The 57,342-nt window shown below is 58.9% G+C and carries 50 protein-coding genes, 1 tRNA gene and 1 pseudogene; 30 read left to right on the top strand and 22 right to left on the bottom strand.

All coding sequences use genetic code 11. From position 1 onward, the window contains the following. Positions 1 to 116 precede the first annotated feature (116 nt). A complete protein-coding gene (locus QMX93_RS10510; RefSeq protein WP_053123098.1) occupies positions 117 to 959 on the top strand; it encodes a mechanosensitive ion channel family protein in 843 nt (280 codons plus the stop codon). A 228-nt stretch (positions 960 to 1,187) separates the two neighbouring features. Here the strand turns inward: QMX93_RS10510 and QMX93_RS10505 are convergent, their stop codons facing one another. After that, entirely contained in the window at positions 1,188 to 2,513 is a 1,326-nt protein-coding gene (locus tag QMX93_RS10505) for an OprD family porin (protein ID WP_053123096.1), read from the bottom strand. 897 nt (positions 2,514 to 3,410) lie between these two features. Between QMX93_RS10505 and QMX93_RS10500 the strand changes: the two genes are divergently transcribed. Beyond that, entirely contained in the window at positions 3,411 to 3,836 is a 426-nt protein-coding gene (locus QMX93_RS10500; protein ID WP_053123094.1) for an HIT domain-containing protein, read from the top strand. Between the two features lie 3 nt (positions 3,837 to 3,839). Then, a complete protein-coding gene (locus QMX93_RS10495) occupies positions 3,840 to 4,046 on the top strand; it encodes a SlyX family protein (protein ID WP_053123092.1) in 207 nt (68 codons plus the stop codon). Positions 4,047 to 4,112: 66 nt separating this feature from the next. On the opposite strand, the gene QMX93_RS10490 is transcribed toward QMX93_RS10495, so the two are convergent. Next, positions 4,113 to 4,715, bottom strand: coding sequence for a cold-shock protein (locus tag QMX93_RS10490; protein ID WP_053123090.1), 603 nt, complete (start codon positions 4,713 to 4,715; stop codon positions 4,113 to 4,115). Between the two features lie 313 nt (positions 4,716 to 5,028). Here QMX93_RS10490 and QMX93_RS10485 point away from each other — a divergent pair, with 313 nt between their 5' ends. The 19 genes from QMX93_RS10485 (at position 5,029) to nadA (ending at position 20,112) form a co-directional block, all read left to right on the top strand. After that, positions 5,029 to 5,499, top strand: coding sequence for a Dps family protein (locus QMX93_RS10485; protein WP_053123088.1), 471 nt, complete (start codon positions 5,029 to 5,031; stop codon positions 5,497 to 5,499). A gap of 182 nt (positions 5,500 to 5,681) precedes the next feature. Then, on the top strand, positions 5,682 to 6,020 hold the full coding sequence (locus QMX93_RS10480; RefSeq protein ID WP_053123086.1) for a ribbon-helix-helix domain-containing protein: 339 nt from the start codon (positions 5,682 to 5,684) through the stop codon (positions 6,018 to 6,020). 133 nt (positions 6,021 to 6,153) lie between these two features. Beyond that, the gene (locus QMX93_RS10475) at positions 6,154 to 6,375 is read left to right on the top strand and encodes a zinc ribbon domain-containing protein (RefSeq protein WP_053123084.1); all 222 of its coding nucleotides are present in this window, start codon (positions 6,154 to 6,156) and stop codon (positions 6,373 to 6,375) included. A 109-nt stretch (positions 6,376 to 6,484) separates the two neighbouring features. Next, on the top strand, positions 6,485 to 8,260 hold the full coding sequence (gene aspS, locus QMX93_RS10470; protein ID WP_053123083.1) for an aspartate--tRNA ligase: 1,776 nt from the start codon (positions 6,485 to 6,487) through the stop codon (positions 8,258 to 8,260). Positions 8,261 to 8,388: 128 nt separating this feature from the next. Further along, positions 8,389 to 9,135, top strand: coding sequence for a YebC/PmpR family DNA-binding transcriptional regulator (locus tag QMX93_RS10465; RefSeq protein ID WP_282355449.1), 747 nt, complete (start codon positions 8,389 to 8,391; stop codon positions 9,133 to 9,135). A gap of 156 nt (positions 9,136 to 9,291) precedes the next feature. Beyond that, positions 9,292 to 9,819, top strand: a complete 528-nt coding sequence (gene ruvC / locus QMX93_RS10460; protein ID WP_008080220.1) for a crossover junction endodeoxyribonuclease RuvC — start codon at positions 9,292 to 9,294, stop codon at positions 9,817 to 9,819. A gap of 114 nt (positions 9,820 to 9,933) precedes the next feature. Beyond that, complete coding sequence (gene ruvA, locus QMX93_RS10455) at positions 9,934 to 10,542, top strand: Holliday junction branch migration protein RuvA (protein ID WP_053123081.1); 609 nt, start codon at positions 9,934 to 9,936, stop codon at positions 10,540 to 10,542. Then, entirely contained in the window at positions 10,543 to 11,604 is a 1,062-nt protein-coding gene (ruvB, locus tag QMX93_RS10450; RefSeq protein WP_053123079.1) for a Holliday junction branch migration DNA helicase RuvB, read from the top strand. It abuts the gene before it with no gap. A gap of 127 nt (positions 11,605 to 11,731) precedes the next feature. After that, positions 11,732 to 12,199 carry a tol-pal system-associated acyl-CoA thioesterase gene (gene ybgC, locus QMX93_RS10445; RefSeq protein ID WP_053123077.1) on the top strand — a complete coding sequence of 156 codons (468 nt, stop codon included), beginning with the start codon at positions 11,732 to 11,734 and terminating at the stop codon, positions 12,197 to 12,199. Further along, positions 12,189 to 12,884 (top strand): protein TolQ, encoded by a 696-nt coding sequence (tolQ, locus tag QMX93_RS10440; RefSeq protein WP_008080223.1) that lies wholly within the window; start codon positions 12,189 to 12,191, stop codon positions 12,882 to 12,884. Before ybgC ends, tolQ begins: the two co-directional genes overlap by 11 nt. Before the next feature lie 23 nt (positions 12,885 to 12,907). Continuing rightward, positions 12,908 to 13,360 (top strand): protein TolR, encoded by a 453-nt coding sequence (tolR, locus tag QMX93_RS10435; RefSeq protein ID WP_161806672.1) that lies wholly within the window; start codon positions 12,908 to 12,910, stop codon positions 13,358 to 13,360. Further along, entirely contained in the window at positions 13,360 to 14,439 is a 1,080-nt protein-coding gene (gene tolA, locus QMX93_RS10430; protein ID WP_053123075.1) for a cell envelope integrity protein TolA, read from the top strand. The genes tolR and tolA overlap by 1 nt, the downstream gene beginning before the upstream one ends. Positions 14,440 to 14,456: 17 nt before the next feature. Next, positions 14,457 to 15,737: a Tol-Pal system beta propeller repeat protein TolB gene (gene tolB, locus QMX93_RS10425; RefSeq protein ID WP_282355462.1), complete on the top strand. Its 1,281-nt coding sequence runs from the start codon at positions 14,457 to 14,459 to the stop codon at positions 15,735 to 15,737. A gap of 52 nt (positions 15,738 to 15,789) precedes the next feature. Then, positions 15,790 to 16,287, top strand: a complete 498-nt coding sequence (gene pal, locus QMX93_RS10420) for a peptidoglycan-associated lipoprotein Pal (protein WP_003178634.1) — start codon at positions 15,790 to 15,792, stop codon at positions 16,285 to 16,287. A gap of 6 nt (positions 16,288 to 16,293) precedes the next feature. Further along, a complete protein-coding gene (gene ybgF, locus QMX93_RS10415) occupies positions 16,294 to 17,136 on the top strand; it encodes a tol-pal system protein YbgF (protein ID WP_053123074.1) in 843 nt (280 codons plus the stop codon). 166 nt (positions 17,137 to 17,302) lie between these two features. Further along, positions 17,303 to 17,950: a 7-carboxy-7-deazaguanine synthase QueE gene (gene queE, locus QMX93_RS10410; protein WP_159812532.1), complete on the top strand. Its 648-nt coding sequence runs from the start codon at positions 17,303 to 17,305 to the stop codon at positions 17,948 to 17,950. 1 nt (position 17,951) lies between these two features. Beyond that, the gene (gene queC, locus QMX93_RS10405; protein WP_053123071.1) at positions 17,952 to 18,644 is read left to right on the top strand and encodes a 7-cyano-7-deazaguanine synthase QueC; all 693 of its coding nucleotides are present in this window, start codon (positions 17,952 to 17,954) and stop codon (positions 18,642 to 18,644) included. Positions 18,645 to 18,706: 62 nt separating this feature from the next. After that, positions 18,707 to 18,782, top strand: a tRNA-Lys gene (locus tag QMX93_RS10400). A gap of 271 nt (positions 18,783 to 19,053) precedes the next feature. Further along, a complete protein-coding gene (gene nadA / locus QMX93_RS10395; protein ID WP_008080237.1) occupies positions 19,054 to 20,112 on the top strand; it encodes a quinolinate synthase NadA in 1,059 nt (352 codons plus the stop codon). Between the two features lie 82 nt (positions 20,113 to 20,194). Here the strand turns inward: nadA and QMX93_RS10390 are convergent, their stop codons facing one another. From QMX93_RS10390 to arcD (QMX93_RS10335), 12 genes are all read right to left on the bottom strand, one after another. Further along, positions 20,195 to 20,683 carry an RDD family protein gene (locus QMX93_RS10390; RefSeq protein ID WP_282355437.1) on the bottom strand — a complete coding sequence of 163 codons (489 nt, stop codon included), beginning with the start codon at positions 20,681 to 20,683 and terminating at the stop codon, positions 20,195 to 20,197. Positions 20,684 to 20,780: 97 nt separating this feature from the next. After that, positions 20,781 to 20,993, bottom strand: coding sequence for a cold-shock protein (locus QMX93_RS10385; RefSeq protein WP_003227496.1), 213 nt, complete (start codon positions 20,991 to 20,993; stop codon positions 20,781 to 20,783). Between the two features lie 404 nt (positions 20,994 to 21,397). After that, the gene (gcvT, locus tag QMX93_RS10380; RefSeq protein ID WP_282355436.1) at positions 21,398 to 22,522 is read right to left on the bottom strand and encodes a glycine cleavage system aminomethyltransferase GcvT; all 1,125 of its coding nucleotides are present in this window, start codon (positions 22,520 to 22,522) and stop codon (positions 21,398 to 21,400) included. Between the two features lie 167 nt (positions 22,523 to 22,689). Further along, positions 22,690 to 24,066: an L-serine ammonia-lyase gene (locus QMX93_RS10375; RefSeq protein WP_282355434.1), complete on the bottom strand. Its 1,377-nt coding sequence runs from the start codon at positions 24,064 to 24,066 to the stop codon at positions 22,690 to 22,692. Positions 24,067 to 24,247: 181 nt separating this feature from the next. Then, entirely contained in the window at positions 24,248 to 27,100 is a 2,853-nt protein-coding gene (gcvP, locus tag QMX93_RS10370; RefSeq protein ID WP_282355432.1) for an aminomethyl-transferring glycine dehydrogenase, read from the bottom strand. Between the two features lie 11 nt (positions 27,101 to 27,111). Then, entirely contained in the window at positions 27,112 to 27,495 is a 384-nt protein-coding gene (gene gcvH / locus QMX93_RS10365) for a glycine cleavage system protein GcvH (protein ID WP_180698637.1), read from the bottom strand. 576 nt (positions 27,496 to 28,071) lie between these two features. Next, on the bottom strand, positions 28,072 to 29,580 hold the full coding sequence (locus QMX93_RS10360) for a sigma-54-dependent transcriptional regulator (protein WP_212543892.1): 1,509 nt from the start codon (positions 29,578 to 29,580) through the stop codon (positions 28,072 to 28,074). A 229-nt stretch (positions 29,581 to 29,809) separates the two neighbouring features. After that, positions 29,810 to 30,172 (bottom strand): DUF5064 family protein, encoded by a 363-nt coding sequence (locus QMX93_RS10355; RefSeq protein ID WP_053123058.1) that lies wholly within the window; start codon positions 30,170 to 30,172, stop codon positions 29,810 to 29,812. Positions 30,173 to 30,234: 62 nt separating this feature from the next. After that, positions 30,235 to 31,164 (bottom strand): carbamate kinase, encoded by a 930-nt coding sequence (gene arcC / locus QMX93_RS10350; RefSeq protein ID WP_053123056.1) that lies wholly within the window; start codon positions 31,162 to 31,164, stop codon positions 30,235 to 30,237. Positions 31,165 to 31,305: 141 nt separating this feature from the next. Then, positions 31,306 to 32,316, bottom strand: coding sequence for an ornithine carbamoyltransferase (locus tag QMX93_RS10345; RefSeq protein ID WP_053123054.1), 1,011 nt, complete (start codon positions 32,314 to 32,316; stop codon positions 31,306 to 31,308). Positions 32,317 to 32,385: 69 nt separating this feature from the next. Beyond that, the gene (arcA, locus tag QMX93_RS10340; protein ID WP_053123052.1) at positions 32,386 to 33,642 is read right to left on the bottom strand and encodes an arginine deiminase; all 1,257 of its coding nucleotides are present in this window, start codon (positions 33,640 to 33,642) and stop codon (positions 32,386 to 32,388) included. Between the two features lie 35 nt (positions 33,643 to 33,677). Beyond that, positions 33,678 to 35,105, bottom strand: a complete 1,428-nt coding sequence (gene arcD / locus QMX93_RS10335) for an arginine-ornithine antiporter (RefSeq protein WP_053123050.1) — start codon at positions 35,103 to 35,105, stop codon at positions 33,678 to 33,680. Positions 35,106 to 35,707: 602 nt separating this feature from the next. Here arcD (QMX93_RS10335) and arcD (QMX93_RS10330) point away from each other — a divergent pair. After that, entirely contained in the window at positions 35,708 to 37,135 is a 1,428-nt protein-coding gene (gene arcD, locus QMX93_RS10330) for an arginine-ornithine antiporter (protein WP_053123047.1), read from the top strand. Continuing rightward, a pseudogene (locus QMX93_RS10325) lies at positions 37,132 to 37,983 on the top strand (DNA-3-methyladenine glycosylase); the annotation flags it as partial. The gene arcD (QMX93_RS10330) and the pseudogene QMX93_RS10325, both read left to right, overlap by 4 nt. A gap of 214 nt (positions 37,984 to 38,197) precedes the next feature. Here QMX93_RS10325 and QMX93_RS10320 read toward each other — a convergent pair. The 8 genes from QMX93_RS10320 to gap form a co-directional block, all read right to left on the bottom strand. Beyond that, positions 38,198 to 39,547 (bottom strand): CoA transferase, encoded by a 1,350-nt coding sequence (locus tag QMX93_RS10320; RefSeq protein WP_282355410.1) that lies wholly within the window; start codon positions 39,545 to 39,547, stop codon positions 38,198 to 38,200. Positions 39,548 to 39,721: 174 nt separating this feature from the next. Beyond that, complete coding sequence (locus QMX93_RS10315) at positions 39,722 to 41,860, bottom strand: methyl-accepting chemotaxis protein (protein ID WP_282355407.1); 2,139 nt, start codon at positions 41,858 to 41,860, stop codon at positions 39,722 to 39,724. A 389-nt stretch (positions 41,861 to 42,249) separates the two neighbouring features. Next, on the bottom strand, positions 42,250 to 42,639 hold the full coding sequence (locus QMX93_RS10310) for a YbaN family protein (protein WP_159812519.1): 390 nt from the start codon (positions 42,637 to 42,639) through the stop codon (positions 42,250 to 42,252). Positions 42,640 to 42,806: 167 nt separating this feature from the next. Continuing rightward, positions 42,807 to 43,415: a biliverdin-producing heme oxygenase gene (locus tag QMX93_RS10305; protein ID WP_282355403.1), complete on the bottom strand. Its 609-nt coding sequence runs from the start codon at positions 43,413 to 43,415 to the stop codon at positions 42,807 to 42,809. A gap of 112 nt (positions 43,416 to 43,527) precedes the next feature. Continuing rightward, a complete protein-coding gene (locus QMX93_RS10300) occupies positions 43,528 to 46,083 on the bottom strand; it encodes a TonB-dependent receptor (RefSeq protein WP_282355401.1) in 2,556 nt (851 codons plus the stop codon). Positions 46,084 to 46,203: 120 nt separating this feature from the next. Then, a complete protein-coding gene (locus QMX93_RS10295; RefSeq protein WP_159812516.1) occupies positions 46,204 to 47,169 on the bottom strand; it encodes a FecR domain-containing protein in 966 nt (321 codons plus the stop codon). Positions 47,170 to 47,276: 107 nt separating this feature from the next. Further along, entirely contained in the window at positions 47,277 to 47,804 is a 528-nt protein-coding gene (locus QMX93_RS10290) for a sigma-70 family RNA polymerase sigma factor (protein WP_053123030.1), read from the bottom strand. A gap of 192 nt (positions 47,805 to 47,996) precedes the next feature. Next, on the bottom strand, positions 47,997 to 48,998 hold the full coding sequence (gene gap / locus QMX93_RS10285) for a type I glyceraldehyde-3-phosphate dehydrogenase (RefSeq protein WP_053123028.1): 1,002 nt from the start codon (positions 48,996 to 48,998) through the stop codon (positions 47,997 to 47,999). A 220-nt stretch (positions 48,999 to 49,218) separates the two neighbouring features. Here gap and edd point away from each other — a divergent pair, with 220 nt between their 5' ends. The 6 genes from edd to QMX93_RS10255 all read left to right on the top strand — a co-directional run bounded on the left by edd (position 49,219) and on the right by QMX93_RS10255 (position 57,240). Then, positions 49,219 to 51,045 carry a phosphogluconate dehydratase gene (gene edd, locus QMX93_RS10280; protein ID WP_008082799.1) on the top strand — a complete coding sequence of 609 codons (1,827 nt, stop codon included), beginning with the start codon at positions 49,219 to 49,221 and terminating at the stop codon, positions 51,043 to 51,045. Further along, the gene (locus QMX93_RS10275; RefSeq protein ID WP_282355391.1) at positions 51,042 to 52,001 is read left to right on the top strand and encodes a glucokinase; all 960 of its coding nucleotides are present in this window, start codon (positions 51,042 to 51,044) and stop codon (positions 51,999 to 52,001) included. Before edd ends, QMX93_RS10275 begins: the two co-directional genes overlap by 4 nt. A gap of 180 nt (positions 52,002 to 52,181) precedes the next feature. After that, positions 52,182 to 52,913 (top strand): response regulator transcription factor, encoded by a 732-nt coding sequence (locus QMX93_RS10270; protein WP_008082801.1) that lies wholly within the window; start codon positions 52,182 to 52,184, stop codon positions 52,911 to 52,913. Then, positions 52,903 to 54,372, top strand: coding sequence for an ATP-binding protein (locus QMX93_RS10265; protein WP_212543885.1), 1,470 nt, complete (start codon positions 52,903 to 52,905; stop codon positions 54,370 to 54,372). The genes QMX93_RS10270 and QMX93_RS10265 overlap by 11 nt, the downstream gene beginning before the upstream one ends. 188 nt (positions 54,373 to 54,560) lie before the next feature. Beyond that, the gene (locus QMX93_RS10260) at positions 54,561 to 55,820 is read left to right on the top strand and encodes an AGE family epimerase/isomerase (protein ID WP_212543884.1); all 1,260 of its coding nucleotides are present in this window, start codon (positions 54,561 to 54,563) and stop codon (positions 55,818 to 55,820) included. Between the two features lie 118 nt (positions 55,821 to 55,938). Continuing rightward, positions 55,939 to 57,240 (top strand): ABC transporter substrate-binding protein, encoded by a 1,302-nt coding sequence (locus QMX93_RS10255; protein WP_053123019.1) that lies wholly within the window; start codon positions 55,939 to 55,941, stop codon positions 57,238 to 57,240. The last annotated feature ends 102 nt before the right edge of the window (positions 57,241 to 57,342 follow it).

Here is a 57,342-nt window from a genome sequence, read left to right as displayed (position 1 = left end):
CGAAAGCGGTGTGCCAGTCAACTCATTGGCTGAATGACCCAGCGCTTTCGCGAGCAGGCTCGCTCCCACATTTGTTTTGAATACACCCCGGAAAGCCGGAAATCAGGAGATAGAAGATGGATTTGAATGCTGAGGTAGACCAACTGGTCAAGGCATCCCAGGCGTGGATCCCGATGATCATGGAATACGGCAGCCGCGTGCTGCTGGCAGTGATTACCCTGGCCATCGGCTGGTGGCTGATCAACAAGGTCACGCAAAAACTCGGCGGTCTGCTGGCTCTGCGCAATGCTGACCTGGCATTGCAAGGTTTTATCAGCAGCCTGGCCAACATCATTCTCAAAGTGCTGCTGATCGTCAGCGTCGCGTCGATGATCGGCGTGGAAACCACCTCGTTCGTAGCTGCAATCGGTGCTGCCGGTCTGGCCATCGGTCTGGCGTTGCAGGGCAGCCTGGCGAACTTCGCCGGTGGCGTGCTGATTCTGCTGTTCCGTCCGTTCCGTATCGGTGACTGGATCGAAGCGCAGGGCGTGGCGGGTACTGTCGACAGTATCCAGATCTTCCACACCGTGCTGCGAACCGGCGACAACAAGACCATCATCATGCCTAACGGCAACCTGTCGAACGGCATCATCACCAACACCAATCGTCAGCCGACCCGTAAGGTTGTGTTCGATGTGGGCGTTGATTACGAAGCCGATCTGCAAAAGGCCCGTCAAGTGCTGCTGGATCTGGCCAACGACGAGCGCATTCTGCAAGACCCGGCGCCGCAGGCGGTAATTTCGACGCTGGGTGACAGCGCGATCACCGTTTCCCTGCGTGTGTGGGTTAAAACTGCAGACTACTGGGACGTGATGTTCATGTTTAACGAGCAGTCGCGTGATCGTTTAAAAACCGCTGGTATTGATATTCCTTTTCCGCAGCGAACCATTCGCGTAGTTCAGGAAACAGCAGCGCAGTAACAACCTTGATACCTGGCTTTGCAGTCAGTTAATCAATAAAGACCCAAGAGCTGTTCGCACTCTTGGGTTTTTTATGGTCGTCATTAAAGTTCGCCAGCTAATAGATAGCTGGCTAATCTTTGTCATTCGAATGCAGTTAAGCCAGGCATAAAAAAACCGCCCACCTGAAGCAGGTGAGCGGTTCTTGTTTAGAGCAGAGCTCTACAGTACTTCAGCTGTGCATCCCTATTAGAGGATGTTCAGTGGGTACTCAACGATCAGACGCACGTCGTTGTTGTCAGACGAGTAGCCGCTGTAAGCACCGTTCGAACGGTACATGGCATAACGCAGACGGAACGACAGGTCTTTGGCTGGACCTTCTTGCAGAACGTACTTGGACTCGGCGTTCCACTCGTTCTCTTTACCTTCACCCAGACCGTTGGTCTCGATGTTGTCACCCATCACGTAACGGGTCATGAAGCTCAGGCCAGGAACGCCGTAGTCTTTCATGTTGATGTCGTAGCGAGCCTGCCAGGATTTCTCTTCGCGACCCACGAAGTCGGAGATCTGGATGGAGTTGGCTACGAAGATTGTGCTGTTACCGTCAACGCCATAGTAGTAAGCGTTGTCTCCGCTCGACTGCTGGTAGGCAACGGTGAACTTGTGCGCGCCCAGGCTGTAAGCAGCGGCCAGGGACCACAGGTTGTTGTCCACACCCAGAGTGCCGTCACCGATGGCGTCGACCAGGTCACCACGGCTGTCGCCCTTGGTTTTGTAACCGTTCAGGTCGAAGTTCAACGACTGCGTGTCGTCGATCGGCAAGGTGTAGTTCAGGTTGATGTAGTACTTCTTGAAGTAGTCATCGGCGTCGGAAGCAGCCAGTGCACCGGTGAAGTTGTCGGTGAAGGCGTAGCTGGCACCAAAGATATTGATGTTGGTCAGGCCTTTGCCGCCGTTACCGTTTTCATCAGGCAGACCGCCGATGCTGTCACGGCCCATACCGGTTTGCTTGCTCAGGGAAGTGAAGCGACCTGCGCTCAGTTCCAGACCTTTGATCTCTTTGGAAGTGATCAGGGTACCGGTCGCGACTTCTGGCAGCAGACGGCTGTCATCGGTAGCGAACACTGGGCTGGCAACAAATTGTTGGCCGTATTTCAGGGTGGTGTCGGAGAGACGGAATTTAACTGCGCCGCCGATTTTGCCCTGGGATTTTTCCGGGTTGCCGTCGCTGTCGCTGGCGAACAGGCCGTTACCGCGGTGGCCCGAGCCGCCGTCCAGTTTGACCGAACCCATTGCCATGGCGTCGAGACCGAAGCCGATGGTGCCTTGAGTGAAGCCCGACTCGTAAGTCAGCAGTTGGCTGACACCGGTGTCCTGGCGATAGCCAGCAGTACCGGAAGAGCCGTTGCCTGCACCGTTTTTAAAGTCACGGTTCATGTATTCCATACGAGTCTTCAGTTTCAGACTCTGGTCGCCGAAGAAACCTTTGGAATCATCCTGAGAAGACGCCACTGCGAACTGCGAGGTGCCTGCTGCAACAGCCAGTGCGATCATGCTCCACTTCATCACGCGCATCGTGATTTGCTCCTTTGGTTTTTAGAAGAGTACTGCCGTCCCACCTGTTTTATTATCTGGGCGGCTCTTTCTTTTTGTGTCGGCGCAAACTTATATCACGCCGACAATGTTGGCGATACTTGCGAATCTAACGTTTCACCTTCTTTACGACGCTGTCGCAGATGGCTTTGTAGAGGTCGCAAATTCACAGTACCGATGCAATCGGGTCTACAACTTTCTCGCTGTTTTTCTAGCCTTTTGCATCGCTAAAAAAGAGTCCCTGGCAAAACACTTGAATCTCCATCGGGCAACCCTGCCACTGTTTTTGTTGGGCTTGAGGCATCCACATCGTGTGGTGCGCTTATAGTCCATATGTGTACGAATGCAACAAGCGTGCACAAACCGCAATGTCGGTGCGGTTATTTTTCTGAACACCGCCTGTTACCTGTAAAAACCTTATAAATACGGGGCGCCAAGCCCCTTTCTACAAGGGCTTGACGCCATTCCGGCTATCGTGTTGCCAAGGCATCGGCCGCGTGCGACAGCCAAAAACGTTACCGGTTCACCCCGCCAGTGAGTATTCGGCGGATGCTTCGACGCCTGAGCGTAGACGCACTGTGCGGTTTTGGTGCAAAAAAAATTACACCCTGTCCTGTAATCACACAGTCCGGCATGTGGGTAATCTAGAACGCCTCAATGGTTTTCAGTCATTTACGCGTATTCGTTATCCCTCTCGGTTCCGTGCTGGTGCAGGGCGCCAATAAATGTCACATGTCGGGGCGTTCGGCGAAAGCGCCGCCGGGCACAGCTGTCGTGAAGACTGGCGTATTCGCGGTATGCTTCCGGTCTGTCGCTTGGTGCGCTGCCCGTCGGGCTGGCCGCTAAGCTGAATATGTCGATCAGCCGGGAGTGCGCGCAGTGTTTGCTTTAGATTCACGACTTCAACAGGACACGCTGACCATCGGTGACTTCCCGCTCTGCCGCCTGTTGCTGTCCAACGACAGCAACTATCCATGGTTCATCCTGGTGCCTCGTCGCGACGATATCAGCGAGTTGTTTCAATTGGATGTCGCCGATCAGCAGCAGTTGTGGCTGGAAACTACCGCACTGGCCGAGTTGCTCAAGGACTTGCTGGACGCGGACAAAATGAACGTGGCAACACTGGGTAATGTTGTCAGCCAGTTGCACATGCATGTAATTGTGCGCAAACGCGATGACGCCGCCTGGCCGGCGCCGGTCTGGGGCAAGCACCCGGCCAAGCCATACAGTGCCGAGCAGGTTGCCGCGATTCGCGAGCGCTTGCGTCTGGTGTTGACCGAAGACTTCACGTTTCTGGAGGGCTGAAGCATGAGCCTGGAACAACGCGTTACCGATCTGGAAAGCCGTCTGGCGTTTCAGGACGACACCATTCAGGCGTTGAACGACGTGCTGGTCGCGCAGCAGCGCGTAGTCGATCGTCTGCAACTGCAAATGGCGGCGCTGCTCAAGCGTCAGGAAGAAATGGTCGGGCAGTTCGAGTCTTTTGAAGAAGAGGCGCCACCGCCGCACTATTAAGACTTTTCTGAATGCATAAAAAAACCGCGAACAGCCAGGCTGCTCGCGGTTTTTTATTGCCTTGGATCAGCGACGCGGCAGAGCAGCGATCACGTCCTCGGCTTGCAGGCCTTTGTCCCGGTTCATCACCGAGAACTCGACGCGCTGGCCTTCGACCAGAACGCGGTGGCCTTCGCCACGGATTGCACGGAAGTGCACGAAAATATCATCGCCGGAATCCCGGGAGATAAAGCCGAAGCCTTTGGAAGTGTTGAACCACTTGACGGTACCGGTATCACGATTGGTCATGTCATAGCTGGTTGGCGCGGCAGCAGGTGAAGAACGATAGAAGCTGACGGCCAGGTGCAGAACCACGGCAACCAGAGCGATCACCAGGGTGAACAGCACGGCTGGCTGGCCGGCGATGACAGGCATCGGCGCGATCAGGGTCAGGGTTTGCAGGACAACGGTCAGTACCAGAAGCGCGCTGACGAGGTTTTGCAGATGCTGACGCGGGCCTTTGTTCCAGTAAGGAATCACCGGGGCAATGATCAGGTTCAGCAGGCCGAAAAAGGCCAGGTAAAGTGCATCGGGTTGTTGCAGGTAGGGAACGGCTTCGGATTTCAAGCTAGGTATGAACGACAGCAGCAAAGCCGCTGCGCCCATTAGCAGGTGGACGATTTTCAACATTTTAATTGGCTCACGTTTATGACGGCTCACAAGGAAGAGCTGAAGGCGCACGGTTCGCTTCGGAACAAAAATAAGAGGCGTTGGACACGTACACGGCATCAGCCTATGCGCAACACCCCGAAAAATGGGGCATGGCGACACACTGCCTATTTAACAGCAAAGCCTGCGGCTACTCAAATCAGCCCGGCCAGCGGCACAGCGTCGGTCGATTTGTCGCAGCGTCTGTGGCCAATCAAGGCTGCGAGGTGTGGTCAGCCTTGCTAGAGTGGGTCTGCACCTGTTGGATGAATTCAATCGCCGTTAGGGGGTAAACATGGCAATCGATATCGGTATCAGTGAAGAAGACCGCAAATCCATCGTTGAAGGACTGTCGCGACTGCTGTCCGACACCTACGTGCTGTATCTCAAGACCCACAACTTCCACTGGAACGTCACCGGCCCGATGTTCCGTACGCTGCACCTGATGTTCGAAGAGCAATACAACGAACTGGCGCTGGCCGTGGATTCGATCGCCGAGCGCATTCGCGCGCTGGGCTTTCCGGCTCCGGGCGCCTACGCGACGTACGCGCGTCTTTCTTCTATTAAGGAAGAAGAGGGCGTGCCGAGCGCCGAAGACATGATCAAGCAACTCGTCGCTGGCCAGGAAGCCGTGACCCGCACCGCACGCGGCATTTTCCCGTTGCTCGATAAAGTCAGCGATGAGCCGACCGCCGACCTGCTGACTCAGCGCATGCAGGTGCACGAAAAAACCGCGTGGATGCTCCGCGCCCTGCTCGAAGGTTGACCGAGGCGCGCCTGTAATCGTTGGGTTGCAGGCGCGCTGTCCAGACTCTTACTTGTTGCGTTGGCTTATCCTACGTGGCGGGTCAACAAGTCGTCTGGCTATAACTTTGCGTCTGCGTTTTTATGGAGGTCACAGGAAGTGGCTTTGAAAATCCGCAGAGATGGCAAAGGAGTGTCAACGATATGGAAGATGCAGACAGGCGCAACGACAGGGTTGTCGTGCCGCCCCATGAACTGATCGTCGATCCGTTCGTCAATGAGTTCGACATGGCATTGATCCGGCCGCTGTCGCGATCCGTGCGTTTGAATGGTTACGCCACCTGCCTGCGACTGGAGCAGGTGTACTGGAACATCCTCGCCAATATGGCGGCCAATAATTGCTGTTCGATCAGTTCGCTGTTGTCCCACGTCGACCGCGAGGTGCAGTTGCGTCACGGCGGAGTGAAAAATTTCAGTGCGCTGGTGCGGGTGGTCTGTGTGATGAACAGCGGTCGGGAGGTGGCGCCGGCCATCGCGGTCTGAACGGTGACGGTTGCAAGCGAGGTCGCGGCCCGTGCAGTCTTACGGCTGCACAGGCCGCATTTAATGGATATAATCCCGCTCTTTCGCCGCAAAGCCCTGCGCGCGGTAGCAATCTGATCGCCGAGACACCTCCATGCCGATGTACGATTACCAATGTGCTTCCTGTGGTCATCAGTTGGAAGCCATTCAAAAGATCAGCGCTGCACCGCTGGTCGACTGCCCTGCCTGCCAGGCGCCAGAGCTCAAGAAACAAATGTCCATGCCAGGCTTTCGCCTCAGCGGCAGCGGCTGGTACGAAACCGATTTCAAGACCGGCGCCAAGAAGAACCTGGCCGGTGGCGACAAATCTGACTAGGGTTCAAACCCAGGTCGAACGACACGCGTGAGTGTCCCGATGGCGCACACAGTTTGAGTGCGGCGGGATCTCCACCGAATTTCGAATTACGAGAAGCGAAACCACTACCATGATGCGCAGCCATTATTGCGGCCAACTGAACGAAAGCCTGGAAGGTCAGGAAATTACCCTTTGCGGATGGGTTCACCGTCGTCGCGACCACGGCGGGGTGATTTTCCTCGATATCCGTGATCGTGATGGTCTGGCCCAAGTGGTATTCGATCCGGATCGCGCCGAGAGCTTCGCCGCCGCCGACCGCGTGCGCAGCGAATACGTCGTAAAGATCACCGGTAAGGTGCGTCTGCGTCCGGCCGGTGCCACCAACGCCAACATGGCGTCGGGCATGATCGAAGTGCTGGGTTATGAGCTGGAAGTGCTGAACGAGTCGGAAACGCCGCCGTTCCCGCTGAACGAGTTCTCCGACGTCGGCGAAGAAACCCGTCTGCGCTATCGCTTCCTCGACCTGCGTCGTCCGGAAATGGCCGAGAAGCTGCGTCTGCGTTCGCGCATGACCACCAGCATCCGTCGCTTCCTCGACGAAAACGGCTTCCTCGACGTTGAAACGCCGATCCTGACCCGTGCCACCCCTGAAGGTGCGCGTGACTATCTGGTGCCGAGCCGTACTCACGCCGGTTCGTTCTTCGCTCTGCCGCAATCGCCGCAGCTGTTCAAACAACTGCTGATGGTTGCCGGTTTCGACCGTTATTACCAGATCGCCAAGTGCTTCCGCGACGAAGACCTGCGCGCTGACCGTCAGCCAGAATTCACCCAGATCGACATCGAAACCAGCTTCCTCGATGAAAAAGAGATCATGGGCCTGACCGAGCAAATGATCCGCAACCTGTTCAAGGAAGTGCTGGATCTGGAATTCGGCGAATTCCCGCACATGACCTTCGAAGAAGCCATGCGCCGCTACGGTTCCGACAAGCCAGACCTGCGTATTCCGCTGGAGCTGGTCGACGTCGCCGATCAACTGAAAGAAGTTGATTTCAAAGTATTCAGCGGCCCGGCCAACGATCCGAAATGCCGTATCGCTGCTCTGCGCGTACCAGGCGGCGCAAGCATGCCACGTAAGCAGATCGACGATTACACCAAGTTCGTCGGCATCTACGGGGCCAAGGGCCTGGCGTACATCAAGGTCAACGAGCGCGCTGCCGGTGTTGAAGGTCTGCAATCGCCGATCGTGAAAAACATCCCGCTGGAAAACCTCAACGCCATCCTCGATCGCGTTGGCGCCGTTGACGGCGACATCGTGTTCTTCGGCGCCGACAAGGCCAAGATCGTCAGCGAAGCTTTGGGCGCACTGCGTATCAAGCTCGGTCACGACCTCAACCTGCTGACCTGCAAGTGGGCACCGATGTGGGTTGTCGACTTCCCGATGTTTGAAGAAAACGACGACGGCAGCTTCTCCGCGCTGCACCACCCGTTCACCGCGCCGAAGTGCTCCCCGGAAGAACTGGAAGCCAACCCGGCCGGCGCGCTGTCCCGCGCGTACGACATGGTGCTGAACGGTACTGAACTGGGTGGCGGTTCGATCCGTATTCACCGCAAGGAAATGCAGCAAGCGGTATTCCGCCTGTTGGGTATCAACGAAGCGGAACAGGAAGAGAAATTCGGCTTCCTGCTCGACGCCCTGAAATACGGTGCGCCGCCGCACGGTGGTCTGGCCTTCGGTCTCGACCGTCTGGTGATGCTGATGACCGGCGCCCAGTCGATCCGTGAAGTGATCGCCTTCCCGAAAACCCAGAGTGCTGCTGACGTGATGACGCAAGCGCCGGGTGTCGTGGATGCCAAGGCACTGCGTGAGCTGCACATTCGTTTGCGCGAAACGCCAAAGGCTGAGTAACACGGGCCTGAAGGCGCATCTTCGGATGCGCCTTTTTTCTATCTATAGAAAGCAGGTCGAGATTTTTTGTGTGCTGGCCGCTGCATGAGCAGGGCGGGCAACGTTTCAAAGAGAATTCGGAGCGAGTTATGGCTGGTCATTCCAAGTGGGCGAACATCAAGCACCGCAAAGAACGTCAGGATGCCAAAAGGGGCAAGATCTTCACCAAGTGGATCCGCGAACTGACCGTTGCGGCCCGTCAGGGCGGCGGTGATCCGGGCTCCAACCCGCGTCTGCGTCTGGCGCTGGATAAAGCGCTGAGCGCAAACATGAGCCGCGACATCATCGACCGTGCCGTTGCACGTGGCGCCGGTGCGACCGAAGCGGACAACGTTGAAGAGCTGACCTACGAAGGCTACGGCCCGGGCGGCGTAGCGGTGTTGGTCGAGTGCATGACCGACAACCGCAACCGTACCGCCGCAGCCGTGCGCCATGCGTTCAGCAAGTGCGGTGGCAACCTTGGCACCGACGGCTCGGTGGCGTATCTGTTCGAACGTAAAGGCCAGATCAGCTTTGCGCCGGGCGTCGATGAAGACGCACTGACCGAAGCGGCGCTGGAAGCCGATGCCGATGACGTGGTTGCACACGAAGACGGTTCGATCGACGTGTTCACCTCGTTCACCAGTTTCTACGCGGTGCGTACCGCGCTGGAAGCGGCCGGCTTCAAGGGTGATGACGCGGAAATCGTCATGCAGCCGACCACCAGCGCCGAGCTGGATCTGGAAGGCGCGGAGAAGGTGCTCAAGCTGATCGACATGCTTGAGGATCTGGACGACGTGCAGAACGTCTACTCCAACGCGGACATTCCGGAAGACGTGGCTGCTCAGCTCGGTTGATGTAAATAGAAAGGTCGCAGTTTTTGCTGGCTCTACACTTCACCTGTAGGAGCTGCCGAAGGCTGCGATCTTTGTGTTTTTAAAAGATCAAAAGATCGCAGCCTTCGGCAGCTCCTACCTGTACCCTCAGCTTTCGCATCAATTTCTGCAGGCGTTATGACTTTAATTCTTGGTATCGACCCCGGTTCGCGCATCACCGGTTACGGGATTGTTCGTGATACCGGGCGTGGCGGCTGTATCTATGTGGCTTCCGGCTGCATCCGCACCGGTGCGGGCGAGCTGCACGAACGGCTGCAAATCGTTTATCGCGGCGTGCGTGAAATCATTCAGACCTACGGCCCGGTCACCATGGGCATCGAAAAAGTCTTCATGGCGAAGAACGCCGACTCTGCATTGAAACTCGGTCAGGCCCGTGGCGCGGCGATTGTCGCTGGCGCCGAAGAGAGCCTGGAGATCGCCGAGTACACGGCGACTCAGGTCAAGCAGGCCGTGGTGGGCACCGGCGCGGCCAATAAAGAACAAGTGCAGATGATGGTCATGCACATGCTCAAACTGACCGCCAAACCGCAAATCGATGCATCCGACGCCCTGGCCATTGCCATTTGCCACGCGCACACCCGCTCCAGTCTGCTGCCGCACGGCTTGGGCACTGCACGCAGTCGTGGCGGGCGCCTGCGTCTCTGATAGCATCAGCATCAAATTTCCCGAAAGCGGATGCTTGCGCCTGTGTCGTCGGCCCGAAATCCGCGTTTCGACAGTCGCCAGCCCACGGTTGGCCAACGCTCAAGGATCTGAAACGTGATTGGACGCTTGCGCGGCACCCTGGCTGAGAAACAGCCGCCGCACCTGATTCTGGATGTAAACGGGCTCGGGTATGAGCTGGAAGTACCGATGACCACGCTTTATCGTCTGCCGTCGGTCGGTGAACCGCTGACCCTGCACACCCATTTGGTCGTACGCGAAGACGCGCAACTGCTCTATGGTTTTTCCGGTAAACGTGAGCGAGACTTTTTTCGCGAGTTGATCCGTCTCAATGGTGTCGGGCCAAAACTGGCCCTGGCGTTGATGTCGAGCCTGGAAGTCGACGAGTTGATCCGCTGCGTGCAATCCCAGGACACCTCGGCGCTGACCAAGGTGCCGGGCGTTGGCAAGAAGACGGCCGAGCGTTTGCTGGTCGAGCTGAAAGATCGCTTTAAGGCGTGGGAAACTTCGCCGGCTATGTTTGCGCTGGTGCCGAATCAGCCGGATGGCCCGGCGCCGGTCAATACCGCCGAGAACGATGCCGTCAGCGCGTTGATTTCCCTGGGTTACAAACCGCAGGAAGCGAGCAAGGCGATTTCCGCGATCAAGGACAAGAATTTGAGCAGTGAAGACATGATTCGCCGCGCCCTGAAGGGAATGATTTAAGTGATTGAAGCTGATCGTCTGATCGCCGCCGCGCACAGCCCGCGTGAGCGCGAAGAAGTCCAGGATCGGGCCATTCGCCCGGTCAGTCTGGCCGACTATATTGGCCAGCCGACCGTGCGCGAGCAGATGGAATTGTTCATCCAGGCCGCGCGTGGCCGCAGTGAATCCCTCGACCACACGCTGATCTTCGGCCCGCCGGGCTTGGGTAAAACCACGCTGGCCAACATCATTGCCCAGGAAATGGGCGTGTCGATCAAGAGTACCTCGGGCCCGGTGCTTGAACGTCCGGGTGATCTCGCGGCATTGCTGACCAACCTTGAACCGCACGACGTGTTGTTTATCGATGAAATCCATCGCCTGTCGCCGATCGTGGAAGAAGTGCTGTACCCGGCGATGGAAGATTTCCAGCTCGACATCATGATCGGCGAAGGGCCGGCGGCGCGTTCGATCAAGCTTGATCTGCCACCGTTTACCCTGGTCGGTGCCACGACGCGCGCCGGTATGCTGACCAACCCGCTGCGTGACCGCTTCGGTATCGTCCAGCGTCTTGAGTTCTACAGCACCGCCGATCTGTCGACGATTGTCAGTCGTTCGGCGGCTATTCTCGGTTTGCCACTGGATCCGGAAGGCGCCTTTGAAATCGCTCGCCGTGCCCGTGGTACGCCGCGTATCGCCAACCGTTTGTTGCGGCGCGTGCGTGATTTTGCTGAAGTCCGCGCCAAAGGGCACATCACCAAGTCGGTCGCCGATTTGGCGTTGAACCTGTTGGACGTTGATGAACATGGCTTCGACCATCAGGATCGGCGTCTACTGTTGACCATGATCGAGAAGTTCGACGGCGGGCCGGTCGGTATCGATAGTCTGGCGGCGGCGATCAGCGAAGAGCGCCACACCATTGAAGACGTGCTGGAGCCGTACCTGATTCAACAGGGCTACATCATGCGCACACCACGGGGCAGGGTGGTGACCCGGCATGCGTACCTGCATTTCGGTTTAAACATTCCGTCACGAATGGGCGAAATGCCCGTGGCAGACGAGTTTCTCGATGCCGTGGACGATTAATACACATTTGTTGTCGATTTATTCAGGGTTTGTACTGTCAGACGACGGTACTTTTGCGTTAAAGCTTTGAAACCATGAAAAACAGTTGCCTGGCCGGATTGGCAACCTGAGGAGTAAGCACTAGAGTATGCGCGCGCAAAACGGGCTTGGGCCGTTCGCACATCGTTGTCGCGTTTATTACGAGGACACCGATGCGGGCGGCATCGTGTATTACGTTAATTACCTCAAGTTTATGGAACGGGCTCGAACCGAGCGGCTGCGTGAACTGGGCTTTGCCCAATCGCAGTTGGCAGGGGAGGATCTGTTGTTTGTCGTGCATTCCAGCGAAGCGCGTTACCACGCGCCGGCGCGACTGGATGACGAACTGCTGGTAAGCGCTGAAGTAATCGAATTGAACCGTGCCAGCCTGCGCTTTAAACAGCAGGTCAGGCGGGCTACGGATAATGTGCTGCTCTGTGAAGGGCAGTTTTTGGTGGCCTGTGTGCGCACTAACAGTTTGAAACCCCGGGCCCTTCCCGAAGACTTGCGTGCGGCCTTTGCCGACGCGGTCGGCCCGGGTACACACTCAAAGCAGGAGATAAAGCGTGGAAGCTAACGTCGTCGACCATTCCTCCATGTGGAGCCTGGTCAGCAATGCCAGCATCGTGGTGCAGTTGGTAATGTTGACCCTGGTGGCCGCATCGGTGACCTCATGGATCATGATCTTTCAGCGTAGCAATCTGCTGCGTGCCGGTCGACGCGCCCTGGAGAGCTTCGAAGAGCGCTTCTGGTCGGGTATCGATCTGTCCAAACTGTACCGTCAGGCGGGCAGCAACCCGGATCCGGATTCGGGCGTCGAGCAAATCTTCCGCGCCGGTTTCAAAGAGTTCTCGCGTCTGCGTCAGCAGCCAGGTGTCGATCCTGAAGCGGTGATGGAAGGTGTGGCCCGTGCCATGCGCGTTGCCATTTCCCGTGAAGAAGAGAAACTCGAGCAGAGCCTGCCGTTCCTCGCCACCGTTGGTTCGGTCAGCCCGTACATCGGTCTGTTCGGTACTGTGTGGGGCATCATGAACTCCTTCCGCGGTCTGGCCAGCGCCCAGCAAGCAACCCTGGCCACTGTGGCCCCGGGGATCGCCGAAGCCCTGATCGCCACCGCGATCGGTCTGTTCGCCGCGATCCCTGCGGTTATCGCTTACAACCGTTTCGCCGCTCGCAGCGAAACCTTGCTGGGCCGCTACTACACCTTCGCCGATGAATTCCAGGCGATCCTGCACCGCAAAGTGCACACCAGCGAAGAATAAGCAGGTAATTTCCAATGGCTTTAATCGCTCGAGCTCGCAAAAAGCGCAAGCCGGTCGCCGAGATGAACGTGGTGCCTTACATCGACGTGATGTTGGTGCTGCTGGTCATCTTCATGGTGACCGCGCCGATGCTCAATCAGGGCGTGAAAGTTGATCTGCCCAAGGTTTCCAGCGAAGCCTTGCCGCAGGACAACAACACGCAAGTCCTGACCATTTCGATCAAGGCTGACAAGACCTACTACTGGAACCTTGGCAGCGAAGTCGATACCGAGAAGCAACAGGACAGGGCCATGACCCTGCCGCAAATGACCGACGCGGTGACCAAGATCATTCGTGCCGGCACCGAAGGCGGCAAGCGTACCCAGGTCTTCATCCGCGGTGACAAGACCGTCGATTATGGTTCCGTCATGGGCGCCATGGGCGGGTTGCAGAAAGCCGGGGTCGGTAATGTTGGTTTGATTACCGAGGCCCCCTGATGCAGCAACAGCGAGAGCCGTCCGCCTCGGAAAGCTACTTCTGGCCTAGTGTTCTGGCAATTGTCCTGCACGTGCTGGTGTTCGGCATGCTGTTCGTCAGTTTCGCCTTTACACCAGAGCTGCCGCCGGCCAAGCCGATTGTCCAGGCGACCCTGTACCAGCTGAAATCGAAAAGTCAGGCAACCACCCAGACCAATCAGAAGATTGCGGGTGAGGCGAAGAAATCCGCCGCGCGTCAGACCGAAGTCGAGCAGATGGAGCAGAAAAAGGTCGAGCAGGAAGAGATCAAGGCTGCGGCGGAACAAAAGAAAGAAGAAGCGGCTCAAAAAGCCGAGGAAGCCAAGAAGGCCGACGAGTCGAAAAAAGCGGACGAAGCGAAAAAGGCTGATGAAGCCAAAAAAGCCGACGACGCGAAAAAGGCTGAGGCGAAAAAGGCAGAAGAGAAACAATTGGCTGATATAGCCAAGAAGAAAGCCGAAGACGAAGCCAAAAAGGCTGCTGAAGAAGAGGCCAAGAAAGCGGCCGCTGAAGAAGCCAAGAAGAAGATTGTCGAAGACGCGAAGAAGAAAGCCGCCGACGACGCCAAGAAGAAAGCTGAAGCTGACGAGGCGAAGAAGAAAGTCGCCGACGAAGCGAAGAAGAAAGCTGCTGCCGATGCTGCGAAGAAGAAAGCGCAGGATGCGGCACGTAAATCGACCGAAGACAAAAAGGCTCAGGCCTTGGCCGATTTGCTTTCCGACACGCCGCAGCGCCAGCAGGCTTTGGCGGATGAGCAGGGTGACGAAGTCGCGGGCAGTTTCGATGACCTGATTCGTGCGCGAGCAGCAGAAGGTTGGGCTCGACCACCTTCGGCACGTAAAGGCATGACGGTCGTGCTGCAAATCGGCATGTTGCCGGACGGTACGGTGACTTCGGTCAGCGTGTCCAAGTCCAGCGGCGATGGTCCGTTTGATGCTTCGGCAGTGGCGGCAGTGAAGAATATTGGACGTTTGACAGAAATGCAGGGAATGAAGCCGAGCGATTTCGCTCCGTATCGTTCATTCAAGATGACATTCACACCTGAGGATCTAGCCTTGTGAGAAACCTTCTTCGAGGAATGCTGGTCGTGATCTGCTGCATGGCAGGGATCGCGATGGCTGATGAAAAGAACATTCTGGTTACCAGCGGCAGTGATCGGGCTACTCCGATCGCGGTTATACCGTTTGGTATGCAGGGCGGTGCCGTCCTGCCGGACGACATGGCTGAAATCATTGGTAACGATTTGCGTAACTCGGGCTACTACTCGCCGATTCCAAAGCAAAACATGATCAGCCAGCCAAGCCAGCCGAGCGAAATCATCTTCCGTGACTGGAAGGCGGTGGGTGCTCAATACATGATGGTCGGCAGCATTGCTCCAGCCGGCGGTCGCCTGCAGGTGCAATGGGCACTGTTCAACGTTGCCACCGAACAGAAAGTGGCTGACGGCAGTGTCTCCGGTACCACGGATCAAATCCGCGACATGGCGCACTTCATTGCTGACCAGTCGTTCGAAAAACTCACCGGTATCCCGGGTGCGTTCTCGACTCGCCTGCTGTACGTAACGGCCGAGCGTTTCTCCGAGAAGAACACTCGCTACACCCTGCAACGTTCGGACTACGACGGTGCTCGCGCCGTGACTCTGCTGCAATCGCGTGAGCCGATCCTGTCGCCGCGTTTCGCACCGGATGGCAAGCGCATCGCTTATGTTTCGTTTGAACAGCGCCGTCCGCGCATCTTCATGCAGAACATCGACACCGGTCGTCGTGAGCAGATCACCAACTTCGAAGGTTTGAACGGTGCACCGGCCTGGTCGCCGAATGGTGATCGTCTGGCGTTCGTCCTGTCGAAAGACGGTAACCCGGACATTTACGTGATGAACCTGGCTTCGCGTCAGATCACTCGCGTGACCGCAGGTCCAGGCATCAACACCGAACCGTACTGGGGCAAGGATGGTTCGACCATCTACTTCACTTCGGATCGCGGCGGCAAGCCACAGATCTACAAAACCAGCGCCAGTGGCGGCGGTGCGGAGCGAGTGACCTTCATCGGTAACTACAACGCCAACCCTAAATTGTCGGCGGATGAAAAGACCCTGGTGATGATCCATCGTCAGGACGGTTTCACCAATTTCAAGGTGGCAGCCCAGGATTTGCAGCGAGGTAGTGTAAAGATCCTCACTGATAGCACTCTGGACGAGTCGCCTACTGTTGCGCCCAACGGCACCATGGTAATCTACGCCACCCGCCAACAGGGCCGGGGAGTCTTGATGCTCGTGTCCATTAATGGACGCGTTAGGCTCCCGCTTCCTACCGCTCAAGGCGAAGTCAGAGAACCGTCCTGGTCCCCTTACCTGAAGTGAGCGGGCGCTACACGTTTTACTTAACACACTGGGGTTCATTAGGAGTTTCACGATGGAAATGCTGAAGTTTGGTAAATTTGCTGCGCTGGCTCTGGCCATGGCTGTAGCTGTAGGTTGCTCGTCCAAAGGCGGCGACAACGCCGGTGAAGGCGCTGTTGATCCAAACGCTGGTTACGGCGCAAACACTGGTGCCGTTGACGGTTCCCTGAGCGAAGAAGCTGCTCTGCGCGCAATCACCACCTTCTACTTCGAATACGACAGCTCGGACCTGAAGCCAGAAGCCATGCGCGCTCTGGACGTTCACGCCAAAGACCTGAAAGCAAACGGCGCTCGCGTTGTTCTGGAAGGCAACACCGACGAACGTGGTACTCGTGAGTACAACATGGCACTGGGCGAGCGTCGTGCGAAAGCCGTTCAACGCTACCTGGTACTGCAAGGTGTTTCCCCAGCTCAGCTGGAACTGGTTTCCTACGGCGAAGAGCGTCCAGTTGCTACCGGCAACGACGAGCAGTCCTGGGCTCAAAACCGTCGCGTCGAACTGCGTAAGTAATTCGATATGCGAACGTGCCGTCGTGCTGTAACTGTTCTGGCTCTCAGCCTCGCGCCGCTTGCGGCGTGGGCTGCGGTTCCTGTGGTCGATGACAACTCCGGTTATAACAATAGCGGGAGCAGTTATCCGCCTGCAGGTTACGGTACGAACGGCGCCTATGCCGGGGGAGCGGCTTCGGCCCCTGCCTCGGCACAAGGCATGCTGTTCAACCAATTGCAACAGATGCAGGATCAGATCTCGCGCCAGCAAGGCGTGATTGAAGAACTGCAGAATCAGGTTGCGCGCATGAAGCAGGAATCCCTGGAGCGATACCAGGATCTTGATCGGCGCATAGGATCCGGTGCTGCACCTGCCGCGACTCCCGAGAATTCTTCTGCCGGTGGCGACGCAAGCGCTGCTGCCGGTGCTGCCGCTGGTGCAGGGGCTGCTGCTGCAGCAACCCAGGCCCCGGCTGCGGGTAGCGAACCGGCTGATCCGGCCAAAGAAAAGCTGTATTACGATGCCGCTTTCGACCTGATCAAAGCCAAGGATTTCGACAAGGCCAGCCAGGCTTTTGCCGCTTTCCTGCGCAAATACCCGAACAGCCAATACGCGGGCAACGCCCAGTACTGGTTGGGCGAAGTCAACCTGGCCAAAGGCGATCTGCAAGGTGCGGGTCAGGCTTTCGCCAAGGTTTCGCAGCTGTATCCCAAGCACGCCAAAGTGCCGGATTCGCTGTACAAGCTGGCTGATGTAGAGCGCCGCCTTGGTCACACCGACAAGGTCAAAGGCATTCTGCAGCAAGTGGTGGCCCAATATCCGGGTACCTCCGCCGCTCAGTTGGCCCAACGCGATCTGCAACGCATGTAAGGCCGTTTGACCTTTCAAGAAGAAACCCGCGCTTGTCGCGGGTTTTTTCGTTAGAATTCACGCCCTTTTTCTGAAACACGCTTCTTGCGGTCTACGCGTTGGCGGGATTGCCTGAAGTGCCTGACGGAGGCGGACAGCCTGTTTAGCTGTTACGCCCGTGGCGACTATGCAAGACACATTGAGAATCACCGAAGTTTTCTACTCTTTGCAGGGGGAAACGCGGACTGCCGGGCTGCCCACTGTTTTTGTGCGCCTGACCGGTTGCCCTTTGCGTTGCCAATACTGCGACAGCGCCTATGCGTTCAGTGGCGGCACCGTGCGCAGCCTCGACGACATCCTCGAGCAAGTGGCCGGATTTCGTCCGCGCTACGTTTGTGTCACCGGCGGTGAGCCGCTGGCACAACCCAATGCCATTCCTCTGCTTAAACAGTTGTGTGATGCCGGTTACGAGGTCTCGCTGGAAACCAGCGGCGCCCTCGACGTCTCGGCGGTCGATCCGCGCGTCAGTCGCGTGGTTGACCTGAAAACGCCGGGTTCGAAAGAAGCCCATCGCAACCGTTACGAAAATATCGAATTGCTGACCCCCAACGATCAGGTGAAGTTTGTCATCTGCTCGCGGGAAGACTATGACTGGGCGGTATCGAAACTGATTCAGTACGGGCTTGATCGACGTGCGGGCGAAGTGCTGTTTTCGCCAAGTCATCATGACCTCAATGCCAGGGATCTGGCGGACTGGGTGGTGGCAGACAACCTGCCAGTGCGGTTGCAACTGCAGCTGCATAAATATCTATGGAATGATGAGCCGGGGCGCTGATATGACTGAACAACTGAACACTAACGAAAAACGTGCGGTAATCCTGCTGTCCGGTGGTCTCGACTCGGCAACGGTCGTGGCCATGGCCCGCGCTGAAGGTTACGCCTGCTACACCATGAGCTTCGACTACGGTCAGCGCTCCCACGCCGAATTGCACGCCGCTGCACGCGTCGCCCGCGATTTGGGTGTGGTCGAGCACAAAGTGATTGGCCTGAACCTGAACGGCATGGGCGGCTCGGCCCTGACCGACACCAGCATCGACATTCCGGAAGAACTCGGCGAAGGCATTCCGGTGACCTACGTGCCGGCACGTAATACCGTGTTCCTGTCGTTGGCATTGGGTTGGGCAGAAGTGCTTGGCGCGCGCGACATCTTTATCGGTGTGAACGCGGTGGACTATTCCGGTTACCCGGATTGCCGTCCCGAGTTCATCGAGTCGTTCGAGCGCATGGCCAACCTGGCAACCAAGGCTGGCGTGGAAGGCAATGGCTTCCGCATCCAGGCGCCGTTGCAGAACCTGAGCAAGGCGCAGATCGTCCAGGCCGGCGTGAAGCTGGGCGTTGATTATGGTCTCACCGTTTCCTGCTATCAGGCCGACGATGAAGGTCGCGCGTGCGCCAAATGCGACAGCTGCCGCCTGCGTGCGGAAGGCTTCGCGGCCGCTGGTGTGGACGACCCAACACCTTATTTTTGATTATTTTCAAAAAGGTGTTGAATAGTCCTTAAAAATCAGTATTATACGCGCCACCACACAGCGGGTCGTTAGCTCAGTTGGTAGAGCAGTTGGCTTTTAACCAATTGGTCGTAGGTTCGAATCCCACACGACCCACCATTTTTGGCGGTTTAGAAAATCCGGAAGGCCCACGCAAGTGAGGATTTCCGGGTTTTTTTTTGCCTGCAATTCGGCCCCGCGTCGTTTCAGTGGCAGCAGCGCTGACGCAGGTCAGAATGATCTTTTGTATCAACGGGATATTCTGTAGCCTTGCGCAGCTTCAATGCTGTCCGTGCCTGATAATACTCACTCTCCCGGCGGTACCCTCAAGCGGTCCGGAGCCGGGTGTATACTCGACTTTCGCGCGAACGCGCCTGCAGGTCTTGCGAACATGACGCAGATTTCCGAACGCCTTCTGGTTCAAGCCCACCTCGATGCCAAACAGCCCAAACCGCTGACGGCTGAGGAAGAGGCTTATTACCGTGCCGCCATCGCCGCCGAGCTCAAGGCTCAGGACGCGGTGCTGGTTGCCCACTTTTATTGCGACCCGGTGATTCAGGCTCTGGCCGAAGAAACCGGCGGTTGCGTGTCCGACTCCCTGGAAATGGCGCGCTTCGGCAACGCCCACCCGGCCAAGACCGTGGTGGTCGCCGGCGTGAAGTTCATGGGCGAGACCGCGAAGATTCTCAACCCGGAAAAACGCGTGCTGATGCCGACGCTTGAGGCGACCTGCTCGCTGGATCTGGGTTGCCCGGTCGACGAGTTCTCGGCGTTCTGCGATCAGCACCCGGAACGTACGGTGGTGGTCTACGCCAACACCTCCGCTGCTGTTAAAGCGCGAGCCGACTGGGTGGTGACATCGAGTTGCGCGCTGGAGATCGTCGAAAGCCTGATGGACAACGGCGAGACGATTATCTGGGGCCCTGACAAGCACCTGGGGACGTACATCCAGCGCAAGACTGGCGCCGACATGCTGTTGTGGGACGGTGCCTGTATCGTCCACGAGGAGTTCAAGTCCAAGCAGCTCGAAGACATGAAAGCGCTGTACCCGGACGCCGCGATTCTGGTGCACCCGGAGTCACCGACCTCGGTGATTGAGCTGGCAGACGCCGTGGGCTCAACCAGTCAGCTGATTGCCGCTGCACAGTCGTTGCCGAACAAGACGCTGATCGTTGCGACCGATCGTGGCATCTTCTACAAGATGCAGCAGCTGTGCCCGGACAAGGTCTTCATCGAGGCGCCAACCGCCGGTAACGGCGCAGCATGCCGCAGTTGCGCACATTGCCCGTGGATGGCCATGAACACCCTTGAGCGCACGCTGAAGAGCTTGAAGGAAGGCACGAACGAGATCTTTGTCGATCCGGCGCTGATTCCGCAGGCAATTCGCCCGTTGAAGCGCATGCTCGACTTCACCCAGGCTGCACGGATGAAGCTCGCCGGTAACGCCTAAAAGCAAAAGATCGCAGCCTTCGGCAGCTCCTACATTGATCCCTGTAGGAGCTGCCGAAGGCTGCGATCTTTTTTGTGGGCGCTTACTTTTGTTTCTTCGGGATTCGCACCACGCGCGTATCCGAATAGATGTCATGCCACGTGCGTTTCTGCTTGTCGTACAGCGACCAGAAGAAACCCATCCCCACGCACAGCCACGACGCAATCGACACCATAAACCGCAACAGTGCCTGCCACAGGCTGATCGCGCTGCCATCCGCGTTTTGCACGCGAATCCCCCACACCTGCATTCCCAGTGTCTGCCCGCCGTGGGTCCAGAACTTGGCAAAGAATCCAAACAGCACCAACAACAGTACCGTCGAATACAGCGGATCGCCGTCCATTTTTCCGGCATCGGTCAGCACGCGCAGGCGTTCTTCGCCGATGATCGCGGCCTGGATCAGTTTGTAAATGAAACCGGTGACGATCAACAGTGCCGTGCACAGCAGAAAGTCATAGAACATCGCGGCCAGACGGCGGCCCAGGCCAACGGCAGGAAAATCGCCCTGGGGAGTGAGCAGGTTTTTCGACATGGCAGCCTCTGGACGCGAAAGGAAGCGCCATTTTACGGGTTCGCGCGCACAAAAAAGCCCCTGATATCAATATCAGGGGCTTTTTCGTTACAGAAGATTAGGCTTCTGCTTGTACTTCGTCAGCCTGCATGCCTTTCTGGCCCTGCACAGCAACGAAAGTCACTTTCTGGCCTTCTTTCAGGCTCTTGAAGCCGTTGCCCTGAATGGCGCGGAAATGCACGAACAGATCCGGACCGCTTTCTGGAGTGATAAAACCAAAACCTTTCTCGTCGTTAAACCACTTGACGGTACCGCTCTGACGTGTGGACATTTCTTATTTCCTTTGACGCAAAAATTAATGACAGTCTCTTTCACATGAAAGAGTACTGGGGCTGGTTGCAGGAGAGTAAGAAGACGTCGAACGGGATGTAGCTAACTTGTAGGCTACTGCCCAGGTCACGATTCAAAGCTGACCCATGCAAACACAGTGAACAAACTCTACGCCAACTACGGGAGAAAAAACAAGCCCCCGTGAAGGCCCCGGTTTCCCTACGCTTGATGGCAATTAGTCAGTTCACTAGTGCGGCTTAGGCGATTCGCTTGTTCAATTGTTTTCGATCGTTATAAGCAAAGTTCATATTCGAATAGAAGGGTGGGAGATGCACTGTTTTATGGCGGTTGCGTTACACATTAGTGCACGTTTAACGCAACCGCGTTACTTATAGAAACAGTCAATCAACCACGGTAGTAGCGTTGCGGAACAAATGGCATTTTGCTTACAAGCATTGGCACCTTTTTCCCACGCACGATGGCCCATACGACGGTATCGATCGCGTTATAAGCCTTGTCGAGGTAACCCATCGCCAAAGGCCCGCCGAGAGTCGGACCGAAACCGCCGCTGCACACGCTGCCGATGATCTCGCCGGCTTCGTTGACGATTTCAGCGCCTTCGCGCACCGGGGTACGTTCTTGCGGCAGCAGGCCGACGCGTTTACGTGCGACGCCATTCTGTTGCTGTGCGAATACCTGCTCTGCACCCGGGAAACCACCGGCCCGCGCGCCGTCTGCACGACGGGGCTTGGAGATCGCCCACAACAGGCTGGCTTCGATCGGTGTGGTTTCGGTGTTCATGTCGTGACCGTACAAGCACAGGCCGGCTTCGAGGCGCAGCGAATCGCGGGCGCCGAGGCCGATGGCCTGGACTTCCGGTTCGGCGAGCAGGGCACGGGCGAGTTTTGCTGCATCGGCGGCAGGAACGGAGATTTCGAAACCGTCTTCACCAGTGTAGCCCGAGCGGCTGACGAAGCAGTCCACGCCCAGCAACGACACGCGGTTGAATTGCATGAAGGTCATCTTCGCGACTTCCGGTGCAAGGCGCGCCAGCACCGTAACGGCTGCCGGGCCTTGCAGCGCCAGCAGGGCGCGCTCTTCGAACAGCTCTGTAATGGTGCACTGGTCGCCGATGTGTTTTTGCAGATGGGCGAGATCCTGATCCTTGCACGCGGCGTTGACCACCAGGAACAGTTCGTCGTTGCCGAGGTTGGCGACCATCAGGTCATCGAGGATGCCGCCGGTCTCGTTGGTGAACATGGCGTAACGCTGCATGCCCACCGGCAGGTCGATGATGTCCACCGGTACCAGGGTTTCCAGGGCTTTGGCGGCGTTGGCGCCGGTCAGGCGGATCTGGCCCATGTGCGAGACGTCGAACAGCCCGGCGTGTTCACGGGTGTGCTGGTGTTCTTTCATCACGCCGAGCGGGTATTGCACCGGCATGTCATAGCCGGCGAACGGCACCATGCGGGCGCCGAGTTCGATGTGCAGGGCGTGAAGTGGAGTTTTCGACAGTTGTTCGGTGGACATGCGTGGCTCCTTGAAAATTTGGGTTTGGGGTAAGGGCAAGATCAAGATCAAAAGCCCCTCACCCCAGCCCTCTCCCGGAGGGAGAGGGAGTTAGTTACGTTTCTCTCCCGGAGGGAGAGGGGGCTAAGTGCGATCGTCTCCCTGAGGGAGGCGACGTTAAATAAGGTTCAGCATTCAATGATGTTGACCGCCAGACCGCCGCGGGCGGTCTCTTTGTATTTGCTTTTCATGTCGGCGCCGGTCTGACGCATGGTGCGGATGACTTTGTCGAGGGAGACGAAATGCTGGCCGTCGCCGCGCATGGCCATGCGCACCGCGTTGATGGCTTTCACCGAGCCCATCGCATTGCGCTCGATGCACGGCACCTGCACCAACCCGCCAATCGGATCGCAGGTGAGGCCGAGGTTGTGCTCCATGCCGATTTCTGCGGCGTTCTCGACTTGCTGAACACTGCCACCGAGCACTTCACACAACGCGCCGGCGGCCATAGAACAGGCCACGCCGACTTCACCCTGACAACCGACTTCGGCGCCGGAGATCGAGGCGTTTTCCTTGTAGAGAATGCCGATGGCCGCAGCGGTCAGCAGAAACCGCACCACGCCGTCGTCATTCGCGCCGGGGATAAAACGCATGTAGTAATGCAGCACCGCCGGAATAATCCCCGCCGCACCGTTGGTGGGTGCAGTGACCACGCGCCCACCGTTGGCGTTTTCTTCATTGACGGCGAGGGCGTAAAGGTTGACCCAGTCGAGCACCGACAACGGGTCGCGCAGCGCCGATTCCGGGTTTTTGCACAGTTGCCGGTGCAACGCTGCCGCTCGGCGTTTGACCTTCAAACCACCGGGCAAAATACCTTCGTTACGGCAACCGGCAGCGACGCAGTCCTGCATCACTTGCCAGATGTTCAGCAGGCCGGCGCGGGTTTCCGCTTCCGGGCGCCAGGCGCTTTCGTTGGTCAGCATCACTTGGCTGATCGATAGACCGTAAGTGGCGCAATGACTGAGCAAGTCCTTGGCACTTTTGAACGGGAAGGTTAGCGGCGTCGCGTCTTCGACGATGCGGTCGGCACCGGCCGCGTCTTCATCGACGACAAAACCACCACCGACCGAGTAGTACTCGCGGCTGCGGATCTGCAGCCCGGCCGCATCGAAGGCGCGGAAGATCATGCCGTTGGGGTGATAGGCCAGCGGCTTGCGGATCATCGCCAGGTGTTCTTTCTCGTTGAACGCAATGCTGTGTTCACCGAGCAGGTTCAAGCGAGCGTTGCCGCGAATTTCCTGCAGGCGCGCGGCGACGGTTTCGGTATCAACAGTGTCCGGGTGTTCGCCTTCGAGGCCGAGCAGCACGGCTTTGTCGCTGCCGTGACCTTTGCCAGTGGCGCCGAGGGAACCGTACAACTCGACACGAACGCTGGCGGTGGCCGTCAGCAGGTTTTCACGGCGTAAACCTTCGGCGAAACGCGCAGCAGCACGCATCGGGCCGACGGTGTGGGAACTGGAGGGGCCGATGCCAATCTTGAACAGGTCGAACACGCTTAACGACATGAGGGGGGGCTCCTGCGGAGCAGTTGTGAGCTTCAAGTTGCAAGCTACAAGTAAAAGCGGATCGGGTTTTTCCTTGCTGTTTCTGCAAGGCCGCAGTGCATGCAGCAAGACACAAGCCGCAAGTAAAAAGCAGATCAGCCCTTACTTGCAGCTTGTAGCTCAAAGCTCGCAACTGCTTCTCTTAAGCGTAGCTTTCGATCGACGGGCAGGCGCAGACCAGGTTGCGGTCGCCGAAGACGTTGTCGACACGACCGACCGGTGGCCAGTATTTGCCTTCAACCAACGATGCAACCGGGTAAACCGCTTGTTCGCGGCTGTACGGGTGCGTCCACTCGCCAACCAGTTCCGCTGCGGTGTGCGGAGCGTTTTTCAGTGGGTTGTCGTCCTTGTCCAGCGTGCCGTTTTCCACCGCGCGGATTTCTTCGCGGATGCGGATCATGGCGTCGCAGAAGCGGTCCAGTTCTTCCTTGGATTCGCTTTCGGTCGGCTCGATCATCAGCGTGCCGGCGACCGGGAAGGACATGGTCGGCGCGTGGAAGCCGAAGTCGATCAGGCGCTTGGCGACGTCATCAACGCTGATGCCGCTGCTGTCTTTCAACGGACGCAGATCCAGAATGCACTCATGCGCCACCAGACCGTTGCTGCCGGTGTACAGCACTGGGTAGTGCTCTTCGAGGCGACGTGAAATGTAGTTGGCATTGAGGATCGCCAACTGCGAAGCGCGCTTCAAACCGGCGCCGCCCATCATGCGAATGTACATCCAAGTGATCGGCAGAATGCTTGCGCTGCCGAACGGTGCTGCGCAGACCGCGCCTTCCTTGCGTTCCATCTGGCCGTGGCCGGGCAGGAACGGGGTCAGGTGCGATTTCACGCCAATCGGGCCAACGCCCGGGCCGCCACCGCCGTGGGGGATGCAGAAGGTTTTGTGCAGGTTCAGGTGGGAGACGTCGCCGCCGAACTTGCCCGGTGCGCAGAGACCGACCATCGCGTTCATGTTGGCGCCGTCGATGTACACCTGGCCGCCGTTGTCATGAATGATCCCGCAGATTTCGCGGATGCCTTCTTCGAACACGCCGTGGGTCGACGGGTAAGTGATCATCAGCGCGGCGAGGTGTTCGCGGTGCTCGATGGCTTTGGCGCGCAAGTCTTCGATATCAACGTTGCCGCGGGCATCGCACGCAGTCACGACCACGCGCATGCCAGCCATGTTGGCGGTGGCCGGGTTAGTGCCGTGGGCGGAAGACGGGATCAGGCAGATGTCGCGGCGCTCATCGCCACGGCTCTGGTGATAAGCGCGGATGGCGAGCAGGCCAGCGTATTCACCTTGCGAACCGGCGTTCGGTTGCAGCGAGATCGCGTCGTAACCGGTGGCGGCGCAAAGCATCGCTTCCAGTTCGTCGGTCAGTTGCTGGTAACCGGCGCTCTGTGCGGCTGGGGCGAACGGGTGCAGGGCACCGAATTCAGCCCAGGTCACCGGGATCATTTCGCTGGCGGCGTTGAGTTTCATGGTGCACGAGCCCAGCGGGATCATGGTGCGATCCAGTGCCAGATCCTTGTCCGCCAGTTTGCGCAGGTAGCGCATCAGCTCGGTTTCCGAGTGATAACGGTTGAACACCGGGTGGCTGAGGATTGGCGACTGACGTACCAGCGACGCAGGAATGGTGCTCAGTACCGAGGCGGCCAGCGCAGCGAAATCCGGCAGGGTTTTGCCGTCAGCGAACAGGCCCCACAGGGTTTCGATATCAGCCTGCGTGGTGGTTTCATCGACCGACAGGCCCAGACGCTGAGCGTCAACCACGCGCAGGTTGATCTGTGCAGCGTGCGCCTTGTCGTGCAGCGCGGCGGTTTGCGCGCCAGTGGCCACGGTCAGGGTGTCGAAGAAACTGGCTTGTTCGACGTTCGCGCCCAGCGCGGTCAGGCCCTTGGCCAGAATCGCGGTCAGGTGATGAACGCGGTTGGCGATCTGCGTCAGGCCTTTCGGGCCGTGGTAGACGGCGTACATGCTGGCGATGTTGGCCAGCAGCACCTGTGCGGTGCAGATGTTCGAGGTGGCCTTCTCGCGACGGATGTGTTGTTCGCGAGTTTGCATCGCCAGACGCAGGGCCGGCTTGCCGAAACGGTCAACCGAAACACCGACCAGACGGCCCGGCATGTCGCGCTTGAACGCATCTTTGGTGGAGAAGTAAGCGGCGTGCGGGCCACCGAAGCCCAGCGGCACGCCGAAGCGTTGTGCCGAACCGATGGCGACGTCAGCGCCGAATTCGCCCGGGGCGGTCAGCAGGGTCAGGGCCAGCAGGTCAGCGGCCACGGCCACCAAGGCGTTGGCGGCGTGGAAGCGTTCGGTCAGTTCGCGGTAGTCGAACACGTCACCGTTGGCGGCCGGGTATTGCAGCAGCGCGCCGAAGAACGGCGTCACGTCAGTCAGTTCACGCTCATCGCCCACAACAACTTCAATGCCAAGTGGCTCGGCACGGGTGCGCAGTACGTCGAGGGTTTGCGGATGGCTGTGGATCGAGGCGAAGAATTGGTGACTGCCCTTGTTCTTGCTCAGGCGTTTGCAGAAGGTCATGGCTTCGGCAGCGGCGGTGGCTTCGTCGAGCAGCGAGGCGTTGGCGATCGGCAGGCCGGTTAGGTCGCTGATCATGGTCTGGAAGTTCAGCAACGCTTCGAGACGGCCCTGGGAAATTTCTGGCTGGTACGGCGTGTAAGCGGTGTACCAGGCCGGATTTTCCAGCAAGTTGCGCAGGATCGGCGACGGCGTGTGGCAGTTGTAGTAGCCCTGGCCGATGTAAGTCTTGAACAGCTGATTCTTGCCGGCGATGCCTTTGATCATCGCCAGGGCATCGGCTTCGCTGAGGCCGTCGTCCATGCCGAGCACGCTGGTGCCCTTGATGCTTTCCGGGATGACGCTGGCGCTCAGCGCTTCAAGCGAATCGAAGCCGAGGCTGTTGAGCATGGCTTGCTCGTCACCGGCGCGCGGGCCGATGTGACGGGCGATGAATTCGTTGGCGGTGCCAAGGTTTACTTGAGTCATGTCGGTGTTCCTCAGGCTTCGGCTTGGGCTTTGATCAGACGGTCGTACGCGTCCTGATCGAGCAGTTTGCCGACAGCGGCGGCGTCGCTTGGCTGGAAGCGGAAGAACCAGCCTTCGCCCAGCGGATCTTCGTTGACCAGTTCCGGGCTGTCTTCCAGCGCCGGGTTGGTTGCCAGCACTTCGCCGTCGAGGGGCATGTACACGCCGCTGGCGGCTTTCACCGATTCCACGGTGGCGGCTTCAGCGCCTTTGTCGTACGCCTGCAATTCAGGCAGTTGCACGAACACCACGTCGCCCAAGGCGTTCTGCGCGAAAGCGGTGATGCCGACAGTAACGCTGCCGTCAGCTTCGGTGCGCAGCCATTCGTGATCTTCAGTAAAACGCAACTCGCTCATGGAAACTCCTCAGGGGCCAGACTCGTCTGGTGGACGCGGTGGAAGGCTTGGGCAGGGAAGCCCTTTATTTATGAAAGGTTGATTAGCAAGAACGCGGCCAAGGTTGATTTATCGTTATAAATCAATGAGTTGAGTGATTTGGATGGATGTGACTCAGTGGCGTGTGTAGCGAAATCGCTACGGCACAAGGCGAGGAGAAAAGCTGAACCGGATCAAAGCCTTGCACAGCGGTGATCAGAGGAGGGTGTAACGACATCATTCCGCTGTAGCGCTTTCAGTACAGGCGGAGGTCGCTTTTAAGCAGTAACTACAAATGTCGGATTGGAAACCCGGACTGTAGGAGCTGCCGAAGGCTGCGATCTTGTCCCGGCCAATACACATCCAGAGTCAACAGATCGCAGCCTCCAGCAACTCCTACAGAAAACAATCTGGAACACAGTTCAAAATGTAGGAGCAGAGCTTGCTCGCGAAGGCGGTCTGTCAGTCGCCATTAATTGCAACTGAAAGGCCGCTTTCGCGAGCAAGCTCTGCTCCTACAAAGGCACGACATCGGATTTGCTGAATTTGCAAAGGGCGTTATGGCTTGTTGGGGATGCCGTACTTGCGCAACCGATGGGCGATAGCGGTATGCGAAGTCTGCAGGCGGCTCGCCAGTTGCCGGGTCGAGGGATAGCTGACGTAGAGTTTTTCCAGCAGCGCTTTCTCGAACGACTCGACCGCTTGTTCGAGGCTGTCGACATCGCTGTCAGTCTGCCGCGCCACCGAGGTGCCGGCGATGTCGAGGTCGCCGATGTCCACCAGGCTGCTTTCGCAAATCGCCGCCGCGCGGAAGATCACGTTCTGCAGTTGCCGCACGTTGCCCGGCCAGCGATTGCCGAGCAGCGCCGGGTAAGTGCCCGGGGCGAGGCGGCAGACCGGGCGCTGAATCTGCGCGCAGGCCTGCTGCATGAAGTAGCGCGCCAACAGCAGAATGTCCTGACCACGTTCACGCAGCGGCGGCACTTCCACGTTGAGCACGTTGAGGCGATAGAACAGATCCTCGCGGAACGACCCTTCGCTGACCATTTTTTCCAGATCGCGGTGGGTCGCGCTGAGGATGCGCACGTTGACCTTGACCTCTCGATCACCGCCCACGCGACGGAAGCTGCCGTCATTCAAGAAGCGCAGCAATTTCGCCTGCAAGTACGGCGACATCTCGCCGATCTCATCGAGAAACACCGTACCCTGGTTGGCCAGCTCCATCAGCCCCGGTTTGCCGCCACGCGCCGCACCGGTGAAGGCGCCGGGGGCGTAGCCGAACAGCTCGCTCTCGGCGAGGTTCTCCGGCAGCGCTGCGCAGTTCAGAGCAAGGAACGGCGCGTTGTGCCGCGCACTGATCGCGTGACAGGCGCGGGCGACCAGTTCTTTGCCGGTACCGGTTTCGCCTTGAATCAACAGCGGCGCATCGAGGGCTGCTACACGTTGAGCACGGGCCTTGAGCGTACGGATCGCCGGGGATTCGCCGAGCAGCGCATCGAAACCTTCGGCGTGATCGTGGTGCAGCGCCGAGAGCTGCTCGCCGATGCGGTTGGGTTGATACAACGTGAGCAGGGCGCCGGCGTCGGTGATTGGCGTGGCGTCGAGCAACAAGGTTTGACCGTTGACGGTGATTTCCCGCAGCGGCAGACGGAAGCCGTGTTCGAGCAGCGTGTCGAGCAGGCCGGGGTCGTTGAACAATTCGGAGACACTTTCGCCGGCCGGTTCGCGACCGTAGAGGGCGATCAAGGCCGGGTTGCCGAGCAAGACTTTGCCGGCGCTGTCGAGGGCTAGAACAGGATCGGTCATCGCCGCGAGCAAGGCATCGAGTTGCAAGTGCCGACGCTGGCCGGGGAGGATGTCGACCACGGTCACCGCTTCCACGCCGAGCACGCGGAACAACGCATCTTTCAGCTCTTCGAGCACTGTCGGGCTCAGGGTCGGCGCGTCGATGTAGACGTTCGGCGGGATCATCTCCACCGCATCCAGATTGAGGTTGCGCCCACCGAGGATAGCCAGGACTTCCTGGGTGATGCCAACGCGGTCGATGAAACTGACGTGGATACGCATGGGGCGGTTCAGTGATCTGCAGAGCGGAGGGTGGCAAGTATGCCTTGGGGCGGGCTAATGGTGAAATCTGTGTCCTGCGCTGATCGTTCCCATGCTCCGCGTGGGAATGCATCCCGTGACGCTCTGCGTCACAGCGGACGCGGAGCGTCCGTGGCGGCATTCCCACGCAGAGCGTGGGAACGATCAAATGTAGGAGCTGCCGAAGGCTGCGATCTTTTGATCTTGACGGTTACTCGAAATGCTCAGGATTAACCGGATCCCCGGACTGCATGTTCAGCTGCTTGCGGATGTCTTCAAACATCAGGTCGTAATGTTTGTGCACCGAGCCGATCTGGCTGTGCGTCTTGGGAATCCCGTATTTTTCGGCAATCCGGGTCACGTCGCGGGCGAAGTTGTAGGCCTCTTCCTTGGGCAGGAAAAACGTTTCCTTCATGTCCTTGCCCTGCATATTGCCGTGCAGGGTGAACTGTATCCCTTTGCCTTTTTGCGGATCGGTGAACACTTCATAGTCGAGGCAGACGTTGTAATTGACGTCATCGTCGGTCAACGCATGCCGCTCGATGTGCAAATGACCGGGTTCAAACTGGGCCATGAGGAACTCCTTTCAAGGCATGGAAAGAGGGCAGACCCTGGGCTTGCCCCCGCCGTTTCTAATTATCGGTAAGTGATGCCAGGCTTCGCTGTGGTCACGCGTGTACCGGCAGTGCCTTGGACAATCGCTTCGATGTCCGCCAGCGAACCGATCACCGCGACCTTGCCAGTATGGCGCGCAAATTCGCAGGCTGCCTGCACCTTCGGCCCCATCGAACCGGCGGCGAAACCGAGGCGCTCGAGTTCGTCCGGATGCGCTTCGGCGATGCCTTTCTGCGTTGGTTTGCCGTAATCAATGAACGCCGCGTTGACGTCGGTGGCGATCACCAGCAGATCCGCTTCCAGTTGCTCGGCGAGCAGCGAAGAGCACAGATCTTTGTCGATCACCGCTTCGATACCCTTGAGGTTGCGGTTCTCGTCATACATGGTCGGAATCCCGCCACCCCCGGCGCAAATCACGATGCTGCCCTTGTCCAGCAACCACTTGATCGGGCGGATTTCGAAGATGCGTTTTGGCCGTGGACTGGCCACGACACGACGGTACTTATCGCCATCCGGGGCAATCGCCCAGCCTTTTTCGGCGGCGAGTTTTTCCGCTTCGGCCTTGTCATAGACCGGGCCGATCGGTTTGGTTGGATTCTTGAACGCCGGGTCGTTGGCGTCGACTTCAACCTGAGTGAGGAGGGTGGCGAACGGCACTTCGAAGTCGAGCAGGTTGCCCAGTTCCTGTTCAATGATGTAGCCGATCATGCCTTCGGTTTCGGCACCGAGCACGTCCAGCGGGTAAGGAGTAACGGAGGTGTAAGCCGCCGCTTGCAGCGACAGCAGACCGACTTGCGGGCCATTGCCGTGGGCGATGACCAGTTGGTTGCCGGCATGGATTTTGGCGATTTGCTCGGTGGCGATGCGGATGTTGGCGCGCTGATTGTCAGCGGTCATCGGCTCACCACGGCGGAGCAGGGCGTTACCGCCCAGAGCTACGACGATACGCATGGTGCATGTCCTTTTCGTAGTGATCGTTCCCACGCTCTGCGTGGGAATGCCGCCACGGACGCTCCGCGTCCGCTGTGACGCAGAGCGTCACGGGATGCATTCCCACGCGGGAGCGTGGGAACGATCATGGATAAGCAGTGGTTACAGATCAGCGAGGGTCGATACCAGGATCGCCTTGATTGTGTGCATGCGGTTTTCCGCTTGCTCGAAGGCGATGCAGGCTGGGGACTCGAACACGTCGTCGGTCACTTCGATGCCGTTTTTCAGATGCGGATACTGTTCGGCGATTTGCTTGCCGACTTTGGTATCGCTGTTGTGGAACGCCGGCAGGCAGTGCATGAACTTGGTTCGCGGGTTGCCGGAGGCTTTCATCAGCTCGGCGTTGACCTGGTACGGCAGCAGTTGCTGGATGCGTTCGGCCCAGGCTTCCACCGGCTCGCCCATCGACACCCAAACGTCGGTGTGGATGAAATCGACGCCTTTGACCGCGGCTTTCGGGTCTTCGGTCAGGGTGATGCGCGCGCCACTTTCTTCAGCATATTTGTGGCAACGCTCAACCAGATCATCCAGCGGCCACAGGGCTTTCGGCGCGCAGATGCGCACGTCCATGCCGAGTTTGGCGCCGATCAACAGCAGCGAGTTACCCATGTTGTTGCGCGCATCGCCAAGGTAGGCGTAGCTGATTTCATGGATCGGCTTGTCGGCGTGCTCACGCATGGTCAGCACGTCGGCGATCATTTGCGTCGGGTGATATTCGTCGGTCAGGCCGTTGAACACCGGTACGCCAGCGAACTTGGCCAGCTCTTCGACGATCTCCTGTTTGAAGCCACGGTACTCGATGGCGTCGTACATGCGACCCAGCACGCGGGCTGTGTCTTTCATGCTTTCCTTGTGACCGATCTGCGAAGAGTTCGGGTCGATGTAGGTGACGTTGGCGCCTTGGTCATACGCCGCCACTTCGAACGCGCAACGGGTACGGGTCGAGGTTTTTTCGAAGATCAGGGCGATGTTGTTGCCCTTCAGATGTTGCTGCTCGGTGCCGGTGTACTTGGCGCGTTTGAGGTCGCGGGACAGGTCGAGCAGGTAACGCAGCTCACGTGGGGTGTGGTGTTCCAGGCTGAGCAGGTTACGGTTGTGAATGTTAAAAGCCATGATGGATCTCCTTCGGTGTCGGTTATCCCCCTGGCCGCACTTTATAAGTGACGGCCAGGGCTCAGAGGTTTAGTAGTCGATTGCGTCGCGCACGATTGGGCAGGTCATGCAGTGGCCACCGCCACGGCCTCGGCCCAGTTCACCGGCGCTGATGGTGATGACTTCCACGCCGGCCTTGCGCAGCAGGGTGTTGGTGTAGGTGTTGCGGTCGTAGCCGATGACCACGCCCGGTTCCACGGCCACCACGTTGTTGCCGTCGTCCCATTGCTCGCGTTCAGCGGCGAAGCTGTTGCCGCCGGTTTCCACCACGCGCAACGCTTTCAGATTGAGGGCCTTGGCCACGGTGTCGAGGAAAGTGCCTTCTTCGCGGCGGATGTCGATGCCGCCCTGTTTGCCTTCGTCAGGTCGCAGGGTGAAGGCGACGATCTGATTGACCACTTCCGGGAAAATCGTCACGAGGTCGCGGTCGCAGAAGCTGAACACGGTGTCGAGGTGCATCGCCGCGCGGGATTTCGGCAGGCCGGCAACGATGACTTTTTCCACGGCTTTGTTCTTGAACAGGTTCAGCGCCAGTTGGCCGATGGCCTGACGGGACGAGCGTTCGCCCATACCGATCAACACCACGCCGTTGCCGATTGGCATGACGTCGCCGCCTTCAAGGGTGGAGCTGCCGTGATCCTTGTCCGGGTCGCCGTACCAGATTTCGAATTCGGCGTTGGTGAACTGTGGATGGAATTTGTAGATGGCGGTGGTCAGCAGGGTTTCCTGACGTCGCGCTGGCCAGTACATCGGGTTCAGCGTCACGCCACCGTAGATCCAGCAGGTGGTGTCGCGGGTGAACTGAGTGTTCGGCAGCGGCGGCAGAATGAAGCTGGAGTGGCCGAGGAAGTCGCGGAACATCTGGATGGTCTTGCCACCAAAGCTGTCCGGCAGATCATCAGCGGAGACGCCGCCAATCAGGAACTCGGCGATGTGCCGTGGCTCGAGGCTTTTCAACCAGGATTTGACTTCGTTGATCAGGCCCAGGCCCACCGAATCGGCGGTGACCTTGCGCTCGAGAATCCAGTCCAGCGCCTCAGGGATGGCGACGATGTCGGTCAGCAGGTTGTGCATTTCCAGCACATCGATGCCGCGCTCGCGCATCTTGGTGACGAAGTCGAAGTGGTCGCGCTTGGCCTGGGCAACCCAGAGCACGTCGTCGAACAGCAGCTCATCGCAGTTGTTCGGGGTCAGCCGCTGGTGGGCCAGACCTGGGGAGCAAACCATGACTTTGCGCAGTTTGCCGGCTTCGGAATGTACGCCGTACTTAACTTTTTCCGTGGTCATTTCAGTGATCCTCCAGATGACAAATTAGTCGGGTATTACAGCGTCAGGAAGCCGTCGTAGAGACCGTAGGCTGCCACCAGGGCACCCACGATCACCGCGGCGAAAAGCAGCTTCTCGACATTAGTGAAAATCGGTTGTTTGAGTTCCAGCTTGGCTTTGGCGAACAGGATCGCGCCAGGTGCGTAGAGCAGGGCCGAAAGCAGCAAGTACTTGACCCCGCCGGCATACAACAGCCACACCGCATAGATCAGCGCGATGCCGCCGATAATCAGATCCTTGCGCCGTTCGGCCGCAAAGCCTTCGTAAGTTTCGCCGCGCACCGCCAGCAGCAGGGCATACGCCGCCGACCACAGGTACGGCACCAGAATCATCGAAGTGGCGAGGTAGATCAGCGACAGGTAAGTACTCGCCGAGAACAGGGTGATGATCAGGAAAATCTGCACCATCGCGTTGGTCAGCCACAGGGCGTTGACTGGTACGTGGTTCTCGTTTTCCTTACGCAGGAACTCCGGCATGGTGTGGTCTTTGGCGGCGGCGAACATGATCTCCGCACACAGCAGCACCCACGACAGCAGCGCACCCAGCAGCGAAATGATCAGACCAACACTGATCAGCACCGCGCCCCAGTGACCGACGACATGCTCAAGCACGGCGGCCATCGACGGGTTCTGCAGTTTCGCCAGTTCCGGCTGAGTCATGATGCCCAGCGACAGCACGTTCACCAGCACCAGAAACAGCAGCACAGTGATGAAGCCGATCACGGTGGCTTTACCGACGTCCGAGCGTTTTTCCGCGCGGGCCGAGAAGATGCTCGCGCCCTCGATGCCGATGAACACCCACACGGTGACCAGCATCATGTTGCGCACCTGGTTCATCACGCTGCCCAGATCAGGGTTTTTGATGCCCCAGATGTCGGCGGTGAAGATGTCCAGTTTGAAGGCGAAAATCGCGATCAGAACGAACAGCACCAGCGGCACAACCTTGGCGACCGTGGTCACAAGGTTAATGAACGCCGCCTCCTTGATTCCGCGCAGAACGAGGAAGTGCACGGCCCACAACAGCACCGAGGCGCCGATCACGGCTGCGACAGTGTTGCCTTCACCGAAAATCGGGAAGAAGTAGCCGAGGGTACTGAACAGTAGAACGAAGTAACCGACGTTGCCCAGCCAGGCACTGATCCAGTAACCCCAGGCGGACGAGAAACCCATGTAATCGCCGAAACCGGCCTTGGCGTAGGCGTAGACACCGCCGTCCAGGTCAGGCTTTCGATTGGCGAGGGTTTGAAAGACAAAAGCGAGGGTGAGCATGCCGACAGCGGTGATGGCCCAACCGATCAGCACGGCGCCAACGTCGGCGCTGGCTGCCATGTTTTGTGGCAAAGAGAATATCCCGCCACCGATCATTGAACCGACTACCAACGCAACCAGTGCACCGAGTCGTAGTTTTCCGGGAGCTTCAGACATTGCATGACTCCATTGCAGGAGAAGAGAGATCACAGCGTAGTTCTGTTGTCTGTTCAGTTAGCTGACTTAGATCAGTGCATGGTCACATTCCATTGTTAATGAATGACTTATGAATCGGCTGAAGGCATAAAGCTATCGTCTGCGAAGCCCGATTTAGACGCTTTTTGGCTACATGCTTGGGAATGGCTATTATTACTTTCGAATTATGACGCTAGTTCGTTTTGGCAGATTGGCAAATTTTCCGCGTCTGTTTTCAGTACAGAATTGATTTATTAGGATCAGCGCACAAAATTGTCTGAGCGTGCTAGGCGTTAGCGTGATCGGCTATATATAAATGGGCATTTATTGGCGTTATCTAATAAACGTACTTACTCTTTACCCATTTAGTTAGTTAAGTCATAAACCTGTGGTGAGGGGATTTATCCCTGATGGGTGGCGTAGCCGCCCTGAACCAGTCACTGCAGTAATTCAGACATACTTCGCGTGACGGTTTTGCGACTGCTGCGCAGCCGAACGGGGATAAATCCCCTCGCCACAGGGGGCCGGTATATCTGGGGTTTCGGTAGAAATTGAGAATTCGTTGATCAGGAAGGGAGATTTGAATGTCGCAACCGACGCAAAAGCTGCGCCTAGGCGCGTTGATCGCTCTGGTGGTGGGGTCGATGATTGGTGGGGGGATTTTCTCGCTGCCGCAGAACATGGCGGCGCGGGCCGATGCCGGGGCGATATTGATCGGTTGGGGCATCACCGCGATCGGCATGCTCACGCTGGCGTTCGTCTTTCAGACTCTGGCCAACCGCAAGCCTGAACTGGATTCCGGCGTCTACGCCTATGCCAAGGCCGGGTTCGGCGACTACATGGGGTTTTCATCGGCATGGGGTTACTGGATCAGCGCCTGGCTGGGTAACGTCGGTTATTTCGTCCTTTTATTCAGCACCCTCGGCTACTTCTTTCCGGTGTTCGGTCAGGGCAATACGCCGATCGCCATCGGTTGCGCGTCGGTGCTGTTGTGGTGCGTACATTTTCTGGTGATGCGCGGGATCAAAGAGGCAGCGTTCATCAATCAGGTGACCACGGTGGCGAAGATCGTGCCGCTGATCATGTTCATCGTCATTGCCGCCGTCGCCTTCAAGGCCGACATTTTTACCCGCGACATCTGGGGCACCAGCAACCCGAATTTCGGCAATGTCATGGATCAAGTACGCAACATGATGCTGGTCACGGTGTTCGTGTTCATCGGCATCGAAGGCGCCAGTGTTTACTCGGCGCGTGCGGAGAAACGCAGCGACGTCGGCCGCGCCACGGTGATCGGCTTTATCGGTGTGTTGGCGTTGCTGGTGCTGGTCAATGTGCTGTCGCTGGGGATCATGAGCCAGCCGGAACTGGCCAACCTGCAAAACCCGTCGCTGGCGGCGGTGCTGGAACACATCGTCGGGCCGTGGGGCGCGCTGCTGATCAGCATCGGCCTGGCAATCTCGCTGCTCGGTGCGCTGCTGTCGTGGGCGCTGCTCTGCGCAGAAATCCTCTTCGCCACGGCCAAAGACAAAACCATGCCGGCGTTCCTGAAAAAGGAAAACAAAAACCACGTGCCGGTGAACGCGTTGTGGCTGACCAACGCGATGATCCAGATTTTCCTGCTGATCACCCTGTTTTCGGCGGGCACCTACACCAGCCTGATTTATCTGGCGTCGTCGATGATTCTGGTGCCGTATCTGTGGTCGGCGGCGTATGCCGTGCTGCTGAGCGGGCGTGGCGAAACCTACGAACACGCCTCGGCTGAACGCACCAAGGATTTGCTGATCGGCGGCATCGCCCTGGGTTATGCGGTGTGGTTGCTGTACGCCGGCGGGGTGAAATATTTGCTGCTGTCGGCGCTGCTGTATGCGCCGGGGGTGATCCTGTTTGCCAAGGCCAAACATGAGCAGGGCGAGCCGATCTTCACGTCGATTGAGAAGGGCATCTTTACCGTCGTCATCATCGGTGCGGGTCTGGCGGCGTATGGCTTGTACAGCGGCATGCTGTCGTTGTGAGGTTGGCGCTGGACTATCAACCGCCGTATGACTGGGAGGCGATGCTGGGTTTTCTCGCGGCGCGGGCGGTGGTCGGGATGGAGGCCGTGGTCGATGGCGTGTACTCGCGCAGCATCGGGTTGAGCGGGGTGCATGGCACGGTTTCGGTGTGGCCCGGTGCTGGTGATTCGCTGGCGGTTGAAGTGGATTTTCCTGATTCGCAGGCGCTGCCAGAGATTGTGCGGCGGTTGCGGCGGATGTTCGATCTGGATGCGGATGTGGCAGTGATGCAAGGGCATCTTGCGCAGGATCCGCTGCTGGCGCGGTTGATGGCCGAGCGTCCCGGGTTGCGCATTCCGGGGGCGTGGGATGGTTTGGAACTGGCGTTTCGTGCAGTGCTCGGGCAGCAGATTACCGTGGTGGCGGCGATTCGCTTGGCGGGGAAATTGGTGGCTCAGTATGGCGCGCCGTTGCAATCGACGGTGCCGGGTTTGAGTTATGTGTTTCCTGAGGCCTGTGTGTTGGCTGAGGCGGATTTGGCGGCGTTGGGGATGCCCAAGAGTCGAGGGCGGACACTGTCGGGCGTGGCGCAGGCGTTGCTCGATGTTCCTTCATTATTTGAGCCGGATCGCGACGGTGGTGTGGCGCGGTTGCTGGCGTTGCACGGGACTGGCGAGTGGACGGCGCAGTACATTGCGCTGCGGCAATTGCGCGATCTGGATGGGTTTCCCCATGGCGATGTCGGGTTGTTGCGGGCGTTGGAAGTGTTGGAAGGACAGCGGCCGACGGCGCGGGAATTGGCTGTGCGGGCGGAGGGTTGGCGGCCTTATCGCGGGTATGCGGCGCAGGTGTTGTGGGCGTCTTTGAGTCACCCTCACCCCAGCCCTCTCCCAGAGGGAGAGGGGGCCGATCGAGGTGTCTGGCGCTATACATCGACCTGAGTAACCGAGGCGATTATGGATTCAAGGCCAATTTTCCATGCTGATGTTGGATTCAACACCAATCTTTCAAGTCGGTGAATCTCGCCAATATCCCCCAATCAGTCCCCTCTCCCCCTGGGAGAGGGCTAGGGTGAGGGGCTCTTCAAACCCACTGCGGCCGGTGGGCGCCCAAATCCATGGCAGGCAACGCCCACTGCAACGGTGCGCCGCTGATCTTCACCGGCGCCAGCAACCGATGTGCTGGCCCCCATGGGGTTTGTTCCAAGGGCAACCCTTGGTCTTGTTCATCCTCGGCACGCAACGCTTCGGCTATTCCGGGCCCGTGTTCGATCAACAACTTCGCCGTCCGCGCCAACGACAACCGTGCCGAACCACCATGTCCATTCCTCAACCGCTCAGTCAGCAACCTGATCGCACTCGCCGCCATCAAATACCCGGTCGCATGATCCAGCGCCTGCACCGGCAACGGCGTCGGTTTGTCCGCCTGCTTCCAGCGCTGCCCGGCCTCAGCGATGCCGCTGCTCATTTGCACCAGGCTGTCGAAACCCCGGCGGTTTTGCCACGGGCCGCTCCAGCCGTAAGCGTTGAGGCAGACGTCGATCAATCCCGGTGCCAATTGGCGACGACGTTCAACACCGAAACCAAGATTCTCCAACGCATCAGCGCGATAACCGTGCAGCAGAATGTCGGCGTCTTTCAGCAGACTCTCGAACACCGCGCGATCCGCCGGAACCTGCAAATCCAGCCGTGCGCAGCGTTTGCCCAAGGTCATTTCCGGGACGACGCCGGGCTCGTTCCAGGTCGGTGGATCGATGCGCAAAACCTCAGCACCGAGCCCCGCGAGGAAACGACTGGCGGTAGGGCCGGCGAGCACGCGCGTCAGATCCAACACCTTGATCCCGGCCAATGGGCGTTCCACCGAGCCTTGCCACGATTTCGCATGTTCATCCTGATCAGCGATGAAGTGAGCAAGTGGCTCGGCATTCACCGCCAACCCCTGCGGATGCTGTTGCCACTGCGCCCAACTGCGCATTTCGGCGGCGCAACCCTTGGCGTCGACCACCGCTTGCTCCAGTTCCGTGCTCGCCCATTGCGCGACTTTCGCCGCCATCGCCGCGCGGTCGGCGCAGGCACCGAGCACGCGTTCAGCGGCGGCGCGGTGGTGCGGGGCGTTGGTGTGCAGGCGAATCCAGCCGTCGCGCGTTGCGTAGTCACCGGCGACCGGATCCCACAGCGGCGGCACTTGCCAGCCGATCGGGCGCAGTGATGAGGAGAACCAGAACGAGGCCAAACGACGATCGACTTCTACGGTGGGCAGGTGGCCGGTTTGTTGCTGCAAGAGTTCGCTGACGGCTTGCCCGGCAGCGGCGATGCTGGCGCAGGCCAGATCGGTGACGGCGAAGGCCGAGGGCAGGGCGCCACTGGCGGTGAACGCAATCGGCGTGTGCGGCAAGCCGAGTGCGGCTTGAATGGACGTGAGTAAATCAGTCATCGAAGGCCCTCCGGAGCGAGAGGGCGATGATAGTGCAAAACGTCACGGGATTAGATGAAGGCTCTTGTAGGAGCTGAGCTTGCTCGCGAAAGCGGTGTGTCAGTCGACGAAGATGTTGAATGTGACGGCCTCTTCGCGAGCAAGCTCTGCTCCTACAAGTTTGTGTGGTGAGGTCTAGACGCGGAACTGATCCATCAATTTCATCTGCTGGCTCGCCAGTGCATTGAGCTGGCTGCTGATCGCCGCCGACTCGGTGGCTTGTCCGGTCAGGGTTTCGGTCACGGTGCGAATCGCCGAAACGTTGCGGTTAACCTCTTCGGCCACCGCGCTCTGCTGTTCGGCCGCGCTGGCAATCTGCAGATTCATGTCGCTGATCACCGTCACCGCGTCGCTGATCTTGCCCAGCGCATCCACGGCCTGACGAATCTGCCCGGCGTTGTTGTGTGCCTGAGTCTGGCTCGAATGCATGGTCGCGACCACGCCGCGCGTGCCGGTCTGAATACGCTCGATCACCACGCGAATCTCTTCCACCGAATCCTGCGTGCGTTTGGCGAGGTTGCGCACCTCGTCGGCAACCACCGCGAAACCACGCCCGCTCTCACCGGCACGGGCCGCTTCAATCGCCGCGTTGAGCGCGAGCAGGTTGGTTTGTTCGGCGATGCTGCGGATCACTTCCAGTACCGAACCGATCTGCTCGCTGTTGACCGCCAGCGCTTCAACTTCGGTCACCGCTTTGCTGACTTCATCGGCCAGTTGATTGATGTCGCGGGTGCTGCGTTCGATGATCGACATGCCGTCCTTCGCCGACTGATCGGCACCTTTCGCGGCGTTGGCTGCGTTCGACGCGCTGTTGGCGACGTCGTGGGCGGTGGCGCTCATTTCGTTGGACGCGGTGGCGACCTGATCGATTTCGCGGAACTGCACCTGCATGCCTTCGCTGGTCTGACGGGCGATTTCCGAAGACTGGTCGGCGGTGCCGCGCGCTTCGGTGATGCTCTGTTTGATCTGCGCGATGGTCGGTTGCAGCTTGTCGAGGAAACGGTTGAACCAGTTCACCAGTTCGCCCAGTTCATCTTTTTTGCTGTAGTTCAGACGCTGGGTCAGATCACCTTCGCCGCTGGCGATGTTCTTCAGCATGTCGGCAACGCTGTTGATCGGACGGGTAACGCCAGACGCGGTCAGCCAGATCAGCAGCAGGCCAACCACGCCAGCCACCACAGCCACCAGCAACGCGGTGATCACGCCAGTTTCCTGGGCATCATCGAGCACCGCTTGCAGCTTGACCGAGTCGGCCAGCAGCACTTGTTTCGGCAGGTCGATCACTACGCCCCACGCACGCGAGTTGCCAATCGGGTCGACCGGGTACACCGCACGGATCAGGTCGCCCTGTTCGAGGATTTTCGGTGTGCCGGAGGTGAGCAGTTGCAGTACGTCCTGGCCATTGGCGCCGAGGGTGTCGTTGATCTTTTTGCCGACCTTGGTCGCGTCCGAACTGTCGGCGCCGAGCACGCCGCTGCCGGAGACGATAAGCATGTGCCCGGCGTTGTTGAAGAGGTTGCGTTGCGACTCGACGGCGGCTGCTTGCAGCGCGTCGAGGGCGATGTCGACACCGACCACGCCGATCGCTTTGCCGTCGACAATCAACGGTACGGAAATGGTCGTCATGAGCATTTCCTTATTGCCCACGGTGTCTGCGTACGGGTCGAGCAAACAGGTGCGTTTGTTGTCGCGAGGGCAGGTGTACCAGCTGTTGTACGGTGTGCCGCTGACGCTGAGGGTAGTTTTGGTCAGGTCTTCTTCGACCATGATCGTGTTCAGCGAGGCGCCGGCCGCGCGGCTCCAATAGGTCGCGAAACGCCCGGCTTCGTTGGACTGGCGCGCGGCGTCGTTGGCGAACTCGCTGTCCTTGCCGTCGAGGCCGTTGGGTTCGAAGGCGAGCCAGATGCCGAGCACTTTATCGTTGCGCTCGAAGGCGGTTTTCAGGCTCAGGTTCAATTCTTCGCGCAGGGCGCCGGCGTCCAGCGAACGCTTGGCGGCCATCACGCGCATGTCTTTGATCTGATCCGCCAGCGCGGTAATCACCAACAAGCTTTCGCCAAAGGTTTTCTGCACCCGCACCGCTTGTTCGGCGGCTTTGGCTTGCAGCAGGTTTTGCACACTGGCGGTGAGCAGCTGGTTGCTGGAGTTGCTGACCAGTTCATCGTTCTGGTTGGTCTGGTAGATGTTCATGCCAACAATCAGCGCGACCACACCGAGCAGGCACAGACCGGAGAGCAGGACGATTTTCAGGCGGATGGACAGAGAGTCGAACATGGGGCGATCTCGCGAATGGATAAACGGTTGGCTTGCGGGTATGGACTACCCGGTTCGCCAAATCCATTCAGCGCCATGAATGCTCATCGGCGCGAGGCGAAAAGGCATGAGGCGCGCGCCGACGAACGGTCAGCGCTAAACGTTTGCGCAGGGGAAAGTGCTGGAAATCAGAACAATTTCAGGGAAGTGTCTGCGTGTTTGGGAGGGCACTTGTGGTGAGGGGATTTATCCCCGATGGCCTGCGAAGCAGGCCCAAAACCTGAGAATGGGTTCTGTCGGAAAAATCAGGGATTCTGGACTGTGGCGGCTTCGCAGCCAATCGGGGATAAATCCCCTCGCCACAGAATCCCCTCACCACAAAAGTTCTTCACAAAGAAACCCGGTGTGGCTTAAACAGGAATCGATTCCGGGCGCGACCAGATCCACAGATTCCCCAACCCCATCCCGGCAATCGCCAGATAGATCGGCCAGCCGTGATCGAGCATCACCAGCATCAACGTCGCGCAGAGCAGCATGCTCACCGTCGCGCTGACTTTGGCTTTGCGCGCGATGATTTTGCCGTTGCGCCAGTTGCTCAGAATCGGCCCGAACAGGCGATGGTTTTCCAGCCAGGCACTCAGGCGCGGCGAACTGCGGGTGGCGGCCCACGCGGCGAGGAGGATGAACTCGGTGGTTGGCAGGCCGGGCACGACAATGGCGATCAGGCCGATGCCGAGGCTGACGTAGGCCAGAAGGCCGAACAGCACGCGGGCGAGTTTGGAGGAGGCTGGTTGCGGCATGGGCTCGGCGGGATGCTTCTGAAGCGGGATCGGAATCTTACAGATTTACGCGGACCCTTGTAGGAGCAAGGCTTGCCCGCGAAGGCGGTGTGTCAGTCAACGATGATGTTGAATGGGCTGACGCTTTCGCGGGCAAGCCTTGCTCCTACAAGGGATCGTGTCGGGAATCAGGCCAGTTCGGCTTCTGTCGCGTAAGCCTGTTCCAGCAACACGGTGAAGCGGTTGAACGCGTCGATCGCGCCTTGTTCCACTTCGGCTTCTTCTTCAGCGCTGAACTCCAGTGAATCCAGGGTGCGCACGAAGCTCTTCCAGCCTTCGGCACGGCCACCTTCTGGCTCACCGAGGTGACGGGCGCCGAAGGTTTCGCTCAGCTCCAGGGCCACGGCGCGTTTGATCAGGAACGCAGCGCCGAGCTTCGAACCTTCGGACACAAAAATCCAGCCCAGTGCCCGTGCCTTGCTCGGGTTTTTCACCGCGCCGGCAACCGGGGCCGGGACTTCGGTGTCGAGATCGGCGAGGTCAGCCTTGGCCGCTTCAGCGCGGCAGCGGGCCGGCAGGTCAGGGACGATGGCGGTCAGTTCGGCGCTGTTGTAGAGGTCGACCAGTTCCGACTGGAACAGGTACTGCGCGACGACGAAACGGGCGAAGTTGGCGCGCGTCTCGAACGGCGCGTGAGCCTTCACCAGTGCATCGAGCTTGGTGTGCGGTTCGTTGGTGATCTGGTTCAAGCGTTGCGAACGCAGGGCAGGGCGTTGTTCGGTATCTTGAGCTGTCATGGGAAATCCTTGAGAAAGAGAGGCGCTTGCTAACGAGACGAACAAGCAGACGCCTGAGCGTAAAAAAACCTCACTGCGCGGTGCTTGAACACGCGCAGTGAGGTCGGCCGGATCAGATGTCCCAGACCAGATTGATCGCGAAGTTGCGGCCCGGTTGGGTCAGGCGATCAAGGTTGGCCGGTTGCGTGACCGAGGCTTCGCCAACGCTGTCGTAACCGCGCACGTCATCCCACTGCCAGTATTTCTTGTCGGTCAGGTTGTAGAGACCGGCGTTGACGGTCACGTCGTCGGTGACTTTGTAGAAGCCCGCCAGATCGAGCACGCCATAACCCGGGGTCTTGAACTGGGTGCTGGTGCCGTCAGGCGTTTTGAACATGGTGCTGTCGACCCGATCCTTGCGCTTGACCAGCGTCCAGCTCAGCAGTGCGCCGTATTTGTCCTGGTCATAACCGAGGCCGAACACGCCGGTCAGCGGGTTGATGCTGTTCAGCGGCTCACCGCTGTCGTCGTTGCGGCCATACAGGTACGCCATCGAGCCTTGGGTGTAGAGGCCGGTCGGTGCGCCGAAGGTATCGAGGTTCAAGCGACCTTTAAGCTCCACGCCTTTGATGGTGGCGTGTTTGATGTTGTTGCTCTGGAACGTGGTCTCGGTGTAACCGGGAGTGATGGCGTTCTCGTCGATGAAATCACGGTACTTGTTGTAGAACACCGCAACGTCGAAGGTGCCCGCTTCAAACTGGCCACGCAGACCGGTTTCATAGCTTTTGCTTTTTTCCGGTTCCAGATCCGGGTTCGGCGCGACTTGGTAGCCGCCCGCGAGGTTTTCAAAGCGACCATACAAAGCCTTGGCGGTCGGGGTGCGGAAGCCTTCGGCGTACTGACCGTACCAGGTGTAGTTGTCGTTGAAGCTGTAAGTCGTGCCGAACTTCGGCGACAGACGATGCCAGGTTTTCTTCTCGTCGCTGACCTGACCGTTGCCGCTCTGGTCGGCAGTGGCGAGGAACTCATCGGTGATGTGCGGTTTGAGTTCGGTGTAGTCGTAACGTGCGCCCGGCAGGAACGTCCAGTTGCCCCAACTGATTTGATCCTGCGCGAACAGGCTGTAGCTGTTGATGGTCGGATCCGGGAAGTCGCTGGCCGGAGTCAAGGTGTCGGCAGCGCTTGGCGCACCGATCACGCGGCAGGCGCCGGCGACGGTCAGGCAGGTGCCCGAGCCGGTGCGCAGACCGGTGACCTTGTCCTGCTTGATGGTCGTGCCGTAGGTGATGGTGTGATCGGTGTCGGCGATGGCAAACGACTTGTCAGCCTGCGCATCGAACACCCACTGGCGATCTTTGTAATTGGTGTCACGGTTACGCAGCACAGTGCGCGACGGCGCGTAGATTTCCTGGGTGCTCTGATCGGTCTTGGCGATCTGATAGTTGAGCGACCACTTGATGTTGTCGGCCAGCACAGTGTCCAGCGCGAAGCGGTGTTCCAGACCAAAACGCTCGCGGGTAACGGTGTCGTTGCCGGTGCGCGACTTATAGAAACCGAAACCGCGTCCAGCGTTGAACGGGCCGCCGACGGCGCTCAACTGGTTGGTGTCGCGATCATCTTTATAGTGTTCGTAGGTCAGGCCGAAGCGCGCGTCGTCAGCGTAGTTCCAGCCGAGTTTGGCCAGCACGTTGGTGGTGCGCACGTCTTCCGGGTTGGCCTCGGTGCGGTTCAGGCCGGTGCCACCGGTTTCGCCGTAGGATTCGGTTTCGTGACCGTTGCGCTGGCTCAGGTGCAGCAAACCGTCGAAGTCGCCGGTGCGGCCAGCAACGGTGCCGGAGGTCAGCCAGCTGTCATCGGCCGAGCTGTAACCGGTTTTCAGCCGGGCGCCGACGTCCTGGCCAGGCTTGATGATGTCGTCCGGATCGAGGGTGTAGTAGCTGACGGCGCCGCCAATGGCGTTGCTGCCGTACAGCACCGAGGCCGGGCCACGGAGAATTTCGACGCGTTTGACGATTTCCGGGTCGACGTAATTGCGGTTGGTCTGTGCGTACGGGCCGTTGAAGAAACTGTCCGGCACTTGCACGCCGTCGACCTGAGTCAGCACGCGGTCGCCATCGATACCACGGATGTTGTAGCCGGTGATGCCGGCACGTTGACCGGCGCCGCCCACCGAAACGCCCGGCTCGTACCGCACCAGATCCTTTATCGAATTGACGTTGTTGCGATCGAGATCCTCGCGGGTCTGCACGCTGACCGTCGCGGGCACGCTATTGATCGACTGTTCCTGACGCGTGGCGCTGATGGTCACCTGATCAAGGTTAAGGGTGCCGCTGCTGTTGCGCTTTTCCAGCACCACATTGTTGTTGCTCAGCTTGCGGAAGCTCAAATTGGTCCCCACCAACAGCCGCTCCAGCGCTTTCTCCGGCGGCAGCGAACCGCGCACGCCCGGCGACGATACGCCCTGACCCAGTTCCGCCGGCAAGCCGACCTGCCAACCGGTCACAGAGGTGAAGGCATTGAGGGCCGACACCAGCGGTTGCTGGTTGATGGAGAACGCGTAATCACCCATGTTGCGCGCCGGTTGCTCGGTGGCAGCCATCAGCGGTGCGGTGCCGGCCATGAGAATGGCAGCGGTCAGCAGCGACAATACGCGGGAAGGGGAAGTCTGACGGGTAAGGCGTGAGGACATCGATAGCGCTCCGTGTCGCACGAATCTTTATAGGTGCTGATTGGCATCGTGATGCGAATCAATTGCATTGGCTATAACGAGACGAACGGGCTTCAGCTATCGAGTAAAAATAATTCTCATTTAGTTCAAGATCACCAGCGCCGGGAATTCCTGCAAGCGCGCGGAGGTAATGTGGGCGAGAGAGCGCACCACGTCGAGCGGTTGATCGAGGCGATAATTGCCGGTCACGGCGACGTCGGCCAACTGCTCGTTGGTATTGATGATCCAGCCCGGATAGTAGCGGCGCAGCTCGGCCAGCACTTGGTTGAGCGGACAGTTCTCGAACACCAGTCGGCCCTGCACCCAGGCCAGATCGGTCGCCGCGTCGAGTTTGGACGGGCGGTCAAAGCCATTCGGGCCGATGCGGATACTTTCCCCGGCCGACAGGCGCACGCGGGCATCGTTGTGGGTCGCGCGCAGATCGACATCGCCACGCTGGACGTTGACCTGCGCGACGCCATCGAGATAACGCACGGCGAATTCGGTGTCGCGCACACTGGCTTTGACCGGGCCGGCATCGATTTCCAAAGGCTGAGTGCGACTGCCGGCGATCTCGAAATACGCCTCGCCCTGATACAAGCGAGCAACGCGTTGCTGATCATTGATCGTGCTGGAGAAAGCGGAATTGGTGTTGAGCAGGACTTTCGAACCGTCCTCCAGTTGCAGGCGCTGACGCTCGCCGACCACCGTCAAGTGATCGGCCTGAATGCGCATCGGCAGGTTGCTAAAACTGAACAGACCAAGAATCAGCACCGCTGCAGTGGCCAGCGGTTTCCAGTGCGGGCGCAAACGCTTGAGAAAGGTGACCTTGGCAGGTTTTGCCGCGAGGCTTTGCGCGCACTGAATGACTTGCGGGCCATCCCAGATCGCCTGCGCCTTGGCGAACGCTTCGGCGTTCAACGGATCAGCCGCCAGCCAGGCATGGAACTGCCGGGTCTGCTCCTCGTCCGGGCTGCCGAGCACGATGAGCCAGTCCAGCGCCTGGTCCATTGCGTCTGCAGCGTCCCGCGCCGAGTCAGGCGAAGGCGAGCGGTGGGTGTCCGTCACGGTGTTTCCTCGGGCTTTTTCAAAGCAAGTTTCGAGTTTCAAGCGACAAGCTGCAAGCTAAAGCTCATTCGGTGTGAACTTTGAGTTTTCAGCTTGCCGCTTGAAGCTTATAACTCGCCGCTGCTGTTATGCCGTTCGGCGACGCCGATGCAAATGGACATGATCAGTTTCAATTCTTTCTGCACGGTACTCAGGGAGACGTTCAGTTCGTCCGCGATTTCCTGGTAACTGTTGCCGTGCAAACGGCTGAGGATGAAAATCTGCTGCTGACGCGAGCTGAGTTCGCTGAGGCTCACGTTCAATCGCTCCAGCATTTGTTCGGCGTGGGCGGCGTCTTCGGCGCTGCTGGCGGGGGCGGCGATGCTGTGCACGACGTCTTGCGGCACGTCATCGACCATCGTCCGTGAGTGCAGCTTGCGCGCACGCAAATGATCCAGCGCCAGATTGCGCGCGGTCTGGAAGACAAAGGGCTCGAGGTGATCGATGGCCCGCTCGCTCAACGCCCGCGTCACGCGCAGGTAGGTTTCCTGCAGCAGGTCTTCAGCGGTGCTGTGATTGTTGACCATCCGTTCCAGCGTCCGCAGCAGGGACATACGCTGGGTGAGGAAGACGTGGTTGAAGCGCGATTGACTCACGGGGGAACCTGATCCATTTCGAGCGAATGATAATGCTTATCATCTATGCGAATGGTCAAGTCCTGATTTTAAATGCAACACAAAACCTTGTAGGAGTGAGCCTGCTCGCGATAGCGGTTGATCAGCCACAACATCTGTGACTGACAGATTGCAATCGCGAGCAGGCTCACTCCTACAAGGGGGATACGGGATTTACTCGGCGTTACACAGCGCCAGGCAGTTATCCAGCATGCGGTTGGAGAAGCCCCACTCGTTGTCGTACCAGGCCAGCACTTTCAGCAGTTTGCCGCTGGATTTGGTGTGGTTGGCGTCGAAGATCGACGACAGCGGGTTGTGGTTGAAGTCGCTGGAAACCAGCGGCAACGTGTTGTAACCCAAAATCTTCGAATGCTGGCTCGCAGCCTTGAGCAGCGCATTGACCTCATCCGCCGAGGCTTCGCGCTTCAATTGCACGGTCAAATCCACCAGCGACACATTGATCACCGGCACCCGCACGGCCATGCCGGTCAGTTTGCCGGCCAGTTCCGGCAACACCAGGCCGACCGCTTCAGCAGCGCCGGTCTTGCTCGGGATCATGTTCTGTGTGGCCGAACGCGCGCGGTACGGGTCGGTGTGGTAGACGTCGGTGAGGTTCTGGTCGTTGGTGTAGGCGTGAATGGTGGTCATCAAGCCACTTTCGATGCCCAGCTCACGGTGCAGCACCTGCGCCACTGGCGCCAGGCAGTTGGTGGTGCACGAAGCGTTGGAGATGATCTGGTGCGACTGGCGCAGAATGTCGTGGTTCACACCATAAACGACGGTGGCGTCGGCGCCTTTGGCCGGGGCCGAGATAATCACTTTGCGCGCGCCGGCAGTAATATGCGCGGCCGCTTTGGCGCGGTCGGTAAAGAGACCGGTGCATTCAAACACCACATCAATCTTTTCCGCGGCCCAGGGCAGGTCGGCCGGATTGCGAATCGCGCTGACCGCAATGCGGTCGCCGTTGACGGTCAGACTCTCGTTGTCATGCTCGACTTGCGCGTCGAACGTGCCGTGAACGGTGTCGTATTTGAGCAGATGGGCGTTGATCGAGCTGTCGCCCAGATCGTTGATGGCGACGATCTGCAAATCCTGTCGATAGCCTTGGGTATACAGTGCGCGCAGGACATTACGGCCGATGCGGCCAAAACCATTGATTGCGATTCGTAGAGTCATGGAACAGCGCCGCCGTCGTTTTGTTGTTGGAATTACAAGATTATTCGCATAAAAATAGAAAACAAGCCTTTTTAATGGCAATATTTTGTTTTATCTACAACGAGTGACCTGAATCAACTGGTCCGAATGATCAAAAAAACCGTCTGTCATTCCAACAACAACGGCGTTTGATCAGCATAGACAATCAGGTCGCCACATCCGTTAGCCTGGAGTTCTACACATGCATCCCCGCGTTCTTGAGGTCACCGAACGGCTTATCGCCCGCAGCCGCGCCACGCGTCAGGCTTACCTTGCACTGATTCGCGGCGCCGCCACTGACGGGCCGATGCGCGGCAAGCTGCAATGCGCCAACTTCGCCCATGGCGTGGCCGGTTGCGGCAGCGAAGACAAGCACAGCCTGCGGATGATGAACTCGGCGAACATCGCCATTGTTTCGTCTTATAACGACATGCTCTCGGCGCACCAGCCGTATGAAGTGTTCCCGGAACAGATCAAAAACGCCCTGCGCGAAATCGGCTCGGTCGGACAGTTCGCCGGTGGTACTCCGGCGATGTGCGACGGCGTGACCCAAGGCGAGCCGGGCATGGAACTGAGCCTGCCGAGCCGCGAAGTGATCGCCATGTCTACAGCGGTAGCGCTGTCACACAACATGTTCGACGGCGCGCTGATGCTCGGCATCTGCGACAAGATCGTGCCGGGTCTGATGATGGGTTCGCTGCGTTTCGGCCACTTGCCGACGATTTTCGTGCCGGGCGGGCCGATGGTCTCGGGGATTTCCAACAAGGAAAAAGCCGACGTGCGCCAGAAGTACGCCGAAGGCAAAGCGACCCGCGAAGAGCTGCTGGAATCGGAGATGAAGTCCTACCACAGCCCGGGCACCTGCACGTTCTACGGCACGGCCAACACCAACCAGTTGCTGATGGAAGTCATGGGTCTGCACTTGCCGGGCGCCTCGTTCGTCAACCCGAACACGCCGCTGCGTGATGCGCTGACTCGCGAAGCCGCGCACCAGGTTACGCGCCTGACCAAACAAAACGGCAACTTCATGCCGATCGGCGAAATCGTCGACGAGAAGTCGCTGGTCAACTCGATTGTGGCGCTGCACGCCACCGGCGGTTCGACCAACCACACCCTGCACATGCCGGCCATCGCCATGGCGGCTGGCATTCAACTGACCTGGCAAGACATGGCCGACCTCTCCGAAGTCGTGCCGACCCTGAGCCACGTCTACCCGAACGGCAAAGCCGACATCAACCACTTCCAGGCGGCAGGCGGCATGTCGTTCCTGATCCGCGAACTGCTCGGCGCCGGTCTGTTGCACGAAGACGTCAACACGGTGCTCGGCCACGGCTTGAGCAAGTACACCAAAGAACCGTTCCTCGATAACGGTGAACTGGTCTGGCGTGAAGGCCCGGTCGACAGCCTCGACGAAAACATCCTGCGCCCGGTCGCTCGTGCGTTCTCGCAGGAAGGCGGTTTGCGCGTGATGGAAGGCAACCTCGGGCGCGGTGTGATGAAAGTGTCTGCGGTGGCGTTGGAAAACCAGATCGTCGAAGCACCGGCGATGGTGTTCCAGGATCAACAGGATCTGGCCGACGCGTTCAAGGCTGGTTTGCTGGAAAAAGATTTTGTCGCCGTGATGCGCTTCCAGGGCCCGCGCTCCAACGGCATGCCCGAGCTGCACAAGATGACGCCGTTCCTCGGCGTGCTGCAGGATCGCGGCTTCAAAGTCGCGCTGGTGACTGACGGGCGCATGTCCGGCGCCTCGGGGAAAATCCCGGCGGCGATTCACGTCAGCCCCGAAGCTTATGTCGGCGGCGCTTTGGCACGCGTGCAAGAGGGCGATATCATCCGCGTCGATGGCGTCAAAGGCACCTTGGAACTCAAGGTCGATGCCGACGAATTTGCAGCGCGCGAACCTGCCAAAGGCCTGTTGGGCAACAATATTGGCAGCGGACGCGAACTGTTCGGCTTTATGCGCATGGCCTTCAGCTCGGCGGAGCAGGGCGCCAGCGCCTTCACTTCTGCCCTGGAGACGCTTAATTGAAACTGGCTTTGGTCGGTGACATCGGAGGCACCAACGCACGGTTTGCGTTGTGGAAAGATCAGCAACTGCAATCGGTTCAGGTCTTGGCCACCGCCGACCACGCCAGCCCGGAAGAGGCGATCAGCCTCTACCTGAGCGGGCTCGGTCTGGCGCCGGGTTCGATCGGTTCAGTGTGTCTGTCGGTGGCCGGCCCGGTCAGTGGTGATGAATTCAAGTTCACCAATAACCACTGGCGGCTGAGCCGCACGGCGTTCTGCAAAACCTTGCAGGTCGAGCAGTTGTTGCTGGTCAACGACTTCTCGGCAATGGCGCTGGGCATGACCCGTTTGCAGCCGGGCGAATTTCGCGTGGTCTGCGAAGGCACGCCGGAGCCGTTGCGCCCGGCGGTGGTGATCGGCCCGGGCACTGGCCTTGGCGTGGGCACTTTGCTCGATTTGGGCGAAGGCCGTTTTGCCGCATTGCCGGGCGAGGGCGGTCACGTCGATCTGCCGCTGAGCAGCCCGCGTGAAACGCAATTGTGGCAGCACATTCACAATGAGATTGGCCATGTCAGCGCCGAGACGGCGTTGAGCGGCGGCGGTTTGCCGCGTGTTTACCGGGCTATTTGCGCGGTCGATGGGCATGAGCCGACACTCGATACGCCGGAAGCGATTACCGCGGCCGGGCTGGCGGGTGATCCGATTGCGCTGGAAGTGCTCGAGCAGTTCTGCTGCTGGCTCGGCCGTGTCGCCGGCAATAACGTGCTGACCACGGGTGGGCGTGGCGGGGTGTTTATCGTCGGTGGTGTGATTCCACGGTTTGCCGATTTCTTCCTCGAAAGCGGTTTTGCCCGCAGCTTTGCGGATAAGGGCTGCATGAGTGATTATTTCAAAGGCATACCGGTGTGGCTGGTGACAGCGCCGTATTCCGGCCTGGTTGGCGCCGGCGTAGCCCTGGACCAATCAATCCCAAAGTGAAATGCAATCCAATTGTGGGAGCGAGCCTGCTCGCGAAAGCGGTGTGTCAGTCAACAGATCTGTTGAATGTTAAAACCGATTCGCGAGCAGGCTCGCTCCCACAGGGGTTTCTGTAGTGTTTGTTAGTTTGATGCTTAAGGCATAATCCGCCCCAATTCCAACAACAAGGATGCCTTCGAAGTGAGCTCAGTCAACAAGTCGATATTGTTGGTCGATGACGACCAGGAAATACGCGAGTTGCTGGAAACCTACCTGACCCGCGCCGGGTTTCAGGTACGTGCCACGGCCGATGGCGCCAGTTTCCGCCAGGCACTCAACGAGGCGCCGAGTGATCTGGTGATCCTCGATGTCATGCTCCCCGACGAAGACGGCTTCAGCCTGTGCCGCTGGGTGCGTCAGCATCCGCGTCAGGCGCAGGTGCCGATCATCATGCTCACCGCCAGTTCCGACGAAGCCGATCGCGTGATCGGACTCGAACTCGGCGCTGACGACTACCTCGGCAAACCCTTCAGCCCGCGCGAACTGCAAGCGCGGATCAAAGCCCTGCTGCGCCGCGCGCAATTCGGTCAGGAACGTAACGGCAGCGAAGTGCTGGCATTTGATGAATGGCGGCTGGACATGGTCAGCCATCGCCTCTTTCACACCGACGGCGAAGAAGTGATTCTCTCTGGCGCCGATTTCGCCCTGCTGAAGCTGTTTCTCGATCATCCGCAGGAAATTCTCGACCGCGACACCATTGGCAACGCCACCCGTGGCCGCGACCTGATGCCGCTCGATCGCATCGTCGACATGGCCGTCAGCCGCTTGCGCCAGCGCCTGCGCGATACGGAAAAACCGCCACGACTGATCCGCACCGTGCGCGGCAGCGGTTACCAATTGGCAGCCAATGTGGTTGCCGGCAATGGTCACTGAGTCGCTGCGTAAAATCGCCGCCCAGGTGCCGGTACCGCGCTCGCTGCTCGGGCGGATGTTGCTGCTGACCTTGCTCGCCGTGCTGTTCGCGCAGACGTTGTCCAGCGTGATCTGGGTCTCGCAACTGCGCGCCACCCAGCTCGAAGGCCTGGTCACCAGCGCCCGCAGCCTCGCCCATTCGATGACCGCCAGCGTCAGTTATTTCCGCTCGTTGCCAGTGGCTTATCGCCCACTGGTGCTCGACCAATTGCGCAGCATGGGCGGCACCCGATTTGTCGTGACGCTCAATGACAAACCGCTGGGCATGGACGTTTTGCCGGTCACCCCGCGTAAAGCGGCGGTGATGAAAGCGGTCGACGAAGTGCTGCGCCAGACCCTCGGTCATGACACCGATATTTCGGTGACCTTTGTCAGCCCCGAGGATCTGCGGATCTTCAACGCCGGGCTGAAACTCGATGAATTGCCACGCTCGTGGGCGCATTACGCGTTGACCCTCGAGCCGGTCAATCCGCCGGTTCTGGTCACGCAAATCCAGATGGCGCCGGGCGAATGGCTGTACATCGCCTCGTTGCTGCCCGAGCCGTACACCAGTCTTGAAGAACAAGGCCTGCCGTCGCAGCAGGTGTGGTTCATCGTCCTCACCAGTGGCTTTCTGTTGTTGTTCATCGGCGTGCTGGTGCACTGGCAGAGCCGTCCGCTCAAGCGTCTGGCACGTGCGGCGCGGGACATGTCGCTGGGTGCCGACGTTGAGCCGGTGGCGGAGGGCGGCGGCAGTGAAGTGGTGGAAGTAGGGCGCGCGTTCAACAGCATGCGCGAACGCATCAGCCGCTACCTGACCGAACGCAGCCAGTTGTTCAGTGCTATTTCCCATGACCTGCGCACACCGATCACACGATTGCGTTTGCGCGTGGAGTTGCTTGAAGACGAGCAACTGCAAGCCAAGTTCGGCCGCGATCTGGACGAGTTGGAGTTGCTGGTCAAAGGCGCGCTGCAATGCGTGAAAGACACCGATATCCACGAGAACATCGAACCGGTCGACCTTAACCATGTGCTCGATTGTCTGGTCGAGCCGTATCTGGCGCCAAACGGCAATGGCCGCGTGACGCAGCAAGGCCGGGCGCTGGCGGCGTATTCGGGCAAGCCGTTGGCGTTGAAACGCTGCATTGGCAACTTGATCGACAACGCGTTGAAGTACGGGCAGAACGCGCATTTGCACATCGATGACGATGACAGCGCGTTTGTCTTGCACGTTGATGATGAAGGCCCTGGCGTGCCGGAGCAGCGGCTGGAGCAGGTGTTTGAACCGCACTTCCGGTTGGCGGGGCAGCAGCAGGGTTATGGGCTGGGGTTGGGTATTGCGCGCAATATTGCCCACAGTCATGGCGGCGAAGTGACGTTGCAGAATTTGCGTGAGGGTGGGTTGCGGGTGACCCTGCAATTGCCGCGTTCCGCGGACTGAAGATCAAAAGATCGCAGCCTTCGGCAGCTCCTACACTGATCCCTGTAGGAGCTGCCGAAGGCTGCGATCTTTTGACTTTGCTCTTTCCAATGTCACCGGCTGGTGACAAAACCCGCCCCCTTCGTTACAAGCCCGCCCCGGCCCGTTGTTTAGACTCCCCGCAGTCATAACAACAAAAAAGGCCACCCATGGATCGCTTCCAACCCGGCTTCAGCAGTTGGCTGAACGCCCCTGCCCACCAGCAATGGCTTGCCGCTGAAGGCCTGCGTCTGCTGGATTTCGCCAAGGCTGCAAAACTCCCGCAAGGTTTCGGCAACCTCGACGAACGCGGCCGTCTACCAGCGAACGCGCAAGCCGAAACCATGAACACCGCACGCATGACCCACAGCTTCGCCATGGCCCATATTCAGGGCTTGCCGGGTTTCGCTGAACTGGTCGATCACGGCATCGCCGCACTGCGCGGGCCGTTGCGTGATGCGTTGCACGGTGGCTGGTTCGCCGTCGCCGAACACCGCGACGACAACACCGGCAAAAACGCCTATCTGCATGCCTTCGTCGCGCTGGCCGCCAGCTCTGCTGTGGCCGCAAAACGCCCTGGCGCGCAAGCGTTGCTGGATGATGCGATCGACATCATCGACACGTATTTCTGGAGCGAAGAAGAGGGCGCCATGCGCGAATTCTTCAATCGCGACTGGAGCGAAGAAGAAGCCTATCGCGGCGCCAACAGCAACATGCACGCGACCGAAGCGTTCCTCGCGCTGGCCGATGTCACTGAAGATCCGCGCTGGCTGGTGCGTGCGCAACGCATCGTCGAGCGGGTTATCCACGCTCACGCTGCCGGCAACGGTTACATGGTCATCGAGCACTTCGATCGCGACTGGCAACCGCTGCGCGAATACAACCACGACAATCCGGCTGACGGTTTCCGCCCCTACGGCACCACGCCGGGCCACGGTTTCGAGTGGGCGCGGCTGTTGCTGCACCTCGAAGCGGCGCGGGTGCAGGCCGGCATGCTCACGCCCGGTTGGCTGGCGACCGATGCGCAGAAACTCTTCGAAAACAATTGCCGCAACGGCTGGAACGTCGATGGTTTGCCGGGCATCGTTTACACCCTCGACTGGAACAACAAAGCCGTCGTCCGTCATCGCTTGCACTGGACGCATGCCGAAGCCAGCGCCGCCGCCAGCGCCTTGCTCAAACGCACCGGCGATGAGCAATACGAAACCTGGTATCGGCTGTTCTGGGAATTCTGCGAAACGCATTTCATCGATCGTTGCGACGGCAGTTGGCATCACGAACTCAATCCGCAAAACGTCCCAAGTGCCGATATCTGGGCGGGCAAACCCGACCTGTATCACGCCTGGCAAGCGGTGCTGATCCCTCGTCTACCCTTGTCACCGAGCATGGCGACTGCTTTGGCGCAGTTGTCTCAAGAGATTCCTGTGTAACCATGCGGTGACATTCGCGCGTCCCTTCGTTACCTGCGAAGGGAAACGTCCTGTTTAAACTCCTGTGCAGCGCAAGCACCAGACTTGCATGCATAACAACAAGAAAGGTACATCTCAGATGAATGCGATTTCTCGCCTCGCTACTGTCATTTCTGTCGCCTCCCTGTTCCCGCTCGCAATTCTGCCTCTCAGTGTTTCTGCTGCCGAATCCAAAGGTTCGGTCGAAGTCGTGCACTGGTGGACGTCCGGTGGCGAAAAAGCCGCTGTTGATGTGCTCAAGGCTCAAGTCGAAAAAGACGGTTTCACCTGGAAAGACGGCGCTGTCGCCGGTGGTGGCGGTGCCACTGCCATGACCGTGCTGAAAAGCCGTGCAGTCGCCGGCAACCCGCCTGGCGTTGCTCAGATCAAGGGCCCGGACATCCAGGAATGGGCGTCGACCGGCCTGCTCGACACCGACGTGTTGAAAGACGTCGCCAAGTCGGAAAAGTGGGACAGCCTGCTCGACAAGAAAGTCTCCGATACCGTGAAGTACGACGGTGATTACGTGGCCGTGCCGGTGAACATTCACCGCGTGAACTGGCTGTGGATCAACCCGGAAGTCTTCAAAAAAGCCGGCATCACCAAGAACCCGACCACCCTCGAAGAATTCTACGCTGCGGGCGACAAGCTGAAGGCTGCGGGCTTCATTCCGCTGGCTCACGGCGGTCAGCCTTGGCAGGACAGCACCGTGTTCGAAGCCGTGGTGCTCTCGGTCATGGGTGTCGATGGTTACAAGAAAGCCCTGGTTGATCTGGACAACGGCGCACTGACCGGTCCGGAGATGGTCAAGGCATTGACCGAGCTGAAGAAAGTCGCGACCTACATGGACGTCGACGGCAAAGGTCAGGACTGGAACCTGGAAGCGGCCAAAGTCATCAACGGCAAGGCCGGCATGCAGATCATGGGTGACTGGGCCAAGTCCGAATGGACTGCCGCCAAGAAAATCGCCGGCAAGGATTACGAGTGCGTAGCCTTCCCGGGCACCGACAAAGCGTTCACCTACAACATCGACTCGCTGGCTGTGTTCAAGCAGAAAGACGCAGGCACTGCGGCCGGTCAGAAAGACATCGCCAAAGTCGTGTTGGGTGAGAACTTCCAGAAAGTCTTCAGCATCAACAAAGGCTCGATTCCGGTTCGCAACGACATGTTGAACAACATGGAAGCGCTGGGCTTCGACTCCTGTGCACAGACTGCTGCCAAGGACTTCCTGGCTGACGCCAAGTCCGGCGGCCTGCAACCAAGCATGGCGCACAACATGGCGACCACGCTGGCCGTGCAAGGCGCGTTCTTTGATGTCGTGACCAATTACATCAACGACCCGAAAGCCGACCCGGCCGACACCGCCAAGAAACTCGGCGCAGCGATCAAGTCCGCTAAATAACACCTTGTAACGCTGGTTCCTCATGTGGGAGCGAGCCTGCTCGCGAAAGGGTGTGTCAGTTGCTCCATCCGTCGACTGATACACCCCCTTCGCGAGCAGGCT

It is taken from the genome of Pseudomonas sp. PS01303, assembly GCF_029959385.1.
In the GTDB taxonomy this organism is placed as follows: Bacteria; Pseudomonadota; Gammaproteobacteria; order Pseudomonadales; family Pseudomonadaceae; genus Aquipseudomonas; species Aquipseudomonas rustica.
This window is presented reverse-complemented; position numbering and strand designations above follow the sequence as displayed.

Bases quoted from the DNA above. Each gene is read 5' to 3' on its own strand.
- QMX93_RS10375 (WP_282355434.1), bottom strand. From the start codon at position 24,066: ATGTCGTTAAGCGTGTTCGACCTGTTCAAGATTGGCATCGGCCCCTCC.
- arcD (WP_053123047.1), top strand. From the start codon at position 35,708: ATGTCGCAACCGACGCAAAAGCTGCGCCTAGGCGCGTTGATCGCTCTG.
- QMX93_RS10305 (WP_282355403.1), bottom strand. From the start codon at position 43,415: ATGACAGCTCAAGATACCGAACAACGCCCTGCCCTGCGTTCGCAACGC.
- nadA (WP_008080237.1), top strand. From the start codon at position 19,054: ATGACGCAGATTTCCGAACGCCTTCTGGTTCAAGCCCACCTCGATGCC.
- QMX93_RS10315 (WP_282355407.1), bottom strand. From the start codon at position 41,860: ATGTTCGACTCTCTGTCCATCCGCCTGAAAATCGTCCTGCTCTCCGGT.
- QMX93_RS10310 (WP_159812519.1), bottom strand. From the start codon at position 42,639: ATGCCGCAACCAGCCTCCTCCAAACTCGCCCGCGTGCTGTTCGGCCTT.
- arcC (WP_053123056.1), bottom strand. From the start codon at position 31,164: ATGCGTATCGTCGTAGCTCTGGGCGGTAACGCCCTGCTCCGCCGTGGT.
- gcvP (WP_282355432.1), bottom strand. From the start codon at position 27,100: ATGACTCAAGTAAACCTTGGCACCGCCAACGAATTCATCGCCCGTCAC.
- QMX93_RS10265 (WP_212543885.1), top strand. From the start codon at position 52,903: ATGGTCACTGAGTCGCTGCGTAAAATCGCCGCCCAGGTGCCGGTACCG.
- ruvC (WP_008080220.1), top strand. From the start codon at position 9,292: ATGACTTTAATTCTTGGTATCGACCCCGGTTCGCGCATCACCGGTTAC.
- gcvH (WP_180698637.1), bottom strand. From the start codon at position 27,495: ATGAGCGAGTTGCGTTTTACTGAAGATCACGAATGGCTGCGCACCGAA.
- tolA (WP_053123075.1), top strand. From the start codon at position 13,360: ATGCAGCAACAGCGAGAGCCGTCCGCCTCGGAAAGCTACTTCTGGCCT.
- queE (WP_159812532.1), top strand. From the start codon at position 17,303: ATGCAAGACACATTGAGAATCACCGAAGTTTTCTACTCTTTGCAGGGG.
- aspS (WP_053123083.1), top strand. From the start codon at position 6,485: ATGATGCGCAGCCATTATTGCGGCCAACTGAACGAAAGCCTGGAAGGT.
- QMX93_RS10360 (WP_212543892.1), bottom strand. From the start codon at position 29,580: ATGCGTATCCACGTCAGTTTCATCGACCGCGTTGGCATCACCCAGGAA.
- QMX93_RS10385 (WP_003227496.1), bottom strand. From the start codon at position 20,993: ATGTCCACACGTCAGAGCGGTACCGTCAAGTGGTTTAACGACGAGAAA.
- QMX93_RS10355 (WP_053123058.1), bottom strand. From the start codon at position 30,172: ATGGCCCAGTTTGAACCCGGTCATTTGCACATCGAGCGGCATGCGTTG.
- QMX93_RS10505 (WP_053123096.1), bottom strand. From the start codon at position 2,513: ATGCGCGTGATGAAGTGGAGCATGATCGCACTGGCTGTTGCAGCAGGC.
- QMX93_RS10510 (WP_053123098.1), top strand. From the start codon at position 117: ATGGATTTGAATGCTGAGGTAGACCAACTGGTCAAGGCATCCCAGGCG.
- QMX93_RS10260 (WP_212543884.1), top strand. From the start codon at position 54,561: ATGGATCGCTTCCAACCCGGCTTCAGCAGTTGGCTGAACGCCCCTGCC.
- QMX93_RS10390 (WP_282355437.1), bottom strand. From the start codon at position 20,683: ATGTCGAAAAACCTGCTCACTCCCCAGGGCGATTTTCCTGCCGTTGGC.
- gap (WP_053123028.1), bottom strand. From the start codon at position 48,998: ATGACTCTACGAATCGCAATCAATGGTTTTGGCCGCATCGGCCGTAAT.
- QMX93_RS10490 (WP_053123090.1), bottom strand. From the start codon at position 4,715: ATGTTGAAAATCGTCCACCTGCTAATGGGCGCAGCGGCTTTGCTGCTG.
- gcvT (WP_282355436.1), bottom strand. From the start codon at position 22,522: ATGTCCACCGAACAACTGTCGAAAACTCCACTTCACGCCCTGCACATC.
- QMX93_RS10320 (WP_282355410.1), bottom strand. From the start codon at position 39,547: ATGACTGATTTACTCACGTCCATTCAAGCCGCACTCGGCTTGCCGCAC.
- QMX93_RS10485 (WP_053123088.1), top strand. From the start codon at position 5,029: ATGGCAATCGATATCGGTATCAGTGAAGAAGACCGCAAATCCATCGTT.
- QMX93_RS10475 (WP_053123084.1), top strand. From the start codon at position 6,154: ATGCCGATGTACGATTACCAATGTGCTTCCTGTGGTCATCAGTTGGAA.
- tolB (WP_282355462.1), top strand. From the start codon at position 14,457: ATGCTGGTCGTGATCTGCTGCATGGCAGGGATCGCGATGGCTGATGAA.
- arcA (WP_053123052.1), bottom strand. From the start codon at position 33,642: ATGACCACGGAAAAAGTTAAGTACGGCGTACATTCCGAAGCCGGCAAA.
- QMX93_RS10255 (WP_053123019.1), top strand. From the start codon at position 55,939: ATGAATGCGATTTCTCGCCTCGCTACTGTCATTTCTGTCGCCTCCCTG.
- ybgC (WP_053123077.1), top strand. From the start codon at position 11,732: ATGCGCGCGCAAAACGGGCTTGGGCCGTTCGCACATCGTTGTCGCGTT.
- queC (WP_053123071.1), top strand. From the start codon at position 17,952: ATGACTGAACAACTGAACACTAACGAAAAACGTGCGGTAATCCTGCTG.
- QMX93_RS10480 (WP_053123086.1), top strand. From the start codon at position 5,682: ATGGAAGATGCAGACAGGCGCAACGACAGGGTTGTCGTGCCGCCCCAT.
- pal (WP_003178634.1), top strand. From the start codon at position 15,790: ATGGAAATGCTGAAGTTTGGTAAATTTGCTGCGCTGGCTCTGGCCATG.
- QMX93_RS10465 (WP_282355449.1), top strand. From the start codon at position 8,389: ATGGCTGGTCATTCCAAGTGGGCGAACATCAAGCACCGCAAAGAACGT.
- edd (WP_008082799.1), top strand. From the start codon at position 49,219: ATGCATCCCCGCGTTCTTGAGGTCACCGAACGGCTTATCGCCCGCAGC.
- arcD (WP_053123050.1), bottom strand. From the start codon at position 35,105: ATGTCTGAAGCTCCCGGAAAACTACGACTCGGTGCACTGGTTGCGTTG.
- QMX93_RS10495 (WP_053123092.1), top strand. From the start codon at position 3,840: ATGAGCCTGGAACAACGCGTTACCGATCTGGAAAGCCGTCTGGCGTTT.
- ybgF (WP_053123074.1), top strand. From the start codon at position 16,294: ATGCGAACGTGCCGTCGTGCTGTAACTGTTCTGGCTCTCAGCCTCGCG.
- QMX93_RS10300 (WP_282355401.1), bottom strand. From the start codon at position 46,083: ATGTCCTCACGCCTTACCCGTCAGACTTCCCCTTCCCGCGTATTGTCG.
- QMX93_RS10345 (WP_053123054.1), bottom strand. From the start codon at position 32,316: ATGGCTTTTAACATTCACAACCGTAACCTGCTCAGCCTGGAACACCAC.